The sequence below is a fragment of the Candidatus Planktophila lacus genome (assembly GCF_002287925.1).
Classification (GTDB): Bacteria; Actinomycetota; Actinomycetes; order Nanopelagicales; family Nanopelagicaceae; genus Planktophila; species Planktophila lacus.
The window spans coordinates 1201553-1258193 of record NZ_CP016769.1; the positions used below are offsets into that span (position 1 = coordinate 1201553).

Consider the following 56641-nt stretch of genomic DNA (forward strand, 5'->3'; position numbering starts at 1 on the left):
GCCGCAACGCTGACAACGTGTATAGCCACGAACCTTGAACTTAGGCTTGCGAGCAGCTTTAACCTTGAGTGATGTCTTTGCCATTCTTATGCCTCCCGGAAAGGAAAACCGAGCAACTTCAAGAGTGCGCGGCCTTCTTCGTCGTTCTTCGCTGTGGTTACAACAGTGATATCCATACCGCGTGGGCGATCGACCTTATCTTGTTCGATTTCTGGGAATACAACCTGCTCGGTTAGACCGAATGTGTAGTTGCCCTTGCCATCGAATTGCTTAGGTGAAAGTCCACGGAAGTCGCGGATACGTGGAAGAGAAATTGAGAGTAAGCGATCTGCGAACTCCCACATACGATCTCCACGCATTGTTACGTGTGCACCAATTGGCATACCTTCACGCAACTTGAACTGCGCGATTGATTTGCGTGACTTGGTTACTTGTGGCTTCTGGCCTGTGATGATTGCTAGATCGCGGACTGCGCCTTCGATTAGCTTAGAATCACGAGCAGCTTCGCCAACACCCATATTTACAACGATCTTTACGAGCGTTGGAACCTGCATTGGATTTTTATATCCAAATTGAGTCGTAAGTGCGCCAGCGATTTCGCTACGGTAACGAGCCTTTAAACGAACATCAGTCGTTGTTGACATTAGATGTCCTTTCCGGTGCGACGTGAGATGCGAACATTTTTGCCTTCTTCATCTTTACGAACGCCAAGGCGAGTTGCCTTGCCATCGCCATCGACGACCATGACATTTGAAATGTGGATTGTTGCTTCAGCAGTAACGATTCCGCCGACCTTGACGCCGCGTTCGGTTGTTGACTCTTTGGTGTGGCGCTGTACGCGGTTAACACCTTCAACAAGAATGCGGTTCTTATCAACATCGAGAACCTTGCCTGTAACGCCCTTGTTCTTGCCAGCGATTACGAGCACTGTGTCATCTTTCTTGATCTTCGCCATGGTTAGAGCACCTCCGGAGCGAGTGAAATGATCTTCATGAACTTCTTGTCGCGAAGTTCGCGAGCAACTGGTCCGAAGATACGAGTTCCGCGAGGTTCGCCATCTGCTTTAAGGATGACTGCTGCGTTCTCGTCAAATTTGATGTAAGAACCGTCTGGACGACGACGTTCTTTAACTGTACGAACGATGACAGCCTTTACGACTTCACCCTTCTTTACTTGTCCGCCAGGAATTGCATCCTTAACAGAACAGACGATGATGTCTCCGATACCGGCGTAACGACGGGAGGAGCCACCGAGAACACGAATACAGAGAAGCTCTTTGGCTCCTGTGTTATCCGCGACGCGTAGGCGCGATTCTTGTTGAATCATTTTTTATCCTGCCCCTTACTTAGCTTTCTCGATGATTGAAACTAGACGCCAGCGCTTTGATGCTGAAATTGGTCGTGTTTCCATGATCAAAACACGATCTCCAGTACCTGCGCTATTGGTCTCGTCGTGAGCCTTTAGCTTTGTTGAACGAGACATAACCTTTGAGTACATACCGTGCTTTACGCGGTTTGATACTTCAACGGTGATCGTCTTATCCATCTTGTCTGAAATGACAATGCCTTCACGTGTCTTGCGATCTGCGCGATTTTCGGTAGTCATTAGGCAGCGCCTCCGATTCCTAGTTCGCGTTCGCGGATAATTGTGTAAAGACGTGCGATCTCCTTGCGGACTGCTCCGAGGCGACCATGTGATTCGAGCTGACCAGTAGCAGCCTGGAAGCGCAGATTAAAGAGTTCCTCTTTAGCCTCACGCACCTTCGATGCTAATTCGTCATCGGTTAATTGGCGTAGTTCTTCATTAACGTTAGCCACTTTATGCCTCCTCACGCTTTACTACACGACACTTCATTGGAAGCTTATGAATCGCAAGACGCATAGCTTCAGTTGCAATCGCTTCTGTTACTCCAGAGATTTCAAACATGATGCGACCTGGCTTCACGTTTGCAATCCACCATTCAGGTGAACCTTTACCGGAACCCATACGAGTTTCAGCAGGCTTCTTTGTAATTGGACGATCTGGATAAATATTGATCCAAACTTTTCCACCGCGCTTGATATAGCGAGTCATCGCAATACGAGCAGCTTCGATCTGACGGTTGGTTACATATGCAGGCTCTAGAGCTTGGATACCGAAGTCACCGAATGCAACAGCTGTTCCGCCCTTTGATGCGCCTGAACGCGATGGGTGGTGCTGCTTACGGTGCTTGACCTTACGAGGAATTAACATTTACGCCTCGCCTCCTTCAGTTGCTGGTGCTGTTGCAACATCTGCTGGTGCAGTTTCAACCTGAGAGGTTGTTACTTCGGCACGTGGTGCACGTGGTGTGCGAGGTCCGCGACGTTCTGGCTTTGGAGCGCGTGCTTCTGCAAGCGCCTTTTCAGCGCGCTCTGCGCGTGAACCAATAACTTCACCCTTGTAGATCCAAACCTTTACACCCAAGCGACCGAATGTTGTTGCGGCTTCATAGAAACCGTAATCAATATCAGCGCGAAGTGTGTGCAATGGAACGCGACCTTCACGGTAGAACTCTGAACGTGACATTTCTGCGCCACCAAGACGACCACCGCACTGAACACGAATGCCCTGTGCTCCGGCCTTCATCGCTGACTGCATTGACTTCTTCATTGCGCGGCGGAAAGAAACGCGAGCAGCAAGCTGTTCTGCAATTCCTTGTGCAACAAGTTGCGCATCAATCTCTGGGTTCTTAACTTCGAGAATGTTTAGCTGTACTTGCTTTCCGGTTAGCTTCTCAAGCTTCTGACGAAGTACGTCAGCTTCTTGTCCGCGACGACCAATGACGATGCCAGGACGCGCAGTATGTAGATCGATACGGACGCGATCGCGAGTACGTTCGATCTCAATGCGAGATACGCCTGCGCGCTCCATACCTTTCTGCATCATGCGACGGATTTCGACATCTTCCTTGACGTAATCCTTGTAAAGCTTGTCTGCATACCAACGTGACTTGAATTCAGTTGTGATGCCCAGGCGGAACCCGTGTGGGTTAACTTTTTGACCCATTACTTGGTCGCTCCCTTCGCTGAATCATCAGCACGCTTTGGATTACGTGTCTGAGTCTTTGTTGATGTACGTGAAATTGATTTGCTAGTTGCCTTTACATCGCTAACTGCAACTGAGATATGGCTTGAGCGCTTCAAGATACGGAAACCGCGACCTTGTGCACGTGGGCGGAAACGCTTCATTGTGCGTCCTTCGTCCACGAGAGCTTCAACAACCCAGAGTTCAGATGCATCGCGAATTGCAGGGTTTTTAGCCTTTGCATTTGCAACAGCAGAGTTAAGGAGTGTGTAGACATCTGAACCTGCAGCCTGTGGCGCAAACTTCAGAACGTTAAGTGCTTCATCTGCACGCATTCCACGAACCAAGTCGACAACGCGACGAGCCTTCTGTGGTGTGTGGCGGATGTCGCGCAAAATTGCGCGAGCGATCAAAGTATCTGCTTGAGGAGTTGTATTAGCCACGAGCTGCTCTCCGATCATCTTTAACGTGTCCACGGAATGTACGAGTTGGTGCGAATTCACCAAGCTTGTGTCCGATCATTGCGTCAGTTACGAAAACCGGAACGTGCTTGCGGCCATCGTGTACTGCGATTGTGTGTCCGATCATTGAAGGAATAATCATTGAGCGGCGTGACCAGGTCTTGATCACGTTCTTAGTGTTGGCATCGTTCTGTGCATCCACCTTCTTGGTGAGATGTCCATCAACGAATGGACCCTTCTTGAGACTTCTTGGCATAAGGGTTCTCTCCTACCGCTTCTTGTTCGACTTGCGACGACGGACGATCATGGAATCAGATGCTTTCTTCTTACGGGTACGTGCTTCTGGCTTACCCCAAGGTGAAACTGGGTGACGTCCACCAGAAGTCTTACCTTCACCACCACCGTGTGGGTGATCGACAGGGTTCATAACAACACCACGAACAGTTGGGCGAATACCTAACCAACGCTTGCGGCCAGCTTTTCCGTAGTTGATGTTGGATTGTTCTGCGTTTCCAACTTCACCAACAGTTGCGCGGCAACGAACATCTACGTTACGGATTTCGCCAGAAGGCATGCGAAGTTGTGCGTATGGACCTTCTTTTGCAACGAGCTGTACAGATGCACCTGCTGAACGACCAATCTTTGCTCCTCCACCTGGGCGAAGTTCGATTGCGTGAACAGTTGTACCTACTGGGATGTTACGTAGAGGCAAGTTGTTTCCAGGTTTGATATCGGCCTTTGGACCGTTCTCAACTGTTGCACCTTGCTCAAGTTTATTTGGAGCGATGATGTAACGCTTTTCTCCATCTGCGTAGTGAAGAAGTGCGATACGCGCTGTGCGGTTTGGGTCGTATTCAATGTGTGCGACCTTCGCTGGAATTCCATCCTTATCGTTACGGACGAAATCGATCAGACGGTATGCACGCTTGTGTCCTCCACCTTGGTGGCGAACTGTGATGCGACCTTGATTGTTACGGCCACCCTTTGAGTGGATTGGACGTACCAATGACTTTTCAGGAGTTGTGCGTGTGATTTCAGCGAAATCAGGAACGCTTGCGCCGCGTTGACCGGGGGTCGTTGGCTTGAGTTTGCGAAGTGCCATGATGATCCTTTTCTAGAAATCCCTATTCGTAAGGTTGCCCTTAGGAAACGGGACCTCCGAAGATGTCGATACGGTCGCCAGCGGCCACATGAACGATTGCTCGCTTTGTGTCTTTGCGCTTTCCATCACCAAAACGTGTGCGCTTGTTCTTTCCGATGCGGTTCATAGTGTTAACACTGATGACCTTGACTCCGAAAACTTTCTCGACTGCGATCTTGATCTCAGTCTTGTTGGCATCTGGAGCAACAATGAATGTGTACTTGTTCTCATCTAGCAATCCGTAGCTCTTTTCAGAAACTACTGGCGCTAGCAAGACGTCGCGGTGATCTTTCATGCTGTTACCTCGCTTTCACGTGCAACAGATTTAACAGACTTACCGGCTGCCTTTGCTGTGCTCTTTGCCTTAAGGAAATCGTTGATCGCTGCTTCTGAGAAGACAACGTCATCGCTCTTCAAGATGTCGTATGCGTTTAGCTGATCAGGAACTAGAAGGTGTAGATCATCAGCGTTGCGAAGTGAACGCCATGCAGCGTCTTCGTTACGTGAGACAACAACCAAAAGGTTCTTGCGTGTTGAGAACTGACGAACTGCTGCAAGCGCTGCCTTTGTTGAAGGAGCCGCTGTTACAGAGTCGATAACGTGGATACGTTCGTTGCGCTGACGATCAGAGAGGACGCCGCGAAGTGCTTGTGCGATCATCTTCTTTGGTGTGCGCTGGAAGTAAGAACGTGGACGAACAGCATGTGCTGCACCACCACCGCGTTGCAAAGGAGCGCGGATCGAACCCTGACGAGCGCGGCCGGTTCCCTTCTGCTTAAACGGCTTCTTACCTGAACCAGAAGTTTCACCACGGTTCTTAGCCTTTTGAGTTCCTTGACGTGCAGCAGCAAGTTGCGCTGTCACGACTTGGTGGATCAAAGGAATATTTGTCTGCGCATCAAAGATGTCAGATGGAAGATCAACGCTTCCAACTTTCTTTCCTTCTGCGTTCTTTACTTCAACGGTAAGCGCCATGGTTATGCACCAACCTTTCCTGATGCTGTTTCAAAGATTGCTTTCTTTGCAGCAGAGCGGATAAAGACCAATGCGCCATCAGGACCTGGAACTGAACCCTTGATGAGTAGCAAGTTGTTTTCTGCATCAACTGATTGAACTAACAAGTTCTGTGTTGTGACTTTCTCTGCACCCATACGGCCCATCATGCGCATTCCCTTGAAAACGCGACCTGGTGTAGAGCAGGCACCGATTGAACCTGGCATACGGTGCTTACGATCAACACCGTGAGATGAACCAAGACCACCGAAACCGTGGCGCTTCATAACACCAGCAGTTCCTTTACCTGTGCTTGTGCCAGTTGCATCAACGATGTCACCAGCAGCGAAAGTAGTTGCGCCGATTTCTTGGCCAACTGTGTATTCAGCAGCTGACAGTGTGCGCAGTTCTGCAACGGAGCGACGAGGAGTGACGCCTGCCTTTGCATAGTGGCCTGTTAGCGGCTTTGAAATTTTCTTTGGATCGATTGCACCGTAAGCAAGCTGCACGGCTGAGTAGCCATCCTTTTCAGGTGTGCGAATTTGCGTTACAACACATGATTCAACTGAAACTACAGTTACAGGAATCATCTTGTTGTTGGCATCGAAAACTTGTGTCATTCCGAGCTTCTTACCGAGGACGCCCTTAATGGACGAGCCGGCAGATTGAGTTGTATATGTCATGTTTCTCGTCCTTTCCTTAGAGCTTGATCTCGATGTCGACGCCAGCTGGCAAGTCGAGACGCATCAATGAATCAACAGTCTTAGGTGTTGGGTCGATGATGTCGATTAGGCGCTTATGTGTGCGCATCTCGAAGTGTTCGCGGCTGTCCTTATACTTGTGAGGAGAGCGAATCACGCAATACGTGTTCTTCTCTGTTGGTAGCGGCACTGGACCCGCGACCGTTGCACCTGTGCGCTCAACTGTTTCAACGATTTTCTTCGCTGAAGAGTCAATCACCTCATGGTCATAGGCCTTGAGTCGAATGCGGATCTTTTGTCCCGCCATGTCGTTCTCCTCTTTCGTTTTTACTACTAGTTAATTTTTAGTTTTCAAGCTTTTACTTCTTTTAAAACTTTCCCTGTTTTTGCGCCGGCGGGTTTAACGCCGCCGGCGCATCAACAACGGATTTTTTGTTTACTTCTTGATCTTTGTAACGCGACCTGCACCTACTGTGCGGCCACCTTCGCGGATCGCAAAGCGAAGTCCTTCTTCCATAGCGATTGGTTGAATTAGCTGTACAGCCATTTCAGTGTTATCGCCAGGCATAACCATTTCGGTGCCTTCTGGAAGTGTTACTACGCCAGTTACGTCAGTTGTACGGAAGTAGAACTGTGGACGGTAGTTGTTAAAGAATGGAGTGTGACGACCGCCTTCATCCTTTGAAAGGATGTATGCAGATGCATCGAACTCTGTGTGAGGTGTGATTGAGCCAGGCTTGCAAACAACCTGACCACGCTCTACATCTTCACGCTTTAGTCCACGAAGAAGAAGACCGACGTTCTCGCCAGCCTGACCTTCGTCGAGCAACTTACGGAACATTTCAACGCCTGTAACTGTTGTCTTCTGAGCTTCAGTGCGGATACCAACGATTTCAACTTCTTCGTTGACCTTTACAACGCCGCGCTCGATACGACCGGTGATAACTGTTCCACGACCTGTGATTGTGAAAACGTCTTCAACTGGCATAAGGAATGGCTTGTCGATTTCGCGTGCTGGCTGTGGGATGAATGCATCTACTGCATCCATGAGCTCCATCAACTTATCTGCCCACTTCTGGTCACCCTCAAGTGCCTTAAGTGCTGAGATGCGAACGATTGGAGTGTCATCGCCTGGGAACTCGTACTTAGATAGAAGTTCGCGAACTTCCATTTCAACGAGTTCAAGAATTTCTTCGTCATCGACCATATCTGACTTGTTAAGAGCAACAACGATTGATGGAACGCCAACTTGGCGAGCAAGAAGAACGTGCTCTTTAGTCTGTGGCATTGGACCATCTGTTGCAGCTACTACGAGAATTGCGCCGTCCATCTGTGCAGCACCAGTGATCATGTTCTTGATGTAGTCAGCGTGGCCTGGGCAGTCAACGTGTGCGTAGTGACGCTTTTCAGTCTGGTATTCGATGTGTGCAATAGAGATCGTGATACCGCGTTGACGCTCTTCTGGCGCCTTATCGATATCAGAGAATGCTGTTGCAGCGTTAAGGTCTGGGAACTTGTCATGAAGCACCTTGGAGATCGCAGCAGTAAGAGTTGTCTTACCGTGATCGATGTGGCCAATGGTGCCGATGTTTACGTGCGGCTTAGTGCGCTCGAACTTGGCTTTTGCCATTTTGTTTCCTCTTTCGTTTTTCTAGTGCTAGTTATTAGGGGTTGTGCTTTGTTTAGGGAGTTTTATTCGCCACGAACTTTTGCGATGATTTCTTTCATCACATTGCCTGGAACTTCGGCATAAGAATCGAATTCCATGCTGTAGCTCGCGCGACCTTGTGTTCTGGAGCGGAGATCTCCGACATAGCCGAACATCTCTGACAACGGAACTAGCGCCCTAACAACGCGGGCACCTGACCGCTCATCCATGGCCTGAATTTGGCCACGACGACTGTTGATGTCGCCGATGACATCACCCATGAAGTCTTCAGGGGTAACAACTTCGACGCGCATCACTGGTTCGAGAATTGCAGGATCAGCAAGTTTTGCTGCTTCCTTAAACGCTGCGATACCAGCCACCTTGAAAGCGAGCTCCGATGAGTCAACATCGTGATACGCGCCGTCAAGAAGAGTTACTCGTACATCTGTAAGTGGATAGCCAGCAAGAGGACCTGCGGTCATTGCTTCACGGCAACCTGCATCAACTGAAGGGATGTACTCGCGTGGAACGCGACCACCAGTGATCTTGTTTACGAACTCGTAACCGCCTTCAACTTCACCAGTTGGAAGTGGCTCGATTGCGATCTGAATCTTTGCGAACTGACCTGAACCACCGGTCTGCTTCTTATGTGTGTAGTCGTGACGTGCAACTGGCTTACGAAGAGTTTCGCGGTAAGCAACCTGTGGCTTACCAACGTTTGCTTCAACCTTAAATTCGCGACGCATACGGTCTACGAGAATTTCAAGGTGGAGCTCGCCCATACCAGCGATGATTGTCTGGCCGGTTTCTTCGTCAGTGTTGACGTGGAAAGTTGGATCTTCTTCAGATAGACGCTGGATCGCGACGCCGAGTTTTTCTTGGTCGCCCTTGGTCTTTGGTTCGATAGCAACAGAGATAACTGGCGCTGGGAAGTCCATTGACTCGAGGATTACTGGCTTTGCAGGATCGCAAAGTGTTTCGCCTGTTGTTGTGTCCTTAAGTCCCATAACCGCAACGATCATGCCCGCGCCAACGTTGTCGCGTTCTTCGCGCTTGTTAGCGTGCATTTGGTAGATCTTGCCGATGCGCTCTTTGCGATCTTTTGTTGAGTTAAGAATTGTTGAACCAGTCTCAAGTACACCTGAGTACACGCGGATAAATGTGAGCTTTCCAAGGTGTGGATCAGTCATGATCTTGAATGCAAGCGCTGAGAAAGGCTCGTCATTCTTTGGAAGACGCTTCATTTCCTTCTCTTTATCGTTCATGTCGGTACCGACGATTGCATCGATATCTAGTGGCGATGGAAGGTAACGAGTTACTGCATCGAGCATTGGCTGAACGCCCTTGTTCTTAAATGCAGAACCAGTAAGAACTGGTGAAAGCTTGGCAGCGATTGTTGCGCGACGGATACCTGCGATTAGCTCTGCCTCTGAGAGATCTTCGCCTGCGAGGTACTTCTCCATTACGACATCGTCATTTTCTGCGAGAGTTTCGATCATCTCGTGACGAGCTTGCTTTGACTTCTCCAACATATCTGCTGGAATTTCTTCAATTGTGTAATCTTCACCCTTTTTGGTTTCGCCGCGCCATACAAGGGCCTTCATTGCTAGAAGATCGACAACGCCAATGAAATCTGATTCGTTTCCGATTGGAAGCTGTAGAACTAGAGCAACTGCATTTAGGCGATCCTTGATCATGCCTACGCACTTATCGAATGAAGCGCCTGTACGGTCTAGCTTGTTAATGAAACAAATACGTGGAACTGAGTAACGGTCTGCTTGACGCCAAACTGTTTCAGATTGTGGTTCAACACCGGCAACGCCATCGAATACAGCAACTGCGCCATCGAGAACACGGAGTGAACGCTCTACTTCAACTGTGAAGTCAACGTGGCCAGGTGTATCGATGATGTTGATGAGATGGTCTTTCCACATACATGTGGTTGCAGCAGAGGTGATCGTGATACCGCGCTCTTGCTCTTGTTCCATCCAGTCCATCGTTGCTGCACCTTCGTGCACTTCACCGATCTTGTATGAGATACCTGTATAGAAAAGGATGCGCTCAGTAGTAGTGGTTTTGCCCGCGTCGATGTGAGCCATGATTCCGATATTGCGAACCGTAGCTAGATCGATCTTTTCTACTGTTGACGTTGCCAATTAATTATCCTCTTCTCAACTTTTGAATTCTTTAGTTTCTTAATTACCAGCGGTAGTGAGCAAACGCCTTGTTTGCTTCTGCCATTTTGTGGGTATCTTCGCGGCGCTTTACTGCTGCTCCGAGACCGTTTGATGCATCGATTAGTTCGTTCATTAGACGCTCTGCCATTGACTTCTCGCGACGTAGTCGTGAGTAATCGATTAACCAGCGAAGTGCCAAAGTTGTTGAGCGACCAGCTTTTACTTCAACAGGAACCTGGTAAGTAGCTCCACCAACGCGGCGAGAACGTACTTCAACAGCAGGCTTGATGTTGTCGAGAGCGCGCTTCAAAGTGATGATTGGATCAACCTGAGTCTTTGTGCGTGTGCCTTCAAGTGCGTGATAGACAATGCTTTCAGCAGTTGAACGCTTGCCGTGAAGCAATACGCGGTTGATTAGTGCAGTAACAACTGGTGAGTTGTAAACAGGATCTGCAACAACTGGAGACTTTACGACCGGACCTTTACGTGGCATTAGCTAGCCTTCTTCTCTCTCTTAGCACCGTAACGTGAACGTGATTGCTTACGGTTTTTAACACCTTGTGTATCGAGTGATCCACGAATAATTTTGTAACGAACGCCAGGTAGATCTTTTACGCGACCACCACGAACAAGAACAATGGAGTGCTCTTGTAGGTTATGACCTTCACCTGGGATGTATGCAGTAACTTCCATGCCACTTGTTAAACGAACACGTGCCACTTTGCGAAGCGCAGAGTTAGGCTTCTTAGGTGTTGTTGTGTAAACACGTGTACATACACCGCGACGCTGTGGTGAACCTTTTAGCGCAGGTGTATTTGTCTTCGTAGTCTTTTCTGCACGACCACGACGAACTAGTTGTTGAATCGTTGGCACTTCGTCTCCATTTCGGTTACTGCTTTTTTACGCTCGTTGTCCGACCCACGCGGTCGGGTGTGTTGCACCCGATGCGCAGTTGCAACTGATAATTTCTTAACAGGGGCAAGGCAAAAAGCTCTTAAAAGAGCAGACGCGAAGGGTATCGGGGTTCAGGCGTAAAGGTCAAAACGGCCCTTTTACTCTTCTAGGGCTCCCCTGGCCTCAAAAATCCCCAAAATTCGAAGTCGGGCGTGTCTCTTTTCTGGCCTCTTTTGGGGCCATAATCAACCCATGAGCCTTCACATTGGAGCCCAAAAGGGCGAAATTTCCGAGAAAATCCTCCTCCCAGGCGACCCTTTAAGGGCGAAATGGGTGGCCGAGAACTACCTCGATGGGGCCAAGCAGTACAACTCGATCCGAAATATGTTCGGCTATACCGGCACCTACCGCGGTGAGCGGATCTCGGTCCAAGGCACCGGAATGGGCCTTCCTTCTCTATCTATTTACGTAACTGAGCTCTTCAATGAACACGGCGTTGAGTCAGCGATCCGTATCGGCACATGCGGTGCGATCCAAGAGAAGACAAAAGTCGGAGATTTAATTTTGGCGATGACGGCATCGACTGATTCCAATATCAATCGTCGCTTCACAAACGGTTTGGATTTCGCACCGCATGCCGACTTCGGCTTATTGCAAGCAGCACATGAAGCTTCCAAGAAATTTGATCGCGTTCATGTTGGTGGAGTTTCATCGATGGATTATTTCTATGATGAAACCGATGCCAACGAAAAATTAATCAAGCACGGTGTACTAGCTCTTGAAATGGAAGCAAGTCAGTTGTACTCAATCGCTGCACGTAAGGGAAAGAAAGCACTTGCTGTGCTAACTGTTTCCGATCATGTGATCACGCATGAAGCGATGGATGCAGATGCCAGAGAGCGCACTCTCAATGACATGGTGGAAGTTGCACTCGCTGCGCTAAGCGCTAATTAATTAGCGATATGTGAAGGAACAGCAATACCAGCAGCATTTGCTGCGGTAATTGGTGCACCGAGCTTTGTTTCAATCGGAAGTATGCCCGCCCAAATCGGTAGAGCTACATCTTCGTCATCATCTAAAGGATCACCTTCGCGTGACTTTGCCGAGATTTTATTGAGCGAGAGTTCAACGATCATCGTTGCAGCAATCTCTTTACTTACCAAGGGGCGACCGTATTTTGAAAGGCCAGGCACCAACTTTTCGGTAATTCGCTCCAGCGCTAGATCTTTCTCGGACTCTTCAAGTACGCGAGCAACCCCGAAGATCATTACCGATTCGTAGTTCATAGATGAGTTAAATGATGAGCGCGCTACGACAATTGCATTTAGCTGGGTTACCGTCACACATAAGTCAATCCCCTGTGCGATCTGGCGCATCATTCGTGAACCAGTTGATCCATGGAGCAAGATGCGGTCATTGTCGCGGGCAAAGCCCATTGGGATTACAAAAGGCAGTTGGTTATCTTGATCGATAAAGCCCACGTGGGCTACATATTGGTTATCTAACAGGCGATTTATTGCATCGCGATCAAATAGTTCGCGTTCATCGTGACGTGCAACGTGGAATTTTTTGCCATCGCTCATTGTGCGATCTTAAACGAAAAAACCCGCCACTAATAGTGACGGGTTTTTTCGTTTTTTAATTACTAGCGAGGAATCTCGACTTCATCCAAGCGAACTGCTTCGCCTGAACCACCCTGATCGAATGGTGTGAAGTCGTACTCATCGTATGCAGCGTAGACCGCAGCCTTTGCTGCCTCCGTTGGTTCAACGCGGATATTGCGGTAACGAGCAAGGCCGGTACCAGCTGGAATCAACTTACCAATGATGACGTTTTCTTTCAGACCAAGCAATGGATCGCTCTTCTCTGACAACGCAGCATCTGTAAGTACGCGAGTTGTTTCCTGGAATGAAGCCGCTGATAGCCATGACTCAGTTGCAAGTGATGCCTTGGTGATACCCATAAGTTCTGGGCGACCAGAGGCTGCCTTGCCACCTGTTGTGACTACGCGACGGTTTTCGGTTTCAAAGCGACCGCGTTCTACGAGTTCGCCAGGAAGTAGATCCGCATCTCCTGCTTCAAGCACTGTAATGCGCTTAAGCATTTGGCGAACGATTACTTCGATGTGCTTATCGTGAATGCCTACGCCCTGTGAGCGATAAACAGATTGGATTTCGTTAACCAAGTGAACTTGTGTTGCACGTGGTCCGAGAATACGAAGTACCTGCTTTGGATCAATTGCGCCGACGACCATCTTCTGGCCAACTTCAACGCGTGAACCTTCTTCTACAAGTAGCTTCTGGCGACGTGTGATTGGGTAAGCAACTTCTTCGCCACCATCATCTGGTGTTACGACGATCTTCTTACCCTTTGCATCTTCACGGAATGAAACAACGCCGGCGGTCTCTGCGATTGGCGCAACACCCTTAGGTGTACGTGCTTCGAAGAGCTCGACGATACGTGGAAGACCGTGAGTGATGTCATCACCTGCAACGCCACCAGTGTGGAAGGTACGCATTGTTAGCTGTGTACCAGGCTCACCGATTGACTGTGCAGCGATAATTCCGACTGCTTCGCCGACTGCAACAAGTTGACCTGCAGCAAGTGAGCGACCGTAGCAAGCTGCGCACTGTCCGACCTTGCTATCGCAAGTTAGAACTGAGCGGATCTTAACTTCGTCGACACCAGCAGAAACTAGTTCGTCGATGACGCGGTCACCAAGATCTGAGCCAGCCTTAGCGAGAACGGTTCCGTTAACTTCAATGTCATCAGCCAAGGTGCGACCGTAGACAGATGTTTCAACGTGATCGTGCTTTACAAGGTTGCCAGCTTGCTGACGTGTTGCGATTGGAAGTACGAGACCACGATCGGTTCCGCAATCTTCTTCGCGAATGATTACATCTTGTGCAACGTCGCAGAGACGACGAGTCAAGTAACCAGAGTCAGCGGTACGAAGCGCTGTATCTGCAAGACCCTTACGTGCACCGTGCGTTGAAATGAAGTACTCGAGTACTGAGAGACCTTCACGGAAGTTAGCCTTAATTGGGCGAGGAATAATTTCACCCTTTGGGTTAGCTACAAGTCCACGCATACCTGCGATCTGACGGATCTGCATCATATTTCCGCGAGCACCTGAGTAGACCATCATCCAAACTGGGTTGACGCGAGGGAAGTTTTCTTCCATCTCTTTACCAACTTCAGCGGTTGCCTTGGTCCAAATTTCGATGAGCTCTTGGCGACGCTCGTCATCTGTGATGAGACCCTTTTCGTATTGTGATTGAACCTTGTCAGCCTGTGTTTCGTAGCTTTCGAGGATCTCTTTCTTACGAGGAGGTGTAACAACATCTTCGATACCGATTGTTGCACCGGCGCGAGTTGCCCAATGGAATCCAAGTGACTTCAGCGCATCAAGAGTTTGAGCAACTGTGACCTTTGGATAGAACTCAGCCAACTTATCGACGATTGCACCAAGTTGCTTCTTAGTGACATCAAGATCGACGTATGGGTAATCAGCAGGCAGTGCTTCATTAAAGAGTGCGCGACCAATTGTTGTTTCAATTGTTTCGCCAGTCTTTGTGAGGCGGATCTTAATCTTTGCCTGCAATGAAACTGAATGCTGATCATGAGCCATGATCGCTTCAGCAACAGAACCGAATGCGCGGCCTTCGCCGAGTTCGCCTTCGCGTTCCATGGTGAGGTAGTACAAACCAAGAACCATGTCCTGTGTAGGAGATGTAATTGGTCGACCGTTAGCAGGAGACAAGATGTTGTTTGAAGACAACATCAAGATACGAGCTTCTGCTTGCGCTTCAGCAGATAGTGGCAAGTGCACAGCCATCTGGTCACCGTCGAAGTCAGCGTTAAATGCTGTACATACGAGTGGGTGGATCTGAATTGCTTTACCTTCAACCAGTTGTGGTTCGAAAGCTTGGATACCTAGACGGTGAAGAGTAGGAGCACGGTTTAGGAGCACAGGGTGTTCTGCAATTACTTCTTCAAGAACATCCCAAACAACTGGACGTGCGCGCTCAACCATACGCTTTGCAGATTTAATATTCTGCGCGTGGTTGAGATCTACTAGACGCTTCATTACGAATGGTTTGAAGAGTTCTAGCGCCATCTGCTTTGGCAGACCGCACTGGTGCAACTTCAACTGTGGACCAACAACGATTACTGAACGACCTGAGTAATCAACGCGCTTTCCGAGCAAGTTCTGACGGAAACGACCTTGCTTACCCTTGAGCATGTCAGATAGTGACTTAAGCGCACGGTTGCCGGGACCAGTTACTGGACGACCACGACGACCGTTGTCGAACAAAGCATCAACTGCTTCTTGCAACATACGCTTTTCGTTGTTGACGATAATTTCAGGAGCACCGAGATCAGCAAGACGCTTCAAACGGTTGTTGCGGTTGATAACGCGGCGATAGAGATCGTTTAGATCTGAAGTCGCAAAGCGTCCACCGTCGAGCTGCACCATTGGGCGTAGATCTGGCGGGATAACCGGAACGCAATCGAGCACCATTGATGCTGGGTGATTGCTTGTTGTCATAAATGCATTTACGACCTTAAGACGCTTGATAGCGCGAGTCTTCTTTGCGCCCTTTCCATTTTCAGAAAGGTCGGTGAGGATCGCGTATTCAGCTTCGAGATCAAAAGTTTCTAGGCGCTTCTTAATTGCAGCAGCTCCCATGTCACCCTTGAAGTAGATTCCGTAACGATCGCGCATTTCGCGGTAGAGGTTCTCGTCGCCTTCTAGATCTTGAACCTTGAGGTTCTTAAAGCGAGCCCAAACATCTTCCAAGCGAGTTATTTCGCGTTCAGCGCGATCACGAAGTGCCTTGAGCTCACGCTCTGCAGATTCGCGAACCTTGCGCTTTACATCTGACTTTGCATCTTCTGCTTCGAGTTCAGCAAGATCAGATTCGAGCTTCTTCTGGCGAGCATCGAGATCATTGTCGCGACGTGTTTCGATCTTCTTACGATCGTTAGCCAGCTTCTTCTCGAGCTGTGGCATATCTTCTTCGCGGCCTTCTGCATCAACTTCTGTGATCATGTATGCAGCAAAGTAAATAACCTTTTCAAGATCCTTTGGAGCAAGATCAAGTAGGTATCCAAGACGTGAAGGCACGCCCTTGAAGTACCAGATGTGGGTTACAGGAGCGGCAAGCTCGATGTGTCCCATACGTTCGCGACGAACCTTGGCACGTGTTACTTCAACACCGCAACGCTCGCAGATGATTCCCTTAAATCGAACGCGCTTGTACTTACCGCAATAACATTCCCAGTCACGAGTTGGTCCGAAAATCTTCTCGTCGAAGAGTCCGTCCTTCTCTGGCTTGAGTGTGCGGTAGTTGATTGTCTCTGGCTTCTTTACTTCGCCAAATGACCAATCACGAATGTTCTGAGCCGATGCGAGACCGATTCTTAATTCATCAAAGAAGTTGACATCTAACATAGTTATTTATCCCTCTCTCAAACTTCTTCTACAGAGCTTGGCTCAACTCGTGACAAGTTGATACCTAACTCTTCGGCGGCACGGAAAATTTCTTCGTCGTTATCGCGCATTTCAATTGCGACACCTTCTGAAGAGAGAACTTCGACATTCAAGCAGAGTGATTGCATTTCCTTGATAAGTACCTTGAATGACTCAGGGATACCTGGCTCAGGGATGTTCTCGCCCTTAACGATCGCTTCGTAAACCTTTACGCGTCCGAGAACGTCGTCAGATTTAATTGTGAGGAGTTCTTGGAGTGTGTAAGCAGCTCCGTAGGCTTCAAGTGCCCAAACTTCCATTTCACCAAATCGCTGACCACCGAATTGAGCCTTACCACCGAGTGGTTGCTGCGTGATCATTGAGTATGGACCAGTTGAACGTGCGTGGATCTTGTCATCAACCAAGTGGTGGAGTTTCAAGATGTACATGTATCCAACTGAAATTGGTGTTGGGTATGGCTCACCGGAACGGCCATCAAATAACTTAGCCTTTCCGCTCTTGCCGATTAGTTGAACACCATCGCGGTTTGAAAGAGTGCTTGATAGCAAACCTGAGATTTCATCTTCAAGTGCACCGTCGAAGACAGGTGTTGCGAACTTAGTTCCAGGAGTTCCCTTTTCTGCACCGATTGCGCGCATGTGCTTCTGCCACGCTTCATCGACGCCAGAGAGATCCCAACCAGTTTTTGCAACCCAGCCGAGGTGCATTTCAAGAACCTGACCGACGTTCATACGACCTGGAACACCGAGCGGGTTAAGAACTACATCTACAGGAGTTCCATCTTCAAGGAATGGCATATCTTCAACTGGAAGAATCTTGGAGATAACACCCTTGTTACCGTGGCGACCAGCAAGCTTGTCACCATCTTGAATCTTGCGCTTCTGTGCAACGTAGACGCGAACCAATTGGTTAACGCCAGCTGCAAGCTCGAAGCCTTCTTCTGATTCGAAGATCTTTACGCCGATAACTTTTCCTGATTCTCCGTGTGGAACCTTAAGAGATGTATCGCGAACTTCGCGAGCCTTTTCTCCGAAGATTGCACGAAGCAAACGCTCTTCAGGTGTTAATTCAGTTTCGCCCTTTGGAGTTACTTTTCCAACCAAAATATCGCCAGGGACGACATCTGCGCCGACGCGAATGATTCCGCGCTCGTCGAGGTCTGCAAGTACTTCTTCAGAAACGTTAGGGATATCGCGAGTGATTTCTTCGGCACCTAGCTTGGTGTCGCGAGCATCGACTTCGTATTCCTCAATGTGGATTGATGTAAGAACATCATCTTGAACGAGACGCTGCGAAAGGATGATCGCATCTTCGTAGTTGTGGCCTTCCCATGACATAAATGCCACGAGCAAGTTCTTACCGAGAGCCATTTCACCGTTTTCGGTACATGGACCATCTGCAATTACTGAGCCAACTTCAAGCTTCTGACCTTCAGAGACAACAACCTTCTGGTTGTATGAAGTTCCTTGGTTAGAGCGTGAGAACTTAGATAGTGAGTATGTCTGGTAAGTACCGTCATCGCCCATGACCTTTACTTCATCGGCAGATACTTCAGTAACAACACCTGAATGAGTTGCTGTAACAACATCACCGGCATCTACTGCAGCGCGGAATTCCATGCCAGTACCGATAAGTGGCGCTTCTGCGCGCATCAAAGGAACTGACTGACGCATCATGTTTGAGCCCATCAACGCGCGGTTAGCATCGTCGTGCTCAAGGAACGGAATCATTGCTGTTGCAACAGAAACCATCTGACGTGGTGAAACGTCCATGTAATCAACTTCATCACCGATGATGTATTCAACTTCGCCACCACGACGACGTACGAGTACGCGCGCTTCAGCAAAGTGGTTGTCATCTGTAAGTGGTGCGTTTGCCTGCGCGATGATGTGTTCATCTTCTTCATCTGCAGTTAGGTAATCAACCTGATCTGTAACGCGACCCTTTACGACCTTGCGGTAAGGAGTTTCGATAAATCCGAAAGCTGTTACGCGACCGTAAGTTGCAAGCGAACCGATAAGACCAATGTTTGGTCCTTCAGGAGTTTCGATTGGGCACATACGTCCGTAGTGAGATGGGTGAACGTCGCGAACTTCGAAGCCTGCGCGGTCACGAGATAAACCACCAGGTCCGAGCGCTGAAAGACGACGCTTGTGTGTAAGACCTGAAAGTGGGTTTGTCTGATCCATGAACTGTGACAATTGAGATGTTCCGAAGAACTCCTTGATCGATGCAACAACCGGACGGATGTTGATCAGAGTCTGTGGAGTAATTGCTTCTACATCTTGAGTTGTCATACGTTCGCGAACTACACGTTCCATACGAGATAGACCGATGCGAACTTGGTTCTGAATTAGCTCACCAACTGTGCGAAGACGACGGTTACCGAAGTGATCGATATCGTCCTTTTCTACGCGAACTTCGCGGCCGTAATCCATTGTTAGATCGCCGCGGTGTAGCGCTACGAGGTAGCGAAGCGTTGCAACGATGTCAGAGATTGTAAGAATGCTCTGTGAAAGTTCTTGATCAAGACCGAGCTTCTTATTTACCTTAAAGCGACCGACCTTGGCCAGGTCATAGCGCTTTACATTGAAATAGAGGTTCTCGATAAGGTTTTGAGCAGCTTCCTTAGTTGGTGGCTCGCCCGGACGAAGCTTGCGGTAGATATCTAGCAGCGCTTCATCTTGTGTCTTGACTGTATCTTTTTCAAGAGTTGCACGCATTGATTCGAAGTCACCAAACTCTTCAAGAATTTGTTCTTCAGTCCAACCGAGCGCTTTCAAGAAGACAGTTACAGATTGCTTACGCTTGCGGTCGATGCGAACACCGACGAGATCTTTCTTATCAACTTCGAATTCAAGCCAAGCGCCGCGGCTTGGGATGATCTTTGAAGTGAATACATCTTTATCTGATGTCTTTTCGATTGTGCGTTCGAAGTAAACACCTGGTGAACGTACGAGCTGTGAAACAACAACGCGCTCGGTTCCGTTAATTACAAATGTTCCGCGCTTTGTCATTACAGGGAAGTCACCCATGAAGACAGTCTGTGACTTAATTTCACCGGTTTCATTGTTGGTGAATTCAGCAGTCACGAATAGTGGCTGCGAGTAAGTCATATCGCGTTCTTTGCAATCTTCGATTGAATACTTAGGTGGCTCGAAGCGGTGATCGCGGAATGAGAGCGACATAGTGCCCTGGAAATCTTCGATCGGTGAAATTTCTTCGAAGATTTCTTCTAAACCTGATTTTGATGGAAGTTCTCCACGATTTGTATTTGTTGATTGCGCAAGACGTGAACGCCACAAGTCGTTGCCCAATAGCCAGTCAACGCTCTCAACTTGGAGCGCTAATAGGTTTGGAACTTCTAGGGGTTCGCGGATCTTGGCGAATGAAATACGTTGCGGAGCTACAGAATTCTTTTTCGCGGCCAAGAGATGTCCTTCCAGACAATGTTCACTTACAACATTATTTTTTTAACAATGTCGATTCACAAAGTGCGAGAACGCACAACTATTAGGTCTCAGCCGCTATATGCCCTGACCATAGAAGATTTATGCGAAGGGCAAGAGTAACGCTCACCCCCTCAGCCTGTCCAACCGGCCTCTTATACCCCCAAACCCTCCCCTTTGTCAGGCGATTGTGGAAAGAAAATCCCTCGACTGGGCCGGGGACTTGCTCGTTAAAGTCCCCTTTTCCCCATTCGAGGGATTTCCTAAATTGAGCGAAAAATATTCAGAGAAAGAGAAAACCCCCTTGGTTGGAGCGAAGGGACTTTAACGAGCAAGTCCCAAGCCCGACCAAGGGGGTTTCCCCCAACTGATTATTTGAGTGTGACCTTTGCGCCAGCTGCTTCGAGAGCTGCCTTTGCCTTCTCTGCTGTCTCCTTGTTTGCCTTCTCAAGAAGTGTTGCTGGAGTTGCATCAACTAGGTCCTTTGCCTCCTTCAAGCCAAGGCTTGAATTGAGGTTACGAACTTCCTTGATCACTGCAATCTTCTGTGAGCCTGCATCTTCGAGGATAACTGTGAATTCATCTTGACCAGCATCTGCTGCGCCACCTGCTGCTGCGCCGCCTGCTGCTGCTGCTGCAACTGGTGCTGCTGCTGTTACATCGAATTCAGTTTCGAATGCCTTAACGAACTCTGAAAGTTCGACAAGTGTCATTTCCTTGAACTGAGCCATTAGATCTGTTGATGAGAGCTTTGCCATTTTATATTTTCCTTTTCTTTATTCCGCTGGAGTTTCTGCTGCATCTGCTGCTTCAGGAGCAACTTCAGCGACAACTTCTTCTGTTACTTCTGCAACTGCTTCAGCAGCTGGTGCTGCTTCTTCAACCGCTGGAGCCTCTGCAACTGCTGGAGCTGCTTCCGCTACTGGCGCAGATGCCGGAGCACCTGCCTCAAGTTTGATACGAAGTGCATCGAAGATACGCGCTGCCTTAGCAAGCGATCCCTTCATTGCACCAGCAAGCTTTGCCAAGAGAACCTCACGGGACTCAAGATCAGCAAGCTGCATGATTTCTGCAGTTGTAACGAACTTGCCTTCGTAGATTCCACCCTTAACAACAAGTAGTGGGTTCTCCTTCTGGAAGTTCTTTAGATTACGAGCTGCATCAATTGGATCTCCCTTGATGAAAGCAAGTGCTGAAGGACCAACGAGTAGATCATCAGAGATGTCTACGCCGGCGTTCTTAGCTGCAATCTTTGTAAGGGTGTTCTTAACGACGCTGTACTTGGTATCTGAACCAAGGCTGCGACGCAATTCCTTCATCGAAGTCACGGTTAGACCGCGGTATTCGGTTAGGTAGGTTGCATTAGCTGACTTGAAATCTTCAGTCAGTTCAGCAACTGCTGCTTCTTTTACTGGGCGAGCCATTCGGTTCACCTTTCCTTTTACATTACGACTTTGGTCAATAAAAGAAAAAATCCGTGACGCGTAAATGCGCACGGATTAATGTGAACACCTACGCGGGCTGAGATTCCTCAATTATCTGGTTCTTAAGAACCAGACCTGCGGTCTTTGGTTATGGCAGAACTTTAAGGGTTTGCGTAAAGCGGGGTCAAATCCGAGCGTAAAAAATCCGGCTACCGGTGGAGCGAAGGGACTTTAACGAGCAAGTCCCAAGCCCGCCGGGGCCGGATTTTTCCTAAAGAGATTAGTTAGCTGATGGTTCGCGAACTAGGTTTGGATCTACTTGGATTCCAGGTCCCATAGTTGTTGAAACAACTGCCTTCGCAATGTAGCGACCCTTTGATGAGTTTGGCTTAGCGCGGTGAACTTCATCGAGAGCTGCTGCATAGTTATCTGCAAGCTGTGCTGCAGTAAATGATGACTTACCGATGATGAAGTGAAGGTTTGAGTTCTTATCGATACGGAATTCAATCTTTCCGCCCTTGATGTCGTTAACTGCCTTTGTTACATCGGTTGTAACTGTTCCCGTCTTTGGGTTAGGCATAAGTCCACGTGTTCCAAGAACTTTACCGAGACGACCGACCTTACCCATCAAATCTGGTGTTGCAACAACTGCATCGAAGTCCAAGCGACCCTTTGAAACTTCTTCAATGAGTTCATCGCCACCGACGATATCTGCACCGGCTGCGCGAGCTTCGTCAGCGCGCTCTCCGTTTGCGAATACAAGAACGCGAGCAGTCTTTCCTGTGCCGTGTGGCAAGTTAACTGTTCCGCGAATAGCTTGATCGGCCTTCTTTGGATCTACGCCAAGAACGAGTGCAACTTCAACAGTTGAGTCGTACTTGGTAGTTGTTGTCTCTTTGGCAAGTGTTACTGCCTCAAGCGGTGTGTAAAGGTGGTCTTTCTTAACCTTCTCTGCTGCCGCTGTATATTTCTTTGAGCGCTTCATTTCTTCCTCATTCCTAAGTCTTTCGACTTAGCTAGTGGTTGTGGTTAACGAACCAGCGAGGTTCTCCCACATCTACTTCTCACGGTGAGAAGTAGAAATTTAGTTATCCGACAGTGATACCCATTGAGCGAGCAGTACCGGCGATGATCTTGCTTGCTGCATCAATGTCATTTGCATTGAGGTCAGCCATCTTTACCTTTGCGATCTCCTGAACCTGAGCCATGGTGATATTTGCAACCTTGGTCTTGTGTGGAACTGGTGATCCCTTTTCAACTCCGGCAGCCTTCAAGATAAGACGTGATGCTGGTGGAGTCTTAGTGATAAATGTAAATGAGCGATCTTCGTAGACAGTGATCTCTACCGGAATGATCTGACCCTTTTGAGATTCAGTGGCAGCGTTGTAAGCCTTCACGAACTCCATGATGTTGACACCATGCTGACCAAGGGCAGGACCTACTGGTGGTGCAGGTGTTGCTGCGCCAGCTTGGATCTGCAACTTGATGAATCCGGTTGCCTTCTTCTTTGGTGCCATTTTTTATTCCTTTTCTAGTTTTCCGGTAATTAAATCTTGGTCTCTTTGGATCTTCGTTAAATCTTCTGTACTTGTGCGAATGAAAGTTCTACTGGTGTTTCGCGTCCGAAGATTGAAACAAGAACCTTGAGTTTTGCTTGCTCAGGCATGATCTCGGAGATTGATGCTGGAAGCGTTGCAAATGGGCCATCCATAACGGTGACTGATTCGCCAACTTCGAAATCAACGACGCGGATATCGGCCTTGTCAGATTTCTTAACAGGGCGTGGAGCAAGAATCTTTTCTACATCATCCATGCTTAGTGGACTTGGGTGATGTGCGTTTCCGACGAAGCCTGTAACGCCTGGTGTATTGCGAACTGCAGACCAAGACTCGTCAGTTAGCTCCATGCGGACAAGAACATAGCCTGGGTAGATATTGCGCTTAACCTGCTTGCGCTGGCCGTTCTTGATTTCCATAACTTCTTCTTCAGGAACTTCGATCTGGAAGATGAAGTCTTCCATGTGAAGTGAAACTTTGCGGTTGTTGAGGTTATCGCGAACCTTCTTCTCATAACCTGCGTAAGAGTGGATTACGTACCAGTCGCCGATCGCTGCGCGAAGGGTGCGACGGAATTCTGCATTTGGATCGTTCTCATCTGATTCGAGATCGCCATCTTCATCGCTGGCGAGCGCAAGATCATCAACAGGTGCGTCGGTGAGAACTACTTCCTCAACGATTTCTGGTGTAGCAACCTCAGCAACGATCTCGTCGGCATTAGCCGCAAGCGCTGCTTCGAAAGCATCAGGTGTCTGGTTCTCGGTCATTGTGTTCCTTACCCAAATACCCAGAAGACAAGCTTGGTGATTACCAAGTCAAAGATAGAAACGACTGCGATGATGAAGGTTACGAATACCAAAACAACGGCTGTGTATGTGCTCAGTTGCTTACGTGTTGGCCAAACTACCTTGGTAAGTTCGGAAACGACTTGGCGATAGAAAAGGCCAACGCGCGCAAATAGACCGAGCTTCTCGGCAACTTGTTCTGTTGACTCTGTCATCGTCGTTCCTTTCAATCGGTAAAGCAATCGGTTAAGTACTTCGTAAAACTTTTACATCTTTATTACTAATCTTTTACAACTTCTTGCAGGGCAGGAGGGACTCGAACCCCCAACCGGCCGCTTTGGAGACGGCAACTCTAGCCAATTGAGCTACTGCCCTTCGCGAGGGCATGACAAAACCCTAGGGAATTGCAAATCCTCGTGAGCGTCGAAGTGTAGAGGGTCAAAGGGGGGTAGGTAAAACTCGCGCTCAATTCTGCCCGCGCATAGGGCAGACTTCGCCTATGAGCAGAGTTTCCGCACGTATTGCCGCAATCGCAGAATCAGCCACTTTGGCGGTAGATGCAAAGGCCAAAGCGCTAAAGGCAGCAGGCCGTCCAGTTATTGGTTTCGGAGCAGGTGAACCTGATTTTCCAACGCCTGATTACATCGTTGAAGCAGCCGCTGCTGCAACGCGCGTTGTTGCAAATCATCGCTACACACCTGCTGCTGGTCTTCCGGAACTTCGCGAAGCAATTGTCACAAAGACAAAGCGCGATTCAAATTATGAAATTACCGCTGATCAAGTACTTGTAACTAATGGTGGAAAGCAAGCGGTCTACCAAGCATTTGCATCGATTATCGATCCAGGCGATGAAGTTCTTCTTCCATCACCATTTTGGACAACCTATCCAGAGTGCGTGCAACTTGCTGGTGGAAAGACTGTCGAAATCTTTGCCGATGAAACACAGAATTATTTAGTAACTGTTGAACAATTAGAAGCAGCCCGCACACCAAAGACCAAGGCTCTCCTGTTCTGTTCTCCATCTAACCCAACCGGTTCGGTTTACTCTGTCGAGCAGGTAAAGGCGATCGGCGAATGGGCAGTCAAAAACAACATCTGGATCATTGCAGATGAGATTTACGAACACCTTTTATATGACGGTGCAACAGCGCCATCTCTTCCGGTTCTGGTTCCAGCACTTGCCGATACTTGTATCATCATCAACGGTGTTGCTAAGACTTACGCGATGACTGGTTGGCGTGTGGGCTGGATGATCGGGCCAAAGGATGTAATCAAGGCGGCAACTAACTTGCAGTCACATCTAACTTCAAATGTTTCTAACGTTTCACAGCGCGCCGCGATTGCAGCTCTCACCGGAGATTTATCTGCTGTTCATAAGATGGGCGAGGCATTTAACCGTCGACGCAAGTTAATTGTTGGACTTCTCAATGAGATTCCAGGATTTGTCTGCCCAACACCAACAGGTGCTTTCTATGTTTATCCATCGGTTAAGGGCGTACTCGGAACAACTATCCGCGGTAAAACTCCAAAAACTTCTGCAGAACTTGCAACGCTTATCTTGGAAGAAGTTGAAGTTGCCGCTGTTCCAGGTGAAGCCTTTGGTCCATCTGGTTACTTGCGTTTCTCATATGCAACTAGCGATGAAGATATCGTCGAAGGTATCGGCCGCATCAAGAAGTTAATTACTGAAGGTTAAGCCCGATCAGATTTACTTCAGGCTCTAAGGTGATTCCGAACTTATCCTGAACATGCTGCTGAGCGCTCTTTGCAAGGGATGCAATATCTTGCGCGGTTGCATTCGCTGCATTTGTTAGTGCAAGGACGTGTTTAGTTGATACTCGCGCTCCCCCAAAAGCATCTCCTTTTTTAATTCCAGAGTTTTCAATGAGCCAAGCAGCGCTAGTTTTAATCCGTCCATCTGCTTGCGGCCAACGAGGAGCGCCTTCTGGCAAAGTTGCCGCAACTTCGGCGGAAACGATTGGGTTTGTAAAGAAAGAACCAGCTGACCAAGAATCGCGATCGCTTGGGTTTAACAACATGCCTTTTGCTGCACGAAGTTCAAGGACTGCCTTACGCGTTGCGGCTACCGGAGCTTTTTCGCCAACTGCGATCTCTAATTTAGTGGCGAGTTCTGCATAAGTAATTGGTGTTGTTTCAACACCGATTCGAAGTTGGAATTGCACCTCGATTACAACGTAGCGACCCGGATGAGATTTAAAGTAAGAATTGCGATAGGAAAATTCGCATTCTTGGTTTGTAAAAGTCTTAATCGCCTTTGCTTGGCGATCGTAAGTGCGTACCTGTGTAATGAATTCACTTACTTCATGGCCATAGGCGCCGATATTTTGAATCGGAGCAGCGCCAACTGTTCCTGGAATTCCACTAAGAGTTTCCAGTCCTGCGAAACCTCTTTCAATACCGATTTGAACGAATTTATCCCAGTTCTCACCGGCTCCGATTGCCAGCGTTGCACCGCTACATGCATCGACCTCTGACTTCAGCGCGTGATTAGTAATTCGAATTACTGTTCCGTCAAAACCGCTATCGGCAACCAAGATATTGGTACCGCCGCCGATGATTAAGACTGGGGTATCTCCTGCAGCTTCGATCGCCGCGATAATTTCAGATTCATTGTGGGCATCGACAAAGTTCTTTGCGGGGCCGCCTACGCGCAAGCTGGTGTAATTACGGAGTTCGGCCATTGAGTTAGTTTACCTGCGTGGAGACAAGATTGCGCTCTTGCCTCTAAAGCGCTCGAGGATACGGTCGTAGTTCTTCTTTGATTGAACTTCACGGAATTCTTCATCAGTATCGTAATAACCGTGATGGCGCGCTTGTTCTAGGGGTAGGTCTATCTGTAAAAGTCGACCATTGGCATGGCGCAAGCGCAACGAAAATTCGATATCTGCGTTGCGATAATAAATTGCGCGGTTGTTAAATCCGCCGGCATTTGTGGCATCCAGACAGTTAATCGCTAAGAAGTAACTAAATAAGACATCGACTTCACCGGCGCCTTTGTCGTCCACACTTCGCCATTCATCTTCAGTATTAACAAGTCCTCCGCGCCATCCGACTGCGCTGTATTGGCCCTTGCTTAACTCGGCTAGGACTGGGGCCATAGCATCGCTGGTAAATCTCGTTGATGGATCCATGATGACTAGGTATTTGGATGAGATGTTTTTAAGAAGTGCGTTGGCGTTCTCGCCCCAGCCAAAGTTTTCGGTAATCGCAATCAATTGAAATTGTGTATTTATCTCATTGACAAGTTCTGCCGGATCACCAATTACTAAGGCGATAACTGGCGTATTTGTATGAGCCTTTATGGTGCGTACAGTTTCGGCTGCATCTGCTGTGAATCCATCAACGATCATGGCAATTGCAATATCGCCAGTTATCTTGATTGGGCGTAGGTCGCGAGTAGATGCAAAAGTTGGAAAGCGTTCTTTGGCGCGGAATTCAAAGCCACCAGCAACATCGATTACTTCAAAGCCGAGTGCGGCTATTTGATCGCGAATTTGATCAGCCTTTATAAAATCCTTGGCTGCACGCGCATCGAGTCTTTCCTGCGCTAACTCTTCTTTGCTTTTAGAAGTCATTTCTTAATTACAACAGCTTTAGCCATGCCCAGCACTTTGACGCCGGCAGATGTGGCAACTAGATCGATTTTGATTTGATCAGCAGTTACTTCAGTGACTGTTCCGTTGATTGTTAAATCCACTTTTTCGCCTGCGGGCACGATCACTGGCTTAATGAAGCGAGCGCCGAATTCTTTAACGCTGGCTGTGCCGCCAGACCAATCGGTCACATATTTACCAACGAGGGCCATAGTCAACATTCCGTGGGCAATTACATTTGGAAGTCCCACAGAGACCGCGACTTCTTCGCTCTGGTGAATTGGGTTTTGATCACCAGATGCATCGGCATAAGCCTTGAGCATTTCACGATCAACTAGGACAACTCTTTCGGGAATTGCGAAGCCAACTTCAATATTTGTAGTCATGCGCGCACCACCAAAGTTGACCATGAAGAGACAACTAATTCAGAGCCGCGATGTAGGTCAGAACGCACGCTAACGATCTCGTTTCCGGCAGCTACGCGATAGCTTTCAATTGTTGCTGAGCAACTAAGTGAATCCCCTGCCTTAACTTGGGCGAAGATTTCAAACTTTTGATCGCCATGTACTAAGCGCGACCAATCCAAACCGATTTCAGGTTGGGTGAGAATGTTTTGAAATTGATCCAATGAGATGCGGATCGTAAATGTTGGGGGTGCAATGGATGTATCGGTCTCGCCAATTACGGCAGCGAAGGCATCGATTTCTGATTGCGAAATAGAGATTGAATCAGCACCAGCGAAGGTGCGCCCGACAGAATCGGGTGCGAGCATTAGCGAGTTTCGCGGTGTAGAGTTGAAGATTTGCAACGTGGACAGAACTTCTTGAGTTCCATACGGTCTGGATCGTTGCGACGGTTCTTCTTTGTAATGTAGTTGCGCTCTTTGCAGTCAACGCATGCCATGGTGATCTTTGGACGAACGTCCGCGCTCTTGCTTGCCATGGTCTTGCTCCTTCTATCGGTTTGTATCTCGTTTAGTACGAGGCGCTTAGGTTACCTGAGCGATCTCGTTGCGCGAAATTCACGCTTATTTAACTGCCAACTGCTGGTCGAACTAGTAGCGGAGGCGGGATTTGAACCCACGACACAGCGATTATGAGCCGCTTGCTCTACCAAGCTGAGCTACCCCGCCAAGGGTTGTGCACTTTCGAGCCCCCCACCGGAATCGAACCGGTGACCTTTTCCTTACCATGGAAACGCTCTACCGACTGAGCTAGGGGGGCAATAGGTAGAGGTGTGAGTGTACGACAGGTGCGGGGAAAGTTAAAAATTAGCGAGCAGGATCAAGCGTGACTTTGCCGGTTGTAGCCCGAGCCAGCATCGCTTGATGAGCCGCTTTTGCCTCAGATAATCCATAAGTTGCACCGATTACAGGTTTTAGCGCGCCAGATGAAATCAAAGCAAATAGCTCAATCAGAACATCGCCGAGCAACTCTTTCTTTCCAAAGCAATGTGCCAACCAGAAGCCTGCAACAGTTTTTGTTCCACCCATTAACGCACCCGGATGAATTGGAGTTGGCGCATTTCGCGATGCCATTCCGTAGGTAATCAATCGACCAAAAGGTGCAAGTACTTCAAGGCTGGCATCGAAAGTTTTTCCACCAACCATTTCTAAAACAATATCTACTTTCTTTCCACCATTTGCCGCCATCATCGCAGCAGCCAAATCGTTGGAATTTGCATCAACAACTTCATCTGCGCCCAATGATTTAGCAAGTTCATTCTTTTCCGCTGTTGATGTAACTGCAATAACTTTTGCGCCCCACATCTTGGCTAATTGAATTGCCAGAGAACCAACGCCACCGGCTGCAGCTTGAACCACAACCGTTTCACCTGGTTGCACATGCGCCATGGTTTTCAAGATATGCCAAGCAGTTGTTCCCTGAACAAGCATTGCAACAGCTTGCGCATCAGAAACACTTTCTGGAATATCAACGCACATCGCTTTATGTGCCAGAGCTTTCTGCGCATATCCCCCGGTGCTAACACTTGCTAAAACGCGGCGACCAGATTGGGTCTTGCCGACAACTTCGAGGCCAGGAATTAACGGTAGCTCTTGCTTGGAAAGATATGAATTCTCAGTTTGGTGGGTATCGGCATAGTTGACTCCGATACAAGAGACATCGATTAACTCTTCGTTTTCACTTGGCTGAGGATCAGCCAGTTCAACTAGTTCGAGTACTTCTGGTCCGCCAAATTTCGTTATCAGGATAGCTTTCATTAGTTATCGCAGGTGCAGCGTTGGTCGGCAGGCACTCCTTGAAGCGCTTCTTCAATATGTTCGCCGCAACCTGACCAGGTGTATTTACTGCACTTCTTGCATACAACACGTGAACACATTTACTTCTCCCTTGTAGCCGATATTAAATTCTAGCGTTAGAAATACTTGCGGAAAATCTTCTTAAAACGCTTAGTTATGCGCTTATTAATTTTTAAGGTCTGGTCAATCGGTGATACCGCCATCACTTTGGCATGGGCTGGCTCATCAGGAGTGATCACATCTTTAAGTGCTGGAGAGTTTTGATCTAGTGAATCAGCGATTCGTTCGATATTGGCAACCATCGAAAGTCCACGAATGATCTGCTCTTGGTCAGCATCTTTTGCATCTTCAATTAGTGATTCGGCAAGTGCGGCACCGGCTTCGCGCGCATCATCAGTTGCCGTGGTTGTAGTTTCAAAGTCTTCTTCATCATCTATTTTGGATGAGATGGCATAACTTGCCGCAGATAGCGCAACTGCGATCTGCTTCTTGGTGGAATCTGCGATACCTCCGCTGACGGCAGAGTCAAAGAGAGTTCTGGCAATTGTGCGCACCTGAACGAGGGTGTGCTCGATCGCAATTCCTTGAACGTAAACGTCTTCGGCTACATCTTTCTCTGCTGTTGGGAACCATCTGGCATGTCCGCGCGCTTCAACTGATTGTGCACGTATCGCGGGAACTGCTTCCATTAACAACCTTGCTTTAGCTAACCAATTACCCGCTTCTTTCTGGGTGTAACCAGCGGCAACGCCTTCAGACATTTTCGCTAACAACTCAGCAGCTTTGGCAGATACATCGGTGATCTGATCGATCGCACGATCAACTGGTGTCTTGGCGTGAGAGAAATAGGAGAAGACAATTGCAATTGCTGCGCCGATAAGAGTGGAACCAAGGCGATGCGCTGCAGTTGTTCCACTGATTCCTGGGCCGATAACGATGAGTGCAGTAACCGGGACATTTACCGATGCCACCTCACCTAAGTGAAGTGCGCGCGCAACAACTGCGCAGAAGATAACTGTTAAACCGACTGCGATAAAGCCAAAATCAAAGATAGAAACGTTGATTAAAGCAACGGTTGCACCAATGGCAGTTCCGACTATCTGCCCAAAGCCTTCGCGAACAGATTTATGAAGTGAGATGCGGATCGACAAGGTGCAGACAATTGCCGCAACTACGCCGCCATCTTCAACGAGTAGATCTCCAACTTGCCAGGCGACTGCTCCAGCAAGGCCGGCCACGAGTATTTGACGTACCCAAACCCGGCGGTCGGCAAATAACTTCTTTAACTTTTTCCACATGATGTGGCTAAGTTTAGTAGGCGCGCACCAATTCGCACATGCGAGCCGCGTTATCTGCAAGGTTTCCGCGCGAAAGGGCTCCACCAATCAGTAGCGCGCTGTCATTGCCATACATCTTTATCATCTCTGGAATTCGCCCTAAATTCATTCCACCTGCAGGAGCGACAAACATTGGGTTTAACTTGCCAAGTTTTTCACGTGAAAGCTCTGTTATATCTAGACAATGATCGCTGCTAAAGGCAAAACGTCCACCGATATTTGGAAAGATCGTGATGTCGGCCCCTGCAAGTCTCATCAAAGTGCCCAAGACAATTCCGTGTGAAATTCCCTCTGCTTTAGAGGTTATTAGTGATCCCAACATGGCAGGGTGTCCCTGAATAGGAAGTGCGATCGAGTCATCGGATGCGATCTTGCGCAACGAATCAAAGCCAGTTATTCCGGGAAGAATTAACAGCGCACCTGCACCTAAATCTTTTGCCGTGTGTGCAGCGTCAACTATCTGATCAAATGGAAGATTAAGGCTCGGTGCGTAAACAGATTTTCCACCGGTGACAGCATTTGCCTCTTTTACTGCACGAGAAATTAAAGTGACTCGCTCTTTCCATGTCGCCCAAGGTTGATTAGCAAGGCTGTGATCATCTTTAATCAAATCAAATCCCGCTAAGGCTAAGGTGCGGGCCATTTCTGCAAGTGTTTGCGCATAAGATCCCATTGGCTTTAGAGCAGTTGAAACAAGGGGGCGGGTTTCTGCGCCAAGTAATTTACGCAATCCACTGATTCCAAAACGAGGTCCACTAAATTTCGCGAGGAAAGAATCAGGCAGTTTTAAGCCAACAATCTTTACATTAGGGAATAGCGAAACATTTCCCCAGAGCACGTTAAGAAACTGGTTTAACTCTCCGCCAGTTACATCTGGGTTATAAGAAATAGTAATTAAGTGGCTAGTTTTATCTGAGGATGAAATCTCCTCAACTTTTCCAACCACTTCTTCCTGAATCCAACTTGGAGCTAATTCATAGGGAAATTCGATCGTCTGTTCAGCACGAATTACATCAGCGATCGACTTTGGGTCTTCGCCAGTGAATTTATAGGTTACGTAGATACGATCCACTTTAAGCGCCTCCCCATTTGCCATGGGCAATTATCTACCTAGGAAATGCCGCCGCAACACCACCATCGACGGCGATAACGCTTCCTGTTGTGCGTGAAGATTCATCACTTAAGAAGAATGCTGCAGCACGAGCCACATCTAGGCTTCTTACGCGTGCATTTAAAAGATTTCGAGAGGCATAGAAGTCCTCAAGTTCCTCTGGTTTCACACCATGTGCAGCTGCACGTTGTTCGCGAATACCGCCTTCCCACAACTTGCTGTTATCGAAGACTGCGTCAGGGTTGATTCCGTTGAAGCGAATTCCAGCGTTTCCACCTTCAAGAGCTGCAATGCGCATCAACTGCAACATTCCTGCCTTGCTAACTGAATATCCACCAAATCCTGCGCCCGGTGCAAATGCGTTCTTGCTTGCGATGTAAACGATCGAGCCACCCATTTTCTGTTTGCGCATTACCTTCATAGCTTCTTTGGTCAACATAAACGCGCTGGAAAGATTTATATCTAAACCGCGGCGCCATTTTTCAATATCCAAGTCTTCAAGCTTGTCGCTGATACCAATACCCGCGTTAATTACAGCGCCATCAAGTCCACCGAAGTGCTTAATGGTTTTTGTAACTGTCGCCTGAACATCTGCTTCCTTTGATTGATCACCCAATACCAATAGCGGCGGATTACATTTATTCTCAGCGAACTCTTTCTCAACTTCTAGAAGTCCTTTTTCTTCGATATCGGCAAGGACTACGTGAGCGCCACGTTTTCCGAGTTCAAGTGCCACGCCTCTACCAATGCCGCTGCCGGCGCCCGTAACGATAATGATGTGTCCATCTAGTTGTGCGGGGGCTGGCTTGTTCTTTAACTTAAATAGCTCCATTGGCCAGTAATCAAAACCAAAGATTTCCGCGTCAGAGATTGTGTCTCCATCACCAAATACATCGATGACTCGCGCTGCAACTTTGTGAGTATGTGAAGCGATATCTGCCAGCATCACATTCTCTTTAATTGTTGTTGCAGCAGTAACTGCACCTACGCCTGGAACAATAATTACGCGTGGATCATTCCCATGGCTTGAATAACCAGCAGGTAGCAGTGACTTATTCGCTTCAAAATATGCGCTGTAGTTCTCGCGGAATTCATTGATTCCAGTTTCAGTATCTTCCAAAGTCACTGTTGCTGACTTAGGGCGGATACGCAACATATGGTCTGCGCTAGATGCACCTAGAGCCAAGACCTTCTTCAGGTCTGGGCGCGATGCAATTTCAGCTAAACGAGTATCTGTTCTAAGTAACTGCTTCTTACCAAGAGTTCCGCGCAACTTTAGAAGCAAATCCTTTAACTCTTCATCGGGCAGATCTTGATGTTGGAAGTTCGCCGCTGGTCGTTTATTAAGTGAATCGAGGTATTTATCAGCCAACGCCACTGCATCAAGAGTCTTTTGGTAACAACGATCTGAATCTTCATCCCAGACAACTAGGCCGTGATGAGCAAGAACTACACCGGCATAATCGCCTAAACCGCCAACTAACTTAGACAGTTCAAAGCCCGGACGAATCCAATCGACATACGCGAATTCTTCACCGAGTGCTTCACGAACTGCTTTTTCTCCTTGTGGATGATTGGTCAGCGCACAGATCGCATCGGCATGAACGTGATCAATATGTTTAGCGGGAAGAAAACCATGTAAAAGTGTTTCGATGGATGGACGGCGTGAAGTTGGATCAACCAGAGCTCGAGTTACATAATCAACCATCGTGTCATCATCTAAAGCGTCAAAATCCCGTAACGCTAGTAGTTCTTCAAGATAAAGCGCTGGGTAATCGCGATCGATCGCGTATTGCATATCTGCGCCAGAACCTTTAACCCAGAGAACCTTCTTAAGGCGACCGAGATGGTCTTTAACTTCACCTTTACTAGATGTGTTGCCACCGCCGTAAACAACCATTGATTGGTCGGCACCGATCTTCTGTGAACGTGCGACTAGGTCGTGTAATGGCTTTAGATCACTCATAGTGTTTGGCCTTCTGCTATTTCGTAGGAATGTTTCTCGGTTATGACTGCACTTATGTACTTTGCTGGCGTTACATCAAAAGCTGGATTAAAGGTCTTGGCTCCAATTGGTGCTACTTGAATTCCCTTGAAATGAGTTAACTCTTCATCTCCACGTATCTCGATATGTATTTCACTTCCGGTTTTAATGCTGCGATCAACCGTTGATTCGGGAGCGACAACTAGAAATGGAATTCCTGCAGCGTGACAAGCAAGTGCAACGCTTAGCGAACCAATCTTGTTTGCAGAATCACCGTTTTTAGCAATTCGATCTGCGCCAATTAGAGCAGCATCAATTCGACCACTGAGAATCGCCATCGCTGCCGCCCCGTCTGGTTCGATGTGATAAGGGATATCGGATTTCATTAACTCCCAGGCGGTTAAACGTGAGCCTTGAAGAAGCGGACGAGTTTCATCTGCATAAACCTCTTTAACAAAGCCACGCTTATGCATCTCTTTAATGACACCTAGCGCGGTTCCGGTGCCAGTTGTAGCAAGCGAACCAGTGTTGCAATGGGTCAACAAAGTCATTGGCTTACTTCCCAGTTTATTGATCAGCCAATCTGCGCCAATATTTCCCATATCAGTACTCGATTGCTTATCTTCACTCGCTAACTGGTGGGCTGCGGCAAGAACTGCATCGCGTCCTTCTGGCAAATGTTTACGAATCTTCTCAACAGCCCAGGCCAAGTTAACTGCCGTTGGACGTGCATCGCGAAGTAAATCAAGGTTATGTTCTAACTCTTGCGCGCTATGACCTTTACGTGCAGCCTCATCAATAACCAAGACGACTCCGTAGGCACCAGCGACGCCGAGCGCAGGGGCGCCTCTAACAACCAACCTTTGAATGGCATCGATATATGGGGCTAGTTCGTCGTAAGAAATATAAGTTTCCGAGATGGGAATCTGTGTTTGATCAAGCAGAACAATCTTGTTTTCTTTCCAGACAATCGCTTCGAACCCGCTAGACATTTAAATGCTCCTTATTCAAGGTCTTGAACTTATCACTTCGCTTCGCAAATAGAGATTGCTAAGCGTATGAATCCCAGTCGCCACCACTCAAGATTCCACCATCTATGACAATAGATTGACCAGTTATATATGAAGATGCATCCGTTGCCAGAAAGATTACTGATCCGATGATTTCGTCAGGATTTGAGAGGCGACCAATCGGAGTTGTTTCATCAAACCATTTTGTGCGGTGGGGTTCGCCCCATAGCGGCTTGGTGAAATCAGTTTTGATAACTGAAGGTTCAATGCAGTTAACTCGAATTTTATCTTTTGCCCATTCACGAGCGGTGCTGCGGGTTATTGAAGTAACCGCTGCTTTGGTCGCTGCATAAACAGAGATCGTATTGAAGCTATAACGAGCGCTTAGAGAGCTCATATTTACAATCACTCCACCGCCGGCCGCCTTCATGATCGGATGTGCCGCCTGCGAAATAAAATAGATCGCCTTCATATTTACCGAAACTATGGCGTTGAAATCTTCTTCGGTTACTTCAGTTATAGGTTTGCGACGATTTATTCCCGCAGTATTGATAACGATATCTAGGCCACCCATCAACGCATTTGCTTCATTAACAACGCTGGCGCATTGATCAGGGCTAGATAAATCAGCGCTAATTGAGAAAGCCTTGCCTGATTCGCCAGAAATGGATTTGCGGACTTCATCGAGGCGTTCTTCATTTAGATCTTGGATAGTTACATCAGCGCCGCGTTCGGCAAAGGCTTTGGCGATCAACGCACCTAGCGTTCCGGCGCCACCAGTTATGAGAACGCGCTTCTGCTTAAGATCAAATAGTGGATCAAACATTTGCTACCCCTGTAATTTCTAAATAAGTAACGCTCTCGGGAGTTAAAGTCTGTGGCTTTAAATCAATTCCAGAGAATTTCACTTCCTGCTCAATGGTACTGAAATTCACCAAAATAGCCTCTGTTTTTTCAGCTGATGTAATGATCAGGCAATCAACTAACTCTGGAAGAGATGAAGCAGTTGGCCTGGCATGAGTAAACCCTTTGAGATGCTTGAACAAGCGCCATACTGGAAATTCTTCACCTGCTTTACTAGCAAAGTTGAGTGCATCTTCACTTCCAGTAGATATCTCGCGTATGCCACGCCATCCCAGAGTTTCGAAGTAAGTCACGGTTGAAATTGACTCAGACTCTGCAATCGAGCGGATAGACATTGCTGTCCAGCCTTCCGCCAACCAAGTGCGCTGGCGGGCATCGACCGACGATGGCAGAGGTGTATTGCTGACATCTTTATCGGGTTGAGTTGCATTTGGGTTGTACCTAGGACGTAGCGTTATTGGCCCAATACTTACCTTTTTTCCTTTGGCAATCCGATGAGCATTTGTGGAAATCACTTTCTGGGTAGCAGTGTTTTGTATAAGAGTTCGATCGTCAAATGAGTGCACCTGGGGGTTAATTGAAAAATTGACTTGATCAACGAAATCGACTGAGCCTTGATTGCGATTGAGTTCGGTGAAGTACAGATCTGTACCACCAATGATTTTCGACTTATCCCCTAGTAACTCTTCGGCCGCTTGAATAAAACCAAGTGGCGCTGTTTTATCGCTTACCGAGAAGATATAGAAAGAACGAACCTGATCCTTTAATTCAGCTATTGGCTGCAGTATTGCTTGAAGTTGCTGCGGGCTATCGGCGGTTATCGCAAGATCAAGATCAATCTTTAGCTTCTGAGTTACCAGTAACGCCTTCTCCACTGCAGAGCGAATTTGAGAATTGCCGTTAAGTGCCAGGCGAAGATGTTTAATCGCAAGGTCCTCAAACCCCGCATACTCACTGACGATTAAATGTGCGGGATCTTCACTTAGCCCCAAACCAATTTCGGGAAGTTTAATCTCTTCGGCTCCGACTGTAATAACGGCGCTTTCATTCTTTGAAATTGCTGTCGTGTGCTCGCCGGAAATTGAGATGGTTATCTTTTGGCTAAGCACCTCCCCCGGAGTAACTTGCGCAGGAAAGGGTAGAGAAATTGGTGTGCAGTAAGTCTTATATGAGGCATCACTCCAGTTACGGTGATCTTCGCTTTCAAATATCTCACCTTTGAAATTAACTGATACAACTTGCCCGCTTTGAAGCTTATGACTGATTCCAGATAAATTTAAGAATGGTTGATTTGGAGAAATCGCATCTGGAAATCTGGATATTTCTACAGCGCCATCTGCCTTAGTTAATTCACATTCGCGGCCAGCTAAGCCTGCAATGGGATGAAGCAGGCAGAGCCCCAAGCGGTTTCTCATAAATGACACTGCTGTAGATGCGCTAAACCCGTAGGTGATTTCTCCGCTTTCCGAGCCGGTTATCTCTAACTCAACAGATAAATCTTTAGCGTCGTGCGAACCCTGCGCTTTGATCTTGGCACTGAACGAACGATCAGCAACATCCCAAATCTCATCTTTGATAACAAAAGGTCGAGAAGTCCAGTTAATATCCTGGAATACGAGGTAGATCCGGCGAATTGCCTCTTCACTGCCGTTACTGATATTCCAAAGACTTCCCTCGGAATACTCCAGAGTTAACGGACCAGCGACAAGTTTTCTCATTTATCTACTACTTGAGTAGTGAGCCAACGTTAAAGACTTGACCTGACTCGGCTGATTCATATGCGCCCAAGGTGATATCCAATAACTTGAGAGTATCTTCGCCGCTGGTTTCGGGCGTTCTGCCGGTTTTCAAACATTCAATCCAGTGCTTATTTACATTTACGACGCTATCTTGAATTCCATTCCAGGGCTGAGAAGTCCAACCATGATCCGGAATTACAACAACTTCATTAGTTACAGAAGTACCCGATACAACTTGAAGATGGTAATCAGCGGACAGGGTGATCGCCCCCTTGGTTCCCTCAATTATTACGAAGGTCTGCGGATAGGTGCTGTGATCTGATCTAGTCTCGTAACTAGCATCAACGATGCAGCTGGCATCTGGCATATCCATCAATATCGTGGCTGAATCTTCACCTTTAATTATTGGATTTACTCGATGTGCCGAAGTAAAGATCGTATTTGGTTCACCAATAAAGTAGCGCGCAAGATCGAAGAGGTGAACTGCAACGTCAACGATAATCATTCGTTCGCTTTCAACTAGCCAAGATTGTGCCGAGTAAACATCGTGCGCAGTTCTAAATGAAATTCGCCCGAAGAACGGGCGACCAATTGCGCCGCTATCGATAATCTCTTTGATTTTTCGCATTGGGGTCTGGAATCTAAAATTCTCGTGAACCATAAAGGGCAAGCCTTTATCTGACATCTCCTTAACCATTGACTTTGCATCAGCCATATCCCAAGCAAGTGGTTTCTGACAGATTGCTGCAACGCCATGCTTTGCCGCTAGTTCGACCATATATTTATGAGTTGGTGGAGTCGTAGCAATATCTACGAAATCTAAATCTTCATTGGCAAATAACTCTTCCGCACTTGCATAAGCCTTGCCTCCGAAATTGGCAGCAGCCAACTTCGCTTTTTCAAAATCAACATCGCAAGTTGCAATTAGTTCGACATCGGGATTTTGGCTCCATGCATGGAGGTGGTTCTGGGCAAAGAAGCCACATCCAATTAAGGCATATCTATATTTCTTCTGGGTCATAGCGCAATTTCTCTACTTGGATCTGTGATCCACTCGCTCCAAGAACCAACATACATTTTGCTTCCCGTGAAACCAGCGTGCTCCATAGCTAAGACATTTTGTGCAGCAGTTACGCCAGAGCCGCAATAGAAAATTGTGTTATCGGCGCTAACACCGTTGGTAAGTGATTCGTAGTGCTTCTTTAAATCAGCCTTGCTCTTAAAGAGCCCTTGCGCATCTGTAATTTCAGCGCGATCTGCCAGACCAGCGCCAGCGATATGTCCGCGTATTGGGTCATAGTATTTTCCGCCCCCGTGATATCCCTCTGCACCTCTGGAATCAAATACGCAGTAATTGGAATCATTTCTGGCCATTTCAACTTTTTCGACTTCGACTAAGAGATCGTTACGTAGCTTTGGAATGAAATTTGTAGGCGTTAAAACTTTCTTCTCTTGGTTTAAAGGTAAAGATTCGCGGTTCCATGCATTTAGGCCGCCATCTAGAACGGCAACTTTTTCATGTCCCATCCAGCGAAACATCAACCAAAGGCGTGATGCCGCCATCAAACCTGATTCTGCGTCGTAACAAATTACTTGGGTATCTGGGGTTATTCCCCAGTTAGAGAGAGTCTTAGTGAACGCTGCAACCGTTGGAAAAGGTCGGCGACCAGTTACACCCGGAATAATTTCTCCAGACATATCAGTAGATAAATCTGCGTAATGTGCACCTGGTATGTGGGATTGGTTATAAACCTTTCTTCCCCAGGATTCGTCATCTAATGTGAAGCGAACATCAAAAATTACAAACTCAGAATTTTCTAAGTTGCGCGCCAAATCGCTAGTGGATATCAACGTTGTATAACTCATTGCTGCACACTCTTCACAAGGTATTGGGTTGTGGTTAGGGTACTACAGTGACTCTGACTCCGAGAAGTTCGCTTGTAACACAAGGCCGTGACCGAAGCCCAAACCGCGCGATGTTAAGAGCGCTGGGCATGCAGGGCGATGATTTTAAGAAACCGCAGATTGGTATTGCATCTTCTTACAACACCATTACCCCTTGCAATATGTCGCTGCGCACCGTTGCTGAGGATGTTGCTGCAGGAGTAAGCGCTAACGGCGGATTCCCTATGGAGTTTGGAACGATCACCGTTTCAGATGTTATTTCTATGGGACACGAAGGAATGCACTTCTCCCTTGTTAGTCGCGAAGTAATTGCAGATTCTGTGGAAACTGTTATGCAAGCAGAACGCCTAGATGCGATGGTAACTCTCGCTGGATGTGACAAAAGTATTCCGGCGATGCTTATGGCAGCTGCGCGTATAGATGTGCCAAGTATTCTGATGTATGCCGGTTCATTACTTCCGGGAAAAACCACTCTTCAAGATGGCACGGAAATCAAAGTAAATATCGTCACTTCTTTTGAAGCAGTTGGTGCAAATGCGCGTGGCTTAATGTCTGATGAAGATCTCGATCGCATTGAAAAGGCTGCCTGCCCAAGTGCCGGAACATGCGGCGGTATGTACACGGCAAACACGATGGCTAGCGCTTCAGAGGCGATGGGAATGTCACTTCCAGGCTCTTCATCTCCATCTGCAGTTGATAATCGCCGCGAACCGCTTGCAAAATTAGCGGGCGAATCTGTAATCAACTTACTTAAACTTGGAATCACAACCAGCGACATCATTACTAAAAAATCTTTGGAAAATGCCATCACAGTTGTAATGGCGCTAGGCGGATCTACAAATGCAGTGCTTCATATGCCAGCGATCGCTCACGAACTAGGCATTGACTTATCACTCGATGATTTCAAGCGAATTGGCGCACGCGTTCCATTGCTTGCAGATCTGAAGCCATTCGGTGAATATGTAATGTTTGATCTAGATAAGGTCGGTGGCGTACCTGCAGTAATGAAGATTCTGCTTGATGAAGGTCTGCTCCACGGCGATTGCATGACCGTAACCGGAAAGACAATTGCTGAAAATCTCAAGGATGTTAATCCTCCTGCTGCTGATGGAAAGATTATTTATCCAGCCGCAAAGCCTTTTGGTAAAAATGGTGGGATAACTATTCTTAAAGGATCTCTCGCTCCTGAGGGTGCGGTTGTGAAGAACGCCGGTGTTGATGAGAAGAAATTCCAAGGCGCTGCTCGTGTATTTGATCGCGAAGAATCAGCGATGCAGGCGCTCTCTGATGGCACGATTAAAAAGGGTGATGTAGTTGTTATTCGCTACGAAGGTCCTAAGGGTGGGCCAGGTATGCGCGAAATGTTGATGATCACAAGTGCGATAAAGGGCGCAGGCCTCGGAAGAGATGTATTGCTCGTAACCGATGGCAGATTCTCTGGTGGAACAACTGGACTTTGCGTAGGCCATATTTCACCGGAAGCTGTAGATGGTGGGCCGATTGGGTTAATTAAAGATGGCGATCAAATTTCGATCGATATCCCAAATGGAACTTTGGAGCTACTCGTTACACCCGAAGAGTTGCAAGAACGTGCCAAGAGCTTTGTGCCGCTTCCACCAAGGTACACAAAAGGCGTGCTTTCTAAATATGTGAAGCTGGTTGGTTCTGCAACCTACGGCGCAGTTTGTTCTTAAAGACCAGTAATTTGAACTGCCGCCAAGGCAACGCCGGCAACAATTACCCAAGCGATTAACCCCATCACCATGGGGCGTGGGCCGATTGCTCGGATGGATTTCCAGCGCACGCTTGAACCAAGTGCAACTAAACCGGCGCCAAGAAGTAACTTACTTACCAGAACGACTGCATCATGAATTCCTGAGGGAATATCAAGTGTGTTTTGGATCGTTGCAACTGCAATAAAGCCAATTACAAAGAATGGAATTAGTGGCACTTTCGTTGTCTTGGTACTAACCGCTATTCCATCTTTTTCATTTTGCATTGCAACTGAAGTTAAGTAGCGGCGGTGGCGAATCGAAAGAATTAGAACAATCGGAGCCAACATACATACTCGCGCCAATTTGATTACGACGGCAGATTGCACCGCCTCATCGCTCCAGACAGATGCAGTCGCAATTACCTGACCAACATCGTGTACGGCAGCACCAGCCCAGGCACCAAAAGTCTGATCACTTAGCCCAATTAGGTGGCCAATAAATGGCAAGGTAAAAATAGAGAGGGTGCCGCAGAGTGAAATCAAAGCGATTGCATATGAGGTTTCTTCTTCGGTAGCGCGTGTTTGTGGGCGGATCGCAGCAACTGCAGTTGCACCGCAGACTCCAAATCCAACGCCAATCAAAAGTCCAAGTTCACCGCTCATTTTGAATGCTTTTGATAGCCCCAGGATTCCAAAAATTGTGAAGGTTACAACCAAGATGACAGTTAGTACTCCCTTGAAGCCAATTGCCTTGAGCGAGACAAGACTTACTTGTGCGCCAAGAAGTGCGACTCCGATGCGCATTAACTTCTTGCTCGCTAGCCCTGTTCCGGCAGCGGCAAAGCTTGGCCATCTACCAAAGTTTGCAACAGCAAATCCAAATGCGACGCAAAGCGCTAGCGGGCTTACCGCTGGTTGAAAGTCATTTATTAGAAAGGCAACGCCAACAATTGCAGCTATCAGACCTAAACCGGGAAGGTTCTTAACCATTTAGATCCCTAACTTCGTTGACCATTGCGCTAGCTGATCAGCAACCGAATCGGTGATCGTGATGTTTTCTGCATTGTCGGGACGCTCTGGATTAGAACGATTTGCTCCAGGTAAGCGGCCTCCAGCAGCGTTCACCAGCGCTGAAAAGTCTGCAGTTCTTGTGTTTTCGCCATCTACCGAAAGCTTCGCGCTATCGATAGCGATAATGAAATGTGAAATTTTCTGAGGATTAGCATCTTGTTCGCTAGCGAACATATCTGGAATGTCTTTTGCCAGTGATGGTCCAACCAACATTCCGGTTAGCGATTCAACAAGTACTGCAATTGCATAACCTTTAACTCCACCGAGCGGCGCGAGCATTCCGGCAAGTGCTTCCTTGGCATCGGTTGTCGGGCTGCCATCTTTTGTAAATGCCCAGCCAGGTTCAAGTTCGGCACCTGCTTGCGCTTTTGCTTGAATCTTTCCGCGTGCAACTGCGCTAGTTGCTAGATCAACAACAGTTGGTGGATTTGTTGGAATTCCCGCAGCGATTGGTGAAGTTGAAAGTAGCGCAGAGTTTCCACCCCATGGCGGCATAACCGCAGGTCCTGTACTAAATGCGATTCCAACTAGCCCGCGATTAATCATCGGCCAGACATAAATTCCGAGAGCGCCACAGTGGTTTGAACGTCCAACTCCGACAGCGGCAATTCCATTTATTGCAGCGCGTTCAGCAGCAACTTCTGCCGCCTTCTGTAACTGCCAATGTCCAAGGCCATCATCGCCATCAAAGACCACAAGGCTTGGTAGATCTGTTACTACCTTTAACTTTGCATCGGCTTTAATTCCACCTGCTTGCAAGCGTGCAAGATAGAAAGGAAGTCTCATTAAGCCATGGCTTCCGATTCCCCAACGATCGCTGGCAACGATGCAACGTGCGGTTACATCTGCTTCTTGATCAGGAACACCGGCGGCTTTAAGAAGTGATTTCGCTAATTCGGTTGCCGAGCCAACAGTTAGCTGCGCCATTATTTTGCGTTTTCTTTGATTGCGCCAACCGCATGTGTGGCAACTTCGTTACTTAAGACTTTCATAATATTTGAAACAAGGATTTCATTGATACGCAATTGGCTTTCCTTAGTAATCCCTGCAACGTGTGGAGTTAGGATCAAATTCGCGATTTGCTCCATCTCGCCCTTAACTGGTGGCTCTTGAGCGCGCACATCTAGGGCAGCTCCAGCAATGACCTTGGCTTTTAACGCTTCGATTAAATCTGCTTCGTTAATTACTTCACCGCGTCCCACATTTACCAATACGGCATCTGGCTTCATCAACTTCAAAGTTGCAGCGTTAATTGAGCCATTTGTTTCGGGGGTCGATGGCATATGGATGCTGATTACATCGCTCTCCATTAAGACTTCTTCAAAAGACTTTAATTCGATACCGCTTAGATTTTTTGCGTAAGGGTCGAAGCCGATCATTTTGCAGCCAAATCCCTGAAGTAACTTTGCAGTGGCTATGCCAGTTGCACCACATCCAAGTAACCCCCAAGTCAAGCCCGATAGCTCGCGGCCTGGAGTGCGATTCCAATTTCCTTCGCGCGTGACCTGATCATGCCCTGGGATATTTCGTAACAAGGAAAGCGCTAAACCGAGAGTTAGCTCGCCAACACTCACTGCATTCGCACCAAGACCAGCAACAACTACAACACCGGCGGCATCGGCTGCCTTGATATCAATGTTGTCCAAGCCGACACCTGCACGCGCAATTACCTTTAAATTAGGTGCCGCAGCAATTACATCTGCAGTTACTTTGGTTCTATTTCTTACAACTAGAGCGGTTGCATCTTTTAGTGCGCTCTTTAACTCATCAACGTTATTCCAAAGATCGTCGTTTCGGACAATGGGAAAACTCCCCTCCAGCTTCTGGAAGGGAGTTCCCCATACATCTTCAGAGATGAGAATCATTATGCGGAGATATACAACTTTGTGAAGGTGAATTCACGGTGGCCCATAACTTCAGCCTTGCAGAGGCGTCCATTAACGGTCTGATTGATGACATCCATCATCATGTCGCCAGCCTTAGTTAAGTCATATTCATAACGCAATAGACCTGAAACATCTAGATCGATGTGTTCAGTCATTGAGTTAGCAGTCTTAATGTTCGCTGTTAACTTGAGTACCGGAATAATTGGGTTACCAATCACATTGCCTTGTCCGGTTGGGAACAAGTGGATAACTGCGCCGCCTGCCGCCATCAGAGTTACGCACTCTGCAGCTGCTGATGAAGAGTCCATGAAGTAAAGGCCCTTCTTCTTTGGGTCTGGAGCTTCGGCTGGCTTGAGAACGCCAACAACTGGAACTGAACCAGTCTTAGCGATATTTCCAAGCGCCTTCTCTTCAATAGTTGTTAGCCCGCCAGCGATATTTCCCTGCGTTGGCTGTGAACCTAGAAGGTTTGCACCAGTTGCTTCAATTACCTTGATGTAGTTGTCGTAAGTTGTTTGGAACAAGTTACGGCAAGCATCATCGATGCAACGGTCAGCGATCAAGTGCTCGCCACCAGTTAGCTCAGATGTTTCACCGAAGAATACGGTTCCCCCTGCTGCTACCCAGCGATCGACTGCTTGTGATGTTGTTGGGCATGAGCCAAGACCTGATGTTGTATCTGATTCGCCGCACTTGATCGACATAATCATGTCGCCCATTTCGGCTGCTTCACGCTCTAGGCCAGATGCATCTTGCAAGAACATTGCAGCAACGCGGCTAGCTTCCTGAATAACTTGAAGATCGCCCTTACCTTCAATAGAGAACGCTGCAACCGGCTTACCAGTCTTAGCGATGCCATCGGCAACTCTCTGTGTCCACTTTGGTTCGATGCCAATTACAACTACAGCGGCAACGTTTGCGTTAACACCTGTTCCAATTAGCGTATTAAAAGTTAGCTCTAGATCTTCACCGAATTGCAAACGCCCAAATGCGTGTGGGAGTGCAAGAGTTCCTGGAATTACCTTCGCAACAGCTTCTGCAGCAGCATTTGAAAGATCATCAAGGGGCAAAATAATGACGTGATTGCGGATACCCATAGCGCCGTTTTCGCGGCGGTATCCCATTAAGCGCGGCTTGCTTCCCATCGATAACTCCTCATGTTGTGTGTGTGAATGTAATCGCCTTTTTTGATCGCAGCTGATGCGAGACCAACTTTGATTCCGTATTTAATAATCGCTTCGCCTTCTGCAATATCTGCAAGGGCAAATTTGTGGCCGAGCGGAATCGCGTGATTTAAGATCGCGGTGCTCTCTGTTCCTTCTTTCACGGATCGCCCGTGAAGAGTTCCTGGTTGCATATCCGCCATAGCAACAGCGACATTGTCACCGTCGTGATGGAGCAGATATTGCGGTGGCGTAATTGCCATATCTGACTTTCCTCTCTCGCATAAAGGGGGTAGTGGTCTGACCTCTTGGTGGAGTCTAGGTTAGGTGAGCGTATTTCGTCTAGCCCTCTGCCCAAATTATCGTAAGTGGTCTAACCTGTGGCTATGAAGAGCGAGCTTCGATATGGGGTTATAGGCGTCGGCAGTATGGGGCGCGAGCATATTTCCAACATCAAGGTGATGGGCGGGGCTGTCGTCACAGCGATCAGCGACCCTCATCAGCCCTCAATTGAAGCCGCTCTACAAATGGTCCCGGGGGCAAAGGTCTTTAGCGATCACCGCGCGCTCTTGGATTCTGGCTTAATCGATGCCGTCGTAATCGCAACTCCAAATGACACTCATGCTGAGGTCTTAAAAGTTGCGCTCGCTACAGATTTAGCAGTCTTTGTTGAAAAGCCACTCGCTACAACGGTCGAAGATTTGAAATCAATTCTGTCTTGGGATGAAAAGCGCAGCGCTCTTACCTGGATGGGCTTGGAATATCGATTTATGCCACCGGTCACTGAAGCGATTGCGAGAGCAAAAGAAGGTGAAGCCGGAAAAATACATCAGATTTCGATTCGCGAACATCGCGAACCTTTCTACCCAAAGGTAGATAGCTGGAACCGCTTTACCGAAAGAACTGGTGGCACGCTAGTAGAAAAATGTTGCCATTACTTTAACTTGATGGATTTAGTTATTGGTGAACAACCTATCCGCGTATTTGCTTCAGGCGGCCAGAGCGTTAATCACTTAAATGAAAAATATGAAGGTCGCCAAGCAAATATGCTCGATAACGCATATGTAATTTTAGAATATGCCAGCGGTGCTCGTGGAATGCTCGATCTCTGTATGTTTGGCGAAGGTTCCTTCGATAAAGAGATTTTAACAATCATTGGAGATCAGGGAAAGATTGAATCATTCCTTCCTTCACAAATTGTTAAAGCTTCACGTCGTGATTCAGTTGGAAACCTCGATAACTGGGCAAGTGGTGCTAGCCGTGCGCGTGGCAGCGAAACAAAGATTGTCCATAACTACGATGTTAAGTACATGGGCCACCACTACGGTGCTTCATATATCGAACATACAAAATTCCGCGATGCGATTTTAAATTCCACTGCCGCTGAAGTTACCTTGCTAGATGGCGTAACAAGCGTTGTTACGGGGCTTGCTGCACACAAGAGCATCAACGAAGGTCGCGTCGTTGAAATCAAAGAGCTTTGGGGCTAATTACCAACTGCTCCAAGGCTTTGCGTAGGTATCAACGGTTTCAGCGAGCTTTTCCAAGCGTGGAATAGAGATTTCGCGCAGCGCCTTTGGAATATCAGGGGCTCCAACAATGTCGGCCCAAACCGCTCGTCCGGCAAGGAAACCGCTGGCTCCCCCAATTGCACAAGCCTTTACCGCATCATTAAAGAACGGTTGCTTAACTCCATTAGAAAGAACTACCCACGGAGATCCAATCGCTTCTGAAATTCGTTCTGCATTCTTGGTTACTAAAGCAAGATCTCCTTCGCCATGAAAGGGAACCTCTGCTTTATACAAATCTGGCTTCCAGGTTGCAGCTTCTCTAGCGGCAAGAATTAACTCTTCTTCGCGATCAAAAGATCTTGAAGAATCAGTTGGTGGTTTCACGATTATTTCGATAATCGATGGCAGACCAGATACTTCGCATAACTTGTTAAATTCGGCTACGAGTTTGGCGCGGCTATCCGGAGATTCATCGTTGCGCCACAGCACCAAGAATTTCAATCCAACGCTATTGATATCGCGCATTCTGATCGGATCAACATCAGGATCGACAGCGGTATCAGTAGCTGCACCACCAGCGGGCCCCACCAATAAATCAGCCGCAGCGATTAATCCGCACGAGCCTTTTAGCGCACCCTGATTGATAATCGCATCAATGCCAAACTCTTGATCAACTAAGAGCGCTGATGCATATGGTGAAAGTTCGCGAGCGACATCTACTTTAAATTGAGTTAACTGTGAGTCAGGGACCGGTGTGCTCTGATGTGCCGCAAACATTCCGCGCAGAGCTTCACGTTGATCCACGGCAACCATTGCAAGTGCACCAGATGGACGGGCTAATTTGGTAAGTGGTGCTCTCATGATCTCTCCTTTAGGAATTTATCTAACTCTGCGGTATTTGGAATCTTCGATTGACCATCTAGGCCACGACAAGAAAGTGCGGCGACGGCATTGGCGCGCATTAAAGAAGCTTCGAGAGTGTGGCCTTGAATTACTTGAGCGAGAAGCGCTCCATGAAAAACATCGCCGGCGCCTAGCGTGCTTACAACATCAACGGCAAAGCCATCTGCGTGAACTAAGCCTGATTCACTTGAATAACCAGTACTTCCCGCAGAACCTTGCGTTGCAACCGTTATATTTTTTGCGTTAACCGAATCTCTTTCAACTGCTGCGCCCAGTTGAAGGTCGGGATAACGAAGCGCCATCTGTCGATCAGTTGGAACAAATAGATCTACTTCTGAAGCATCGAAATCAGCAACGTTATAGCCGGCATCAAATGAAATCTTCGGTCCGTTTCCACGAGCGATCTTTTCAGACTTTAAACGATTAATTCCAACGTGATCTACATGGAGCCACTCAGCCTGACTAATCAACTTCTTCGCCTGTGCGCTTAGATTCACTTGTTGCATTGGTTGACGGGTACTAATTGCGCGTGCGCTATGGGCCTTCGAAGCAACGATTACGCTTCCTGATGTTGCGCTATCACCGATTGAAATCCCTGAAGTATCAACGCCTTCACGGGCAAAAATCCGCAGAACTTCTGCGCCATCTTCATCATCGCCAATTGTTCCGGCTATTGCCGTTGAAACTCCGAGGCGGCTTAGCGTCACTGCGGCAACAGCTGCTGGGCCACCTCCTGCGCGCGCTATCTGGTGGGCTAAAACTCTTTCGTCTTCGCCTGGGTAGTTATCGACTAAGGCAATTGTGTCGATAGTTATTACGCCGAGACAAACAACTTGAATATTGCTCAACGCTCATTCTTTTCATTTGCATCGGCAAGGGCTACTGCACGTGCGCCAGAAATATGTTGCAGCGTTAACTTAGAGACCAGTTCTCCATCTCTTGCTTCAATGGCATCCAAAATAGCGTTGTGCTCGCGCTTTGATACATCTGATCTGCCTGGCAAACGCAAAGTGGTTTCCATCGACATCTTCATAACATCTTGTAAGACGTTGAGAGTCTGGTTGATAAATCTATTTTCGGCGATTCCGACGATTGTTAGGTGAAACTTCGCATCTAACGCCTGCAATTGGTTGTAATCAATTGGCGTCGTTGAAGTAACTGTCTCGATCTGATTTAAAGTTGCACGAAGTAAGCGGATATCTTCCTTGGTTGCCTTTGCCGCTGCCCACTTTGATGCCGGAACTTCCAGAACTTCACGAGCATCAAAGAGCTCATTTAAGCCATGGGTGGTGGCCATCATCGAAGCGCGTAGTTCTTGCGCAACAATCGGTTCTTGAACAAAAGTGCCTTGTCCATGCTTTATTTGAACCAGACCTTGCGCCTGCAGAATATGCAGAGCTTCGCGTAGAGATGGACGACTAACTGCTAACAATTCCGCAAGGGTTCGCTCTGATGGCAAGCGGTCGTTGGGCTTTAGATTCTGAATTTCAATTAGTTCGATTAATTGTGTAGCAATACGCGCTGCACGTTGTGGAGCAAGCGGGGTTACAGCGCTCATCATTTAACCCTTTACCGCTCCTGCTGTAAGACCAGCGATAAACGAGCGTTGCATCATGAGGTACATGATAACCATCGGAAGTGATGCCACCATTACCGCAGTGAAGAGCATCGAGAAGCTAACAAAGTATTCGCCGCGGTATGCCAACATCGCAAGTGGCAGAGTTTTCTTATCTGATTCTTGAATAAGCAACAGTGGCCAGAGAAGATCGTTCCAGTTGATTACAAAGAGAAATATCGCTGTTGCACCCATCGCAGGTCGGGATAACGGTAGGGCGATAGAGCGATAGATGCGAAGTGGCGATGCGCCATCTACTTCAGAAGCTTCATACATATCTCGAGATATCTCGCGAAAGAAAGCGGTAAGAATAAAGATAGAAATTGGCAGGGTTGTGGTCACATTAATGATCACTAAGCCAAAGAACGAGTTAGTCAGCCCCAAATCTCGGAAGATGTAATAGATCGGGACTAGGTTGATCTGGGCAGGAATTGCCAAACCGAGTGCAAATAAAGTTGCCAAGACTTTTCCGGAAACTGTGATCATTCTGGCGATAGCAAATGATGCCAGGCTGGCAAATAGCAAGGTGAAAATTACAGATAACAGGGTTACAACCACGCTATTTCTAAAGCTGACCTCTAAATCGCTTTCACTGATCAAGCGCTGGTAATTATCTAGATTCCAATTTTCTGGGAGAGAAAGCGGCTTGTTATAGACCTCAGAGTCAGTCTTAAAGGAACCCAAGACCACAATAAGCGAAGGAATCAGAATTAGCGCAGCAAAGAAAGTAAGCGAGATTATTCGAGAACTCTTAAAGATCATTTCTTATCCCCTACTTCTCGTATCGTCCGCTAAATGCTCGGCGTTGTAGCCAAGTTATAAGCACCATAGTGGCCACCATAAAGATTGTCTGAGCTGCTGCGTAACCAAGGCGAAGTTCGTTAAACAATGTGAAATAAAGATCAAGCGCTGGTAATTATCTAGATTCCAATTTTCTGGGAGAGAAAGCGGCTTGTTATAGACCTCAGAGTCAGTCTTAAAGGAACCCAAGACCACAATAAGCGAAGGAATCAGAATTAGCGCAGCAAAGAAAGTAAGCGAGATTATTCGAGAACTCTTAAAGATCATTTCTTATCCCCTACTTCTCGTATCGTCCGCTAAATGCTCGGCGTTGTAGCCAAGTTATAAGCACCATAGTGGCCACCATAAAGATTGTCTGAGCTGCTGCGTAACCAAGGCGAAGTTCGTTAAACAATGTGAAATAAACCAAGGTGCTGAAAATGCTTGTTGAGTTATTTGGTCCCGCGGTTGAATTTGTCATAACCATGATCAAATCGAAGGCGCGGAATGATTGAATTGTTGTGTAGGCCATAACAACCAGAGTTGTTGGCATAGCCATCGGCCAGGTAATGCTGGTGAACTGCTTCCAGCGAGATGCGCCATCAACTTCAGCAGCCTCATACAACTCTTTTGGAATCTGCTGCAAGCCGGCGATATAGACAACCATCATCTGGCCGGTGTGGAACCAGACTTGGCTAAAGGCGATTGCGTAGAGCGCGCTGCTTTCGCTGCCTAGCCAGTTAAGTGCAAAAGATGGCAATCCAATGCTGTTAAAGAATAGGTTGATCGCACCGAAATTAGGGTCGTATAAGAAGAGCCAGATCATTCCGACAGAGACAGAAGAGAGAATTGTTGGGAAGAAGTAAAGAGTGCGAAGAGCAATATTGGTTTTGGAGTTTTTAACTAAGAAGACGGCAAATATCAAAGCTAGCGCGGTTTGGAATATAACAACCAGGAAGGTGAACTCGAGGTTATTTCCTAAAGTTTTGTAAAAGAGATCGTCATTGGTAAGTAAATTTGTAAAGTTTCTAAAGCCCACATTTTCAGGCTCGGTGATGCCATCCCAGCGGCGTGTGGCAAATTGCAGATTTTGCAGCGCTGGATATAGATAGAAGGCAAGAAAAAGGATTAGCGCTGGTGCGCCCATTACATAATAAACAAGCGCATCTTTCTTACGCTTTTTACGGGTAGCAGGAGTACCGCTCCCACCATTGGTGGGAGCGGTACCGGTAGCTAGTTTGGTTTTAATCAGCCAGCCAATTTCTGCTTGATCTGCTTAGAGAAGTCAGGCAGAACATCGTCTGGGCTCTTGCCACCAACGATTTGAATGAGGGCATCCTGAGTCAAATCTGAAACCGAAGTGTTCAGAATCAAGAAACGTGGAGCCAACATTGTGTTCTTAGCCTGGAAGGCAGATGTATTTAGCAAGTCAACGTTTGATGAGTAATCAACATCGAGAACGTTTACGTGCTGTGTGGTTGCAGTTGCGTAAATTGCTGCAACTGGACCTGTAGCCAAGTATGAAAGGAAGGATTTAGCAATGCGCTGATCCTTCGGATTTGACTTAGCATTTACGCTTAGGTTGAAGGTGTTGTTCATAATTCCTTCAGCGACAACTTTGCCATCTGTTAGAACCATGCTCATCAACTGCATCTTGCCGGTTAGCGCTGGGTTCAGAGTCTTGATAGATCCCATTGAGAATGTACCGGTAGGAAGAATTGGTGACTTACCTGTCGCGAACAAGTTGTAAGCAGCAGCTTCAGTAACACCTGTTGGGTTATCTGGGAAGCATCCTGCGTTACGTAGCTTGACGTAGATATCTGCAACGCCCTTGAACCAAGTTGAAGTCAGATCGATCTTTCCTGAGTTCAAATCTGCCAAGTTTTCAGATAGCGCTTCGTAATCTGCTGCAGAGTTCATCAGAGCAGAGTTTGAGATCTGCGCTGCTTGTCCACGTGTTGCTCCTGGCCATGCAAGAGGAACATATCCCTTGGCCTTGGCATCCTTACACCAGGCGACCCAACCAGTTAGGTTCTTAGGAATATCCCACTTCTCTTTTGCCCAGAGTTCAGTGTTATAGACAGGGTTGTTAAATAGGTAGTGATAAGGAACTGCAAGTACGCGACCCTTATCGACTCCTGCTGTTAGACCCTTTGATACGAGGTTGCGCTTTACGAAACGCTCGTTAGTTAGATCTGCAGCAAGTCCGCTCTTAACGAAGTCGTTGAAGATTGAACCACGTGCTGCAGCGAATAGCGCAGCCTTTGGATTTGCAAGGATCTGCACACGTGCAGTTGCGTTGTAATCAGTTGTTGTCTTGATTACCTGAGTGATTTTTGTACCTGGGTACTTTGCTTCGTAAGCTGTAATGATCTTTTCGAAGTGAGCCTTATCTTCTGGGCGGTAGTGCCAGAATTCAATTGTTCCAGCTGGTGGAGCAATTTCCTTAATTGGAGCACCGAGGCTTGAGCTCAGGCGTACCTTCTGCCAAGTCAGTTTTCCATTTGATCCAGCCTTGCAAACAAGTGAAGTTGAACTTGTTCCTGTTGAAACTCCTTCAACCTTGCAAGCCTTTCCTAAGACTTCTCCAGCTGCAAATGCCGATGGCAATGTCGAGACAGCGACTGCGAATGCAACCACAGCTACTGCGCCAAGGCGACGTGCACTAAAGGAAGTCATTCCTTGAGTTTTCATCATTGGTAGTCCTTTGCTAATCGAGGGTTTTAGTTGTTTTACCATTCTGTGAGGGGTATCCCTAACATCTTTGCCATTTGACGAATACCCGGACGCACATCTATCCACGAGATGACTAGATGATGCGGATATCCGCCAGTGACTATTCCATTTACTAACGCAGCAGCATCAGGTTGAGTGATAACCGTTGCGGTATTACCTTGGAAGTGATTGGGAGCAGGGATAGATTCCCCTCGGCTCACAACCATTCGTAAACCCGTGCTGTTGCTCGGATCTACATCCCGATCAATACGGAACAGCGTTACTGGTCCGGTCTTGAGCGGAAAATTACCTGCAACGCCTAATTTGCGATTGCAGTGTGTTGTTTGCGTTGCATTCTGTGGATCTGCAGCTAACTTTGTCGCGGCGGACCCACAATGCCAGAGTCGAACTAAACCTTTATCTGCATCTAGATCGACGATATCAACCAAGTAGTTTTCATCTGAACCAAGTGACTCGCAAACCATCATGGTTACAGCGCCCAGTACATCACGTTCGCAGGTTGTAACTGTGCCGCGATCTGAAAGGCGTCCCAGTGATGAACAGATGCAAGCACCCATATCGGTTGGAAATTCTGGCCAGCAACGGATAGCAATCGCATCCAGCGACTCTTCTTCGCGCCAGGTATCTAGCGCAACTTCAACTCCATAAACTTTCTTCGCTTCACCAACGTTTACTGAAGATAGCGAAGGCTGTGCTGCCACTGCGTTTGCATAGGCTAATTCACGCTCTTCTTCCTTAACTTCAGCAATTCGGCCAAATGCATCAGTAATTGTTATTTGACGAACATCAAGTCCAAAATACTTATTTAACTGCTGGCCATCAAATACGCAAGGAGTAAATCCAATTGGAGCATCTCCAACAGCGCCGATCTTCTTGCCCTTTAACCAAGCGAAAGCTTTTTCTACTTCACCAGCAGGTGCAAATTCTCCAACAATAGATTTTGGAGCAGTCGCCTCTGGAAGTTTGCCGGCGAGCGCATCACGAATTGCACTGCGCACATTCGCTTCATCGGCGTTTCCATGGATATGTCGAATTGATTGCCCAACATTCATCAAAGCATGTGCCGCAAGATTTACGCCGCACATTGAATTTAACTTAAGTCTTTCGCCAACTTCACCTGGCTCGCGCATTGACCAACCAAGGATTGGTCCCTTTACTTTTCCAAAGAGTTCGACTGCAGGTGATGCATCTGCAAATGAGGCCATAAATAAAATGTGAATGTCAGCCGCTGGAAGTTTTACCGCAGCGAGATCTTCAACTGTCATAACTAGTTCGGTTGGTCCAACTACCGATGCGCCTAGTTCATTTAACAGCGCACGCGCGCTATCAAAATTAGCCTGGGCGCAGGTCAGATCAAAGGTAGGTCGCGCTAACGCGACGAGAGCTACAGTGCTCAATTTGCCTCCAGTGGTAAGACCTCTTGGTGAAGGGTGCCACTGGCGACCTAGCGAGTCAATGGGAAAGCGCGAGTTTTTCGCTTGTTATGAGACCGTTATGAGCAAGGCGAAGGGGTTATCTTTGAAGTATGAAGGGTCTGGTCCGACCATTGACCTCAAAAGCGGGCCAATTCGGATCGTTGGTAAGTACCTCAACCCCCGACTTGGTCGCCAAGATCGTATCCTCAGCCTTCCAGCCTTTACCCGTTGGGTTCCATGCGATCGGTTGGTTGTGCGCAATCAATCTGGTTGTTCCCTGATTTGCTGGCCAATCGCGAGGCAGGAATCCGGTCGGTCCACCTTGGTGATGGTTCTGCCACTCATCCTTATCGAAACCATTTAGCGGGTAAGCAGCGATCGCAGCGTTAATTGGATCTGAGAAAGGCCGACCAACCACAGTGGCATCGAACATCGCGGCCTCAACTTTAAATATTGATTCGTAGCCGCTTATCTCCTCTCGAGATAACTGCCCAAAGCTGACAATTCTGGTTATTGATGCGATTAGCCCCTTATGTTTTGCGCATATTGAGGCCGAGACGCGGTCTCCAATTGGCGTTGAGGTCGGTAGTGGATGGCGAAACTTGGTGACTCGCTCTTGGCCGGCAACGCCTAGAAATGCGATCTCTAAATTAGAGCGCCATAAGGAACTAGTTATTAGCGCTGCCACATCGATTTCTCGATCGCTACTTTTTACCTCTTTCATAGCGCTTCCTAGAGCTGATGCGGCTTCCAGGCAGATCTTCTTAAAGCGCTCTACATCATCTGCAATAAGTGAGCCGCGAATAATCTCGATCTCAACGCCGAGATCAATTCGGTCGCCACCAGGTTGATCAGAACCAACTTTTGCTCCTGTTGGCAATAACGGATCGCGTCCTTGTGACCACGGCACGGTTTGTACTGAAACTTCTGCAGGAAACTCTTCAGCAATTAATCGTGGCGCTTCGACAACATTTGTTATTGCAACAGCTGAATCTTTTGTAATGATTAAATCAAAACACGCCGCATCGATAGTTGTTGGAACATGTGCTCGTCCAGAAATGGCCCAAGCCAGATTTGGATTACGGCGAAGCACAAATGCATCAAGCCCTTTTTCAGCCATTAAATCTCGTACTGGTTGGATCCGAAGATTAAATGCGCTCATGGTAAGGATGCTACAACTTTGGGCTCATAAGAAAAAGTGAGCAAAATAGGCGTTACTGGTGGCGGGTGAAGGATTTGAACCTTCGAAGGCAGAGCCGGGGGATTTACAGTCCCCTCCCATTGGCCGCTCGGGCAACCCGCCAGGGTCATTCTTTTACGGCGGGCGCAAGATTACCTCAAATATTTAGCGAGGGGTAATCGGCTATTTTGCCCGCTTTTTCCAGATAAAAATCAAGATTAGTAAGCCACCAACAATCGCAGTAGCGCTAAGAATTAGATAGATAGAAAGTTTATTACCTGAAGGAGATGGTGAAGTGGTTATAGGTTCAGATTTAATCTCTGAAGTTGTTACTGCCGATGCTTCAACTGTGAAAGTAAATTCGCCCTCAATCACATGGCCATCAGCAGCAACTGCGCGATACTCGACTCTAAATACTCCAGTTTTGTCGCTGGTTTTTAGCGCTTTAGAAAGCGTTGGACCAGCAACTAAAACCTCACCTTGGCTTACATCATTATTGGTGGAGTCAAAAACCTTTATTGAATTCGAATCTCCAATAGCAATCAACTCTTCTGCGAAGGTGATGTTGATTTCTGGTGGAAGCGAATTAATCACTGATTCACTCTGAGGAATTGAGTTAACTAGCACTGTGTGCGCTGGCGCTGGAGATGCCGAAAATGCAAGGAAAATGGCTCCCGCTAAAGCGATAATCTGTCGTAAGCGCATGGATCAATTCTACTTCGCATAAACTTTATTAATCCTTCTAAGCGCGATAACCTAGCGCTATTCAAAGTGATCTTCACCGCTTTTAGGAGGGCCCCATGGCTGATAGCAGTTTCGATGTAGTTTCAAAGATTGATCGTATGGAGCTTGATAACGCGATCAACCAGGCGATCCGCGAGATTGATACGCGCTTTGACTTTAAAAATACCGGCGCAAAAATTGAAATGGCCGGCGAAAAGATAAATATTGAAGCTGATACCGAAGAACGCGCCAAGGCAACTCTCGACGTCATCAAAGATAAAATGATTAAGCGCGGGGTTTCACTTAAGCATATTGATCCAGGCGAGCCACAACTTTCTGGAAAGATCTA

General features: G+C 47.6%; 61 protein-coding genes and 4 tRNA genes (2 of these 65 cut by a window edge). 5 read left to right on the forward strand and 60 right to left on the reverse strand.

The features are described from left to right. From A1s21148_RS06040 to rpsL, 19 genes are all read right to left on the reverse strand, one after another. Window positions 1-84, reverse strand: the 5' end (the start) of a protein-coding gene (locus A1s21148_RS06040; RefSeq protein ID WP_095526894.1) for a type Z 30S ribosomal protein S14. The gene continues 102 nt to the left of window position 1, outside the view; only the first 84 of its 186 coding nucleotides appear in the window; the start codon lies at window positions 82-84; its stop codon lies beyond the left edge, outside the window. Between the two features lie 2 nt (window positions 85-86). Next, entirely contained in the window at window positions 87-644 is a 558-nt protein-coding gene (gene rplE, locus A1s21148_RS06045; protein ID WP_095671526.1) for a 50S ribosomal protein L5, read from the reverse strand. After that, entirely contained in the window at window positions 644-955 is a 312-nt protein-coding gene (rplX, locus tag A1s21148_RS06050) for a 50S ribosomal protein L24 (protein ID WP_095671527.1), read from the reverse strand. Before rplX ends, rplE begins: the two co-directional genes overlap by 1 nt. Before the next feature lie 2 nt (window positions 956-957). Beyond that, window positions 958-1326, reverse strand: a complete 369-nt coding sequence (gene rplN, locus A1s21148_RS06055) for a 50S ribosomal protein L14 (RefSeq protein ID WP_095526891.1) — start codon at window positions 1324-1326, stop codon at window positions 958-960. 15 nt (window positions 1327-1341) lie between these two features. Then, window positions 1342-1605, reverse strand: a complete 264-nt coding sequence (rpsQ, locus tag A1s21148_RS06060; protein WP_095671528.1) for a 30S ribosomal protein S17 — start codon at window positions 1603-1605, stop codon at window positions 1342-1344. After that, a complete protein-coding gene (gene rpmC, locus A1s21148_RS06065; protein WP_095671529.1) occupies window positions 1605-1817 on the reverse strand; it encodes a 50S ribosomal protein L29 in 213 nt (70 codons plus the stop codon). The genes rpsQ and rpmC overlap by 1 nt, the downstream gene beginning before the upstream one ends. Window position 1818: 1 nt before the next feature. After that, window positions 1819-2232, reverse strand: coding sequence for a 50S ribosomal protein L16 (rplP, locus tag A1s21148_RS06070; protein ID WP_095671530.1), 414 nt, complete (start codon window positions 2230-2232; stop codon window positions 1819-1821). Beyond that, entirely contained in the window at window positions 2233-3027 is a 795-nt protein-coding gene (rpsC, locus tag A1s21148_RS06075; protein WP_095671531.1) for a 30S ribosomal protein S3, read from the reverse strand. Beyond that, on the reverse strand, window positions 3027-3488 hold the full coding sequence (gene rplV / locus A1s21148_RS06080; RefSeq protein WP_420022006.1) for a 50S ribosomal protein L22: 462 nt from the start codon (window positions 3486-3488) through the stop codon (window positions 3027-3029). The genes rpsC and rplV overlap by 1 nt, the downstream gene beginning before the upstream one ends. Continuing rightward, complete coding sequence (gene rpsS, locus A1s21148_RS06085; RefSeq protein ID WP_095671533.1) at window positions 3481-3762, reverse strand: 30S ribosomal protein S19; 282 nt, start codon at window positions 3760-3762, stop codon at window positions 3481-3483. The genes rplV and rpsS overlap by 8 nt, the downstream gene beginning before the upstream one ends. Window positions 3763-3774: 12 nt before the next feature. Further along, complete coding sequence (rplB, locus tag A1s21148_RS06090; protein WP_095671534.1) at window positions 3775-4608, reverse strand: 50S ribosomal protein L2; 834 nt, start codon at window positions 4606-4608, stop codon at window positions 3775-3777. A 40-nt stretch (window positions 4609-4648) separates the two neighbouring features. After that, window positions 4649-4942: a 50S ribosomal protein L23 gene (rplW, locus tag A1s21148_RS06095; RefSeq protein ID WP_095671535.1), complete on the reverse strand. Its 294-nt coding sequence runs from the start codon at window positions 4940-4942 to the stop codon at window positions 4649-4651. Beyond that, window positions 4939-5622: a 50S ribosomal protein L4 gene (gene rplD, locus A1s21148_RS06100; RefSeq protein WP_095671536.1), complete on the reverse strand. Its 684-nt coding sequence runs from the start codon at window positions 5620-5622 to the stop codon at window positions 4939-4941. Before rplD ends, rplW begins: the two co-directional genes overlap by 4 nt. Before the next feature lie 2 nt (window positions 5623-5624). Next, on the reverse strand, window positions 5625-6323 hold the full coding sequence (gene rplC, locus A1s21148_RS06105; protein WP_095671537.1) for a 50S ribosomal protein L3: 699 nt from the start codon (window positions 6321-6323) through the stop codon (window positions 5625-5627). Between the two features lie 16 nt (window positions 6324-6339). Beyond that, window positions 6340-6648 (reverse strand): 30S ribosomal protein S10, encoded by a 309-nt coding sequence (gene rpsJ / locus A1s21148_RS06110; RefSeq protein ID WP_017955300.1) that lies wholly within the window; start codon window positions 6646-6648, stop codon window positions 6340-6342. Window positions 6649-6777: 129 nt separating this feature from the next. Then, entirely contained in the window at window positions 6778-7971 is a 1194-nt protein-coding gene (gene tuf, locus A1s21148_RS06115) for an elongation factor Tu (RefSeq protein ID WP_095671538.1), read from the reverse strand. A 62-nt stretch (window positions 7972-8033) separates the two neighbouring features. Next, a complete protein-coding gene (fusA, locus tag A1s21148_RS06120) occupies window positions 8034-10145 on the reverse strand; it encodes an elongation factor G (protein WP_095671539.1) in 2112 nt (703 codons plus the stop codon). A gap of 43 nt (window positions 10146-10188) precedes the next feature. Beyond that, window positions 10189-10659 carry a 30S ribosomal protein S7 gene (gene rpsG, locus A1s21148_RS06125; RefSeq protein WP_095671540.1) on the reverse strand — a complete coding sequence of 157 codons (471 nt, stop codon included), beginning with the start codon at window positions 10657-10659 and terminating at the stop codon, window positions 10189-10191. Then, the gene (rpsL, locus tag A1s21148_RS06130; RefSeq protein WP_095526877.1) at window positions 10659-11039 is read right to left on the reverse strand and encodes a 30S ribosomal protein S12; all 381 of its coding nucleotides are present in this window, start codon (window positions 11037-11039) and stop codon (window positions 10659-10661) included. Before rpsL ends, rpsG begins: the two co-directional genes overlap by 1 nt. Window positions 11040-11312: 273 nt before the next feature. Here rpsL and deoD point away from each other — a divergent pair, with 273 nt between their 5' ends. Beyond that, the gene (gene deoD, locus A1s21148_RS06135) at window positions 11313-12014 is read left to right on the forward strand and encodes a purine-nucleoside phosphorylase (RefSeq protein ID WP_095671541.1); all 702 of its coding nucleotides are present in this window, start codon (window positions 11313-11315) and stop codon (window positions 12012-12014) included. Here deoD and A1s21148_RS06140 read toward each other — a convergent pair. From A1s21148_RS06140 to A1s21148_RS06185, 10 genes are all read right to left on the reverse strand, one after another. Beyond that, window positions 12011-12643 carry a pyridoxamine 5'-phosphate oxidase family protein gene (locus tag A1s21148_RS06140; RefSeq protein WP_095671542.1) on the reverse strand — a complete coding sequence of 211 codons (633 nt, stop codon included), beginning with the start codon at window positions 12641-12643 and terminating at the stop codon, window positions 12011-12013. The two genes, deoD and A1s21148_RS06140, sit on opposite strands and share 4 nt — an antisense overlap. A gap of 62 nt (window positions 12644-12705) precedes the next feature. After that, the gene (locus tag A1s21148_RS06145; RefSeq protein ID WP_095671543.1) at window positions 12706-16518 is read right to left on the reverse strand and encodes a DNA-directed RNA polymerase subunit beta'; all 3813 of its coding nucleotides are present in this window, start codon (window positions 16516-16518) and stop codon (window positions 12706-12708) included. Window positions 16519-16535: 17 nt separating this feature from the next. Next, window positions 16536-19988 carry a DNA-directed RNA polymerase subunit beta gene (gene rpoB, locus A1s21148_RS06150; RefSeq protein WP_223299379.1) on the reverse strand — a complete coding sequence of 1151 codons (3453 nt, stop codon included), beginning with the start codon at window positions 19986-19988 and terminating at the stop codon, window positions 16536-16538. A 389-nt stretch (window positions 19989-20377) separates the two neighbouring features. Beyond that, window positions 20378-20764, reverse strand: a complete 387-nt coding sequence (gene rplL / locus A1s21148_RS06155) for a 50S ribosomal protein L7/L12 (protein ID WP_095671545.1) — start codon at window positions 20762-20764, stop codon at window positions 20378-20380. 18 nt (window positions 20765-20782) lie between these two features. After that, the gene (gene rplJ, locus A1s21148_RS06160) at window positions 20783-21430 is read right to left on the reverse strand and encodes a 50S ribosomal protein L10 (RefSeq protein WP_095671546.1); all 648 of its coding nucleotides are present in this window, start codon (window positions 21428-21430) and stop codon (window positions 20783-20785) included. A gap of 280 nt (window positions 21431-21710) precedes the next feature. After that, window positions 21711-22415, reverse strand: a complete 705-nt coding sequence (gene rplA, locus A1s21148_RS06165) for a 50S ribosomal protein L1 (protein WP_095671547.1) — start codon at window positions 22413-22415, stop codon at window positions 21711-21713. Window positions 22416-22518: 103 nt separating this feature from the next. Then, entirely contained in the window at window positions 22519-22947 is a 429-nt protein-coding gene (gene rplK / locus A1s21148_RS06170; protein WP_095671548.1) for a 50S ribosomal protein L11, read from the reverse strand. Window positions 22948-23003: 56 nt separating this feature from the next. Continuing rightward, window positions 23004-23753: a transcription termination/antitermination protein NusG gene (gene nusG, locus A1s21148_RS06175; RefSeq protein WP_095671549.1), complete on the reverse strand. Its 750-nt coding sequence runs from the start codon at window positions 23751-23753 to the stop codon at window positions 23004-23006. An 8-nt stretch (window positions 23754-23761) separates the two neighbouring features. Beyond that, a complete protein-coding gene (gene secE, locus A1s21148_RS06180) occupies window positions 23762-23986 on the reverse strand; it encodes a preprotein translocase subunit SecE (RefSeq protein ID WP_095671550.1) in 225 nt (74 codons plus the stop codon). Between the two features lie 86 nt (window positions 23987-24072). Then, a tRNA-Trp gene (locus A1s21148_RS06185) sits at window positions 24073-24146 on the reverse strand. Window positions 24147-24270: 124 nt separating this feature from the next. On the opposite strand from A1s21148_RS06185, the gene A1s21148_RS06190 reads away from it, so the two are divergent. Next, entirely contained in the window at window positions 24271-25467 is a 1197-nt protein-coding gene (locus A1s21148_RS06190) for a pyridoxal phosphate-dependent aminotransferase (RefSeq protein ID WP_095671551.1), read from the forward strand. Here A1s21148_RS06190 and A1s21148_RS06195 read toward each other — a convergent pair. The 16 genes from A1s21148_RS06195 to A1s21148_RS06270 form a co-directional block, all read right to left on the reverse strand. Continuing rightward, window positions 25454-26473: a UDP-N-acetylmuramate dehydrogenase gene (locus A1s21148_RS06195; RefSeq protein WP_095671552.1), complete on the reverse strand. Its 1020-nt coding sequence runs from the start codon at window positions 26471-26473 to the stop codon at window positions 25454-25456. The two genes, A1s21148_RS06190 and A1s21148_RS06195, sit on opposite strands and share 14 nt — an antisense overlap. A gap of 9 nt (window positions 26474-26482) precedes the next feature. Then, window positions 26483-27367 carry a glycosyltransferase family protein gene (locus tag A1s21148_RS06200; RefSeq protein WP_223299380.1) on the reverse strand — a complete coding sequence of 295 codons (885 nt, stop codon included), beginning with the start codon at window positions 27365-27367 and terminating at the stop codon, window positions 26483-26485. Next, the gene (locus tag A1s21148_RS06205) at window positions 27364-27771 is read right to left on the reverse strand and encodes a MaoC/PaaZ C-terminal domain-containing protein (protein WP_190276876.1); all 408 of its coding nucleotides are present in this window, start codon (window positions 27769-27771) and stop codon (window positions 27364-27366) included. Before A1s21148_RS06205 ends, A1s21148_RS06200 begins: the two co-directional genes overlap by 4 nt. After that, complete coding sequence (locus A1s21148_RS06210) at window positions 27768-28157, reverse strand: FAS1-like dehydratase domain-containing protein (protein WP_095671554.1); 390 nt, start codon at window positions 28155-28157, stop codon at window positions 27768-27770. The genes A1s21148_RS06205 and A1s21148_RS06210 overlap by 4 nt, the downstream gene beginning before the upstream one ends. Continuing rightward, a complete protein-coding gene (rpmG, locus tag A1s21148_RS06215; RefSeq protein ID WP_017955317.1) occupies window positions 28157-28327 on the reverse strand; it encodes a 50S ribosomal protein L33 in 171 nt (56 codons plus the stop codon). The genes A1s21148_RS06210 and rpmG overlap by 1 nt, the downstream gene beginning before the upstream one ends. Window positions 28328-28443: 116 nt before the next feature. After that, window positions 28444-28517: transfer RNA gene (locus A1s21148_RS06220), tRNA-Met, on the reverse strand. Between the two features lie 18 nt (window positions 28518-28535). Beyond that, window positions 28536-28608: transfer RNA gene (locus A1s21148_RS06225), tRNA-Thr, on the reverse strand. Between the two features lie 47 nt (window positions 28609-28655). Further along, complete coding sequence (locus A1s21148_RS06230) at window positions 28656-29606, reverse strand: quinone oxidoreductase family protein (protein WP_095671555.1); 951 nt, start codon at window positions 29604-29606, stop codon at window positions 28656-28658. Window positions 29607-29761: 155 nt separating this feature from the next. Then, complete coding sequence (locus A1s21148_RS06235) at window positions 29762-30943, reverse strand: FUSC family protein (RefSeq protein WP_095671556.1); 1182 nt, start codon at window positions 30941-30943, stop codon at window positions 29762-29764. A 13-nt stretch (window positions 30944-30956) separates the two neighbouring features. Continuing rightward, window positions 30957-32054: a RuBisCO large subunit C-terminal-like domain-containing protein gene (locus tag A1s21148_RS06240; protein WP_190276877.1), complete on the reverse strand. Its 1098-nt coding sequence runs from the start codon at window positions 32052-32054 to the stop codon at window positions 30957-30959. Between the two features lie 34 nt (window positions 32055-32088). Next, on the reverse strand, window positions 32089-34059 hold the full coding sequence (locus A1s21148_RS06245) for an SDR family oxidoreductase (protein WP_095671558.1): 1971 nt from the start codon (window positions 34057-34059) through the stop codon (window positions 32089-32091). Then, entirely contained in the window at window positions 34056-35069 is a 1014-nt protein-coding gene (gene mtnA / locus A1s21148_RS06250) for an S-methyl-5-thioribose-1-phosphate isomerase (RefSeq protein ID WP_095671559.1), read from the reverse strand. The genes A1s21148_RS06245 and mtnA overlap by 4 nt, the downstream gene beginning before the upstream one ends. 58 nt (window positions 35070-35127) lie before the next feature. Continuing rightward, window positions 35128-35913 (reverse strand): SDR family NAD(P)-dependent oxidoreductase, encoded by a 786-nt coding sequence (locus A1s21148_RS06255; protein ID WP_095671560.1) that lies wholly within the window; start codon window positions 35911-35913, stop codon window positions 35128-35130. Continuing rightward, window positions 35906-37669: a D-apionate lactonase family protein gene (locus tag A1s21148_RS06260; protein ID WP_095671561.1), complete on the reverse strand. Its 1764-nt coding sequence runs from the start codon at window positions 37667-37669 to the stop codon at window positions 35906-35908. The genes A1s21148_RS06255 and A1s21148_RS06260 overlap by 8 nt, the downstream gene beginning before the upstream one ends. 7 nt (window positions 37670-37676) lie before the next feature. Next, the gene (locus A1s21148_RS06265; protein ID WP_095671562.1) at window positions 37677-38711 is read right to left on the reverse strand and encodes a Gfo/Idh/MocA family protein; all 1035 of its coding nucleotides are present in this window, start codon (window positions 38709-38711) and stop codon (window positions 37677-37679) included. Further along, the gene (locus A1s21148_RS06270; protein ID WP_095671563.1) at window positions 38708-39556 is read right to left on the reverse strand and encodes a sulfurtransferase; all 849 of its coding nucleotides are present in this window, start codon (window positions 39554-39556) and stop codon (window positions 38708-38710) included. The genes A1s21148_RS06265 and A1s21148_RS06270 overlap by 4 nt, the downstream gene beginning before the upstream one ends. A 47-nt stretch (window positions 39557-39603) precedes the next feature. Here A1s21148_RS06270 and ilvD point away from each other — a divergent pair, with 47 nt between their 5' ends. Beyond that, window positions 39604-41289: a dihydroxy-acid dehydratase gene (gene ilvD / locus A1s21148_RS06275; RefSeq protein ID WP_095671564.1), complete on the forward strand. Its 1686-nt coding sequence runs from the start codon at window positions 39604-39606 to the stop codon at window positions 41287-41289. Here the strand turns inward: ilvD and A1s21148_RS06280 are convergent. The 5 genes from A1s21148_RS06280 to A1s21148_RS06300 are packed head-to-tail and all read right to left on the reverse strand — an operon-like array spanning window position 41286 to window position 45692. Beyond that, window positions 41286-42299 carry a YeiH family protein gene (locus A1s21148_RS06280; RefSeq protein ID WP_095671565.1) on the reverse strand — a complete coding sequence of 338 codons (1014 nt, stop codon included), beginning with the start codon at window positions 42297-42299 and terminating at the stop codon, window positions 41286-41288. The two genes, ilvD and A1s21148_RS06280, sit on opposite strands and share 4 nt — an antisense overlap. Next, window positions 42300-43307, reverse strand: a complete 1008-nt coding sequence (locus A1s21148_RS06285; RefSeq protein WP_095671566.1) for an Ldh family oxidoreductase — start codon at window positions 43305-43307, stop codon at window positions 42300-42302. It lies immediately after the preceding gene. Continuing rightward, the gene (locus A1s21148_RS06290; protein ID WP_095671567.1) at window positions 43307-44245 is read right to left on the reverse strand and encodes an NAD(P)-dependent oxidoreductase; all 939 of its coding nucleotides are present in this window, start codon (window positions 44243-44245) and stop codon (window positions 43307-43309) included. Before A1s21148_RS06290 ends, A1s21148_RS06285 begins: the two co-directional genes overlap by 1 nt. Beyond that, on the reverse strand, window positions 44245-45411 hold the full coding sequence (locus A1s21148_RS06295) for a UxaA family hydrolase (RefSeq protein ID WP_095671568.1): 1167 nt from the start codon (window positions 45409-45411) through the stop codon (window positions 44245-44247). The genes A1s21148_RS06290 and A1s21148_RS06295 overlap by 1 nt, the downstream gene beginning before the upstream one ends. Continuing rightward, window positions 45390-45692 (reverse strand): UxaA family hydrolase, encoded by a 303-nt coding sequence (locus tag A1s21148_RS06300; protein WP_095671569.1) that lies wholly within the window; start codon window positions 45690-45692, stop codon window positions 45390-45392. The genes A1s21148_RS06295 and A1s21148_RS06300 overlap by 22 nt, the downstream gene beginning before the upstream one ends. Window positions 45693-45815: 123 nt before the next feature. Here A1s21148_RS06300 and A1s21148_RS06305 point away from each other — a divergent pair, with 123 nt between their 5' ends. Further along, window positions 45816-46919 (forward strand): Gfo/Idh/MocA family protein, encoded by a 1104-nt coding sequence (locus tag A1s21148_RS06305; protein ID WP_095671570.1) that lies wholly within the window; start codon window positions 45816-45818, stop codon window positions 46917-46919. On the opposite strand, the gene A1s21148_RS06310 is transcribed toward A1s21148_RS06305, so the two are convergent. From A1s21148_RS06310 to A1s21148_RS06360, 10 genes are all read right to left on the reverse strand, one after another. Then, a complete protein-coding gene (locus A1s21148_RS06310; protein WP_095671571.1) occupies window positions 46920-47801 on the reverse strand; it encodes a hypothetical protein in 882 nt (293 codons plus the stop codon). It abuts the gene before it with no gap. Then, window positions 47798-48691, reverse strand: coding sequence for a carbohydrate kinase family protein (locus tag A1s21148_RS06315; RefSeq protein ID WP_095671572.1), 894 nt, complete (start codon window positions 48689-48691; stop codon window positions 47798-47800). The genes A1s21148_RS06310 and A1s21148_RS06315 overlap by 4 nt, the downstream gene beginning before the upstream one ends. Next, window positions 48688-49401, reverse strand: coding sequence for a FadR/GntR family transcriptional regulator (locus A1s21148_RS06320; RefSeq protein ID WP_095671859.1), 714 nt, complete (start codon window positions 49399-49401; stop codon window positions 48688-48690). Before A1s21148_RS06320 ends, A1s21148_RS06315 begins: the two co-directional genes overlap by 4 nt. Window positions 49402-49404: 3 nt before the next feature. Continuing rightward, a complete protein-coding gene (locus A1s21148_RS06325) occupies window positions 49405-50220 on the reverse strand; it encodes a carbohydrate ABC transporter permease (RefSeq protein ID WP_095671573.1) in 816 nt (271 codons plus the stop codon). A gap of 316 nt (window positions 50221-50536) precedes the next feature. Further along, window positions 50537-51385, reverse strand: coding sequence for a carbohydrate ABC transporter permease (locus A1s21148_RS06335; protein ID WP_095671575.1), 849 nt, complete (start codon window positions 51383-51385; stop codon window positions 50537-50539). A 101-nt stretch (window positions 51386-51486) separates the two neighbouring features. Next, the gene (locus tag A1s21148_RS06340) at window positions 51487-52935 is read right to left on the reverse strand and encodes an ABC transporter substrate-binding protein (RefSeq protein WP_190276878.1); all 1449 of its coding nucleotides are present in this window, start codon (window positions 52933-52935) and stop codon (window positions 51487-51489) included. Between the two features lie 35 nt (window positions 52936-52970). Next, a complete protein-coding gene (locus A1s21148_RS06345; protein WP_095671577.1) occupies window positions 52971-54371 on the reverse strand; it encodes a hypothetical protein in 1401 nt (466 codons plus the stop codon). Window positions 54372-54486: 115 nt separating this feature from the next. After that, on the reverse strand, window positions 54487-55551 hold the full coding sequence (locus A1s21148_RS06350; protein WP_095671578.1) for a M24 family metallopeptidase: 1065 nt from the start codon (window positions 55549-55551) through the stop codon (window positions 54487-54489). A gap of 56 nt (window positions 55552-55607) precedes the next feature. Continuing rightward, a tRNA-Tyr gene (locus A1s21148_RS06355) sits at window positions 55608-55692 on the reverse strand. Window positions 55693-55752: 60 nt separating this feature from the next. Continuing rightward, window positions 55753-56274, reverse strand: coding sequence for a copper resistance CopC family protein (locus A1s21148_RS06360; protein ID WP_095671579.1), 522 nt, complete (start codon window positions 56272-56274; stop codon window positions 55753-55755). A 95-nt stretch (window positions 56275-56369) separates the two neighbouring features. On the opposite strand from A1s21148_RS06360, the gene A1s21148_RS06365 reads away from it, so the two are divergent. Next, window positions 56370-56641, forward strand: partial view of a YajQ family cyclic di-GMP-binding protein gene (locus A1s21148_RS06365; protein ID WP_095671580.1) — the 5' portion only. Its footprint extends 217 nt past the window's final position; the window shows 272 of its 489 coding nt (coding positions 1-272); the start codon lies at window positions 56370-56372; the stop codon falls past the right edge of the window.

Coding starts and splice junctions, on each gene's coding strand:
- rplE (WP_095671526.1), bottom strand. CDS start 644: ATGTCAACAACGACTGATGTTCGTTTAAAGGCTCGTTACCGTAGCGAA.
- rplX (WP_095671527.1), bottom strand. CDS start 955: ATGGCGAAGATCAAGAAAGATGACACAGTGCTCGTAATCGCTGGCAAG.
- rplN (WP_095526891.1), bottom strand. CDS start 1,326: ATGATTCAACAAGAATCGCGCCTACGCGTCGCGGATAACACAGGAGCC.
- rpsQ (WP_095671528.1), bottom strand. CDS start 1,605: ATGACTACCGAAAATCGCGCAGATCGCAAGACACGTGAAGGCATTGTC.
- rplP (WP_095671530.1), bottom strand. CDS start 2,232: ATGTTAATTCCTCGTAAGGTCAAGCACCGTAAGCAGCACCACCCATCG.
- rpsC (WP_095671531.1), bottom strand. CDS start 3,027: ATGGGTCAAAAAGTTAACCCACACGGGTTCCGCCTGGGCATCACAACT.
- rpsS (WP_095671533.1), bottom strand. CDS start 3,762: ATGCCAAGAAGTCTCAAGAAGGGTCCATTCGTTGATGGACATCTCACC.
- rplB (WP_095671534.1), bottom strand. CDS start 4,608: ATGGCACTTCGCAAACTCAAGCCAACGACCCCCGGTCAACGCGGCGCA.
- rplW (WP_095671535.1), bottom strand. CDS start 4,942: ATGAAAGATCACCGCGACGTCTTGCTAGCGCCAGTAGTTTCTGAAAAG.
- rplD (WP_095671536.1), bottom strand. CDS start 5,622: ATGGCGCTTACCGTTGAAGTAAAGAACGCAGAAGGAAAGAAAGTTGGA.
- rplC (WP_095671537.1), bottom strand. CDS start 6,323: ATGACATATACAACTCAATCTGCCGGCTCGTCCATTAAGGGCGTCCTC.
- rpsJ (WP_017955300.1), bottom strand. CDS start 6,648: ATGGCGGGACAAAAGATCCGCATTCGACTCAAGGCCTATGACCATGAG.
- tuf (WP_095671538.1), bottom strand. CDS start 7,971: ATGGCAAAAGCCAAGTTCGAGCGCACTAAGCCGCACGTAAACATCGGC.
- rpsG (WP_095671540.1), bottom strand. CDS start 10,659: ATGCCACGTAAAGGTCCGGTCGTAAAGTCTCCAGTTGTTGCAGATCCT.
- deoD (WP_095671541.1), top strand. CDS start 11,313: ATGAGCCTTCACATTGGAGCCCAAAAGGGCGAAATTTCCGAGAAAATC.
- A1s21148_RS06140 (WP_095671542.1), bottom strand. CDS start 12,643: ATGAGCGATGGCAAAAAATTCCACGTTGCACGTCACGATGAACGCGAA.
- A1s21148_RS06145 (WP_095671543.1), bottom strand. CDS start 16,518: ATGTTAGATGTCAACTTCTTTGATGAATTAAGAATCGGTCTCGCATCG.
- rplL (WP_095671545.1), bottom strand. CDS start 20,764: ATGGCAAAGCTCTCATCAACAGATCTAATGGCTCAGTTCAAGGAAATG.
- rplJ (WP_095671546.1), bottom strand. CDS start 21,430: ATGGCTCGCCCAGTAAAAGAAGCAGCAGTTGCTGAACTGACTGAAGAT.
- rplA (WP_095671547.1), bottom strand. CDS start 22,415: ATGAAGCGCTCAAAGAAATATACAGCGGCAGCAGAGAAGGTTAAGAAA.
- rplK (WP_095671548.1), bottom strand. CDS start 22,947: ATGGCACCAAAGAAGAAGGCAACCGGATTCATCAAGTTGCAGATCCAA.
- nusG (WP_095671549.1), bottom strand. CDS start 23,753: ATGACCGAGAACCAGACACCTGATGCTTTCGAAGCAGCGCTTGCGGCT.
- secE (WP_095671550.1), bottom strand. CDS start 23,986: ATGACAGAGTCAACAGAACAAGTTGCCGAGAAGCTCGGTCTATTTGCG.
- A1s21148_RS06190 (WP_095671551.1), top strand. CDS start 24,271: ATGAGCAGAGTTTCCGCACGTATTGCCGCAATCGCAGAATCAGCCACT.
- A1s21148_RS06195 (WP_095671552.1), bottom strand. CDS start 26,473: ATGGCCGAACTCCGTAATTACACCAGCTTGCGCGTAGGCGGCCCCGCA.
- A1s21148_RS06200 (WP_223299380.1), bottom strand. CDS start 27,367: ATGACTTCTAAAAGCAAAGAAGAGTTAGCGCAGGAAAGACTCGATGCG.
- A1s21148_RS06205 (WP_190276876.1), bottom strand. CDS start 27,771: ATGACTACAAATATTGAAGTTGGCTTCGCAATTCCCGAAAGAGTTGTC.
- A1s21148_RS06210 (WP_095671554.1), bottom strand. CDS start 28,157: ATGCTCGCACCCGATTCTGTCGGGCGCACCTTCGCTGGTGCTGATTCA.
- rpmG (WP_017955317.1), bottom strand. CDS start 28,327: ATGGCAAGCAAGAGCGCGGACGTTCGTCCAAAGATCACCATGGCATGC.
- A1s21148_RS06230 (WP_095671555.1), bottom strand. CDS start 29,606: ATGAAAGCTATCCTGATAACGAAATTTGGCGGACCAGAAGTACTCGAA.
- A1s21148_RS06235 (WP_095671556.1), bottom strand. CDS start 30,943: ATGTGGAAAAAGTTAAAGAAGTTATTTGCCGACCGCCGGGTTTGGGTA.
- A1s21148_RS06245 (WP_095671558.1), bottom strand. CDS start 34,059: ATGAGTGATCTAAAGCCATTACACGACCTAGTCGCACGTTCACAGAAG.
- mtnA (WP_095671559.1), bottom strand. CDS start 35,069: ATGTCTAGCGGGTTCGAAGCGATTGTCTGGAAAGAAAACAAGATTGTT.
- A1s21148_RS06255 (WP_095671560.1), bottom strand. CDS start 35,913: ATGTTTGATCCACTATTTGATCTTAAGCAGAAGCGCGTTCTCATAACT.
- A1s21148_RS06260 (WP_095671561.1), bottom strand. CDS start 37,669: ATGAGAAAACTTGTCGCTGGTCCGTTAACTCTGGAGTATTCCGAGGGA.
- A1s21148_RS06265 (WP_095671562.1), bottom strand. CDS start 38,711: ATGACCCAGAAGAAATATAGATATGCCTTAATTGGATGTGGCTTCTTT.
- A1s21148_RS06270 (WP_095671563.1), bottom strand. CDS start 39,556: ATGAGTTATACAACGTTGATATCCACTAGCGATTTGGCGCGCAACTTA.
- A1s21148_RS06280 (WP_095671565.1), bottom strand. CDS start 42,299: ATGGTTAAGAACCTTCCCGGTTTAGGTCTGATAGCTGCAATTGTTGGC.
- A1s21148_RS06285 (WP_095671566.1), bottom strand. CDS start 43,307: ATGGCGCAGCTAACTGTTGGCTCGGCAACCGAATTAGCGAAATCACTT.
- A1s21148_RS06290 (WP_095671567.1), bottom strand. CDS start 44,245: ATGATTCTCATCTCTGAAGATGTATGGGGAACTCCCTTCCAGAAGCTG.
- A1s21148_RS06295 (WP_095671568.1), bottom strand. CDS start 45,411: ATGGGAAGCAAGCCGCGCTTAATGGGATACCGCCGCGAAAACGGCGCT.
- A1s21148_RS06300 (WP_095671569.1), bottom strand. CDS start 45,692: ATGGCAATTACGCCACCGCAATATCTGCTCCATCACGACGGTGACAAT.
- A1s21148_RS06305 (WP_095671570.1), top strand. CDS start 45,816: ATGAAGAGCGAGCTTCGATATGGGGTTATAGGCGTCGGCAGTATGGGG.
- A1s21148_RS06310 (WP_095671571.1), bottom strand. CDS start 47,801: ATGAGAGCACCACTTACCAAATTAGCCCGTCCATCTGGTGCACTTGCA.
- A1s21148_RS06320 (WP_095671859.1), bottom strand. CDS start 49,401: ATGAGCGCTGTAACCCCGCTTGCTCCACAACGTGCAGCGCGTATTGCT.
- A1s21148_RS06325 (WP_095671573.1), bottom strand. CDS start 50,220: ATGATCTTTAAGAGTTCTCGAATAATCTCGCTTACTTTCTTTGCTGCG.
- A1s21148_RS06335 (WP_095671575.1), bottom strand. CDS start 51,385: ATGGGCGCACCAGCGCTAATCCTTTTTCTTGCCTTCTATCTATATCCA.
- A1s21148_RS06340 (WP_190276878.1), bottom strand. CDS start 52,935: ATGATGAAAACTCAAGGAATGACTTCCTTTAGTGCACGTCGCCTTGGC.
- A1s21148_RS06350 (WP_095671578.1), bottom strand. CDS start 55,551: ATGAGCGCATTTAATCTTCGGATCCAACCAGTACGAGATTTAATGGCT.
- A1s21148_RS06360 (WP_095671579.1), bottom strand. CDS start 56,274: ATGCGCTTACGACAGATTATCGCTTTAGCGGGAGCCATTTTCCTTGCA.